This is a genomic window from Promicromonospora thailandica (genome assembly GCF_024171955.1).
Classification (GTDB): Bacteria; Actinomycetota; Actinomycetes; order Actinomycetales; family Cellulomonadaceae; genus Promicromonospora; species Promicromonospora thailandica.
Window position 1 is genome coordinate 226,264 of sequence record NZ_JAMTCS010000009.1, and the last position, 46,477, is coordinate 272,740.

The 46,477-nt window shown below is 72.8% G+C and carries 44 protein-coding genes (1 of these 44 cut by a window edge); 28 read left to right on the forward strand and 16 right to left on the reverse strand.

Translation table 11 applies throughout. The features are described 5' to 3' along the window. Positions 1-577 carry the 3' portion of a hypothetical protein gene (locus APR03_RS15975; protein ID WP_253837159.1) on the forward strand. Its footprint begins 359 nt before the window's first position, so the window shows 577 of its 936 coding nt (coding positions 360-936); the start codon falls outside the window, past its left edge; it ends in the stop codon at positions 575-577. 36 nt (positions 578-613) lie between these two features. Here the strand turns inward: APR03_RS15975 and APR03_RS25460 are convergent, their stop codons facing one another. Next, positions 614-1,045 (reverse strand): Abi family protein, encoded by a 432-nt coding sequence (locus APR03_RS25460; RefSeq protein WP_253837160.1) that lies wholly within the window; start codon positions 1,043-1,045, stop codon positions 614-616. 634 nt (positions 1,046-1,679) lie between these two features. On the opposite strand from APR03_RS25460, the gene APR03_RS25285 reads away from it, so the two are divergent. Beyond that, a complete protein-coding gene (locus tag APR03_RS25285) occupies positions 1,680-1,889 on the forward strand; it encodes a response regulator transcription factor (protein WP_253837161.1) in 210 nt (69 codons plus the stop codon). A gap of 10 nt (positions 1,890-1,899) precedes the next feature. Here APR03_RS25285 and APR03_RS15990 read toward each other — a convergent pair whose 3' ends face one another. Beyond that, a complete protein-coding gene (locus APR03_RS15990; protein WP_253837162.1) occupies positions 1,900-3,399 on the reverse strand; it encodes an SDR family NAD(P)-dependent oxidoreductase in 1,500 nt (499 codons plus the stop codon). A 170-nt stretch (positions 3,400-3,569) separates the two neighbouring features. Here APR03_RS15990 and APR03_RS15995 point away from each other — a divergent pair, with 170 nt between their 5' ends. Next, entirely contained in the window at positions 3,570-4,970 is a 1,401-nt protein-coding gene (locus APR03_RS15995) for an FAD-dependent oxidoreductase (RefSeq protein ID WP_253837163.1), read from the forward strand. 13 nt (positions 4,971-4,983) lie between these two features. On the opposite strand, the gene APR03_RS16000 is transcribed toward APR03_RS15995, so the two are convergent. Next, complete coding sequence (locus tag APR03_RS16000; protein ID WP_253837165.1) at positions 4,984-5,688, reverse strand: hypothetical protein; 705 nt, start codon at positions 5,686-5,688, stop codon at positions 4,984-4,986. Between the two features lie 219 nt (positions 5,689-5,907). On the opposite strand from APR03_RS16000, the gene hrpB reads away from it, so the two are divergent. After that, complete coding sequence (hrpB, locus tag APR03_RS16005) at positions 5,908-8,424, forward strand: ATP-dependent helicase HrpB (RefSeq protein WP_253837167.1); 2,517 nt, start codon at positions 5,908-5,910, stop codon at positions 8,422-8,424. 85 nt (positions 8,425-8,509) lie between these two features. Here hrpB and APR03_RS16010 read toward each other — a convergent pair whose 3' ends face one another. Together APR03_RS16010 and sigJ are read right to left on the reverse strand one after the other, a co-directional pair. Continuing rightward, positions 8,510-9,436 carry an NADP-dependent oxidoreductase gene (locus APR03_RS16010; RefSeq protein WP_253837168.1) on the reverse strand — a complete coding sequence of 309 codons (927 nt, stop codon included), beginning with the start codon at positions 9,434-9,436 and terminating at the stop codon, positions 8,510-8,512. Between the two features lie 75 nt (positions 9,437-9,511). Further along, positions 9,512-10,402: an RNA polymerase sigma factor SigJ gene (gene sigJ, locus APR03_RS16015; protein WP_253837169.1), complete on the reverse strand. Its 891-nt coding sequence runs from the start codon at positions 10,400-10,402 to the stop codon at positions 9,512-9,514. 54 nt (positions 10,403-10,456) lie between these two features. Here sigJ and APR03_RS16020 point away from each other — a divergent pair, with 54 nt between their 5' ends. The 15 genes from APR03_RS16020 (at position 10,457) to APR03_RS16090 (ending at position 24,713) form a co-directional block, all read left to right on the forward strand. Beyond that, positions 10,457-10,999, forward strand: a complete 543-nt coding sequence (locus APR03_RS16020; RefSeq protein WP_253837170.1) for an NUDIX hydrolase — start codon at positions 10,457-10,459, stop codon at positions 10,997-10,999. 220 nt (positions 11,000-11,219) lie between these two features. Further along, a complete protein-coding gene (locus APR03_RS16025; RefSeq protein WP_253837171.1) occupies positions 11,220-11,771 on the forward strand; it encodes an alternate-type signal peptide domain-containing protein in 552 nt (183 codons plus the stop codon). A gap of 1 nt (position 11,772) precedes the next feature. After that, positions 11,773-12,981, forward strand: coding sequence for a signal peptidase I (locus tag APR03_RS16030; RefSeq protein WP_253837172.1), 1,209 nt, complete (start codon positions 11,773-11,775; stop codon positions 12,979-12,981). Continuing rightward, positions 12,974-13,576, forward strand: a complete 603-nt coding sequence (locus tag APR03_RS16035) for a hypothetical protein (protein ID WP_253837173.1) — start codon at positions 12,974-12,976, stop codon at positions 13,574-13,576. Before APR03_RS16030 ends, APR03_RS16035 begins: the two co-directional genes overlap by 8 nt. Further along, entirely contained in the window at positions 13,573-13,980 is a 408-nt protein-coding gene (locus APR03_RS16040; RefSeq protein ID WP_253837174.1) for a hypothetical protein, read from the forward strand. The genes APR03_RS16035 and APR03_RS16040 overlap by 4 nt, the downstream gene beginning before the upstream one ends. 42 nt (positions 13,981-14,022) lie before the next feature. Continuing rightward, positions 14,023-14,658 (forward strand): pyridoxal 5'-phosphate synthase glutaminase subunit PdxT, encoded by a 636-nt coding sequence (gene pdxT, locus APR03_RS16045; RefSeq protein WP_253837176.1) that lies wholly within the window; start codon positions 14,023-14,025, stop codon positions 14,656-14,658. 82 nt (positions 14,659-14,740) lie between these two features. Next, a complete protein-coding gene (locus APR03_RS16050; protein ID WP_253837178.1) occupies positions 14,741-15,502 on the forward strand; it encodes a YebC/PmpR family DNA-binding transcriptional regulator in 762 nt (253 codons plus the stop codon). Between the two features lie 51 nt (positions 15,503-15,553). Next, positions 15,554-16,120, forward strand: coding sequence for a crossover junction endodeoxyribonuclease RuvC (gene ruvC / locus APR03_RS16055; protein ID WP_253837180.1), 567 nt, complete (start codon positions 15,554-15,556; stop codon positions 16,118-16,120). Between the two features lie 251 nt (positions 16,121-16,371). Beyond that, on the forward strand, positions 16,372-16,998 hold the full coding sequence (gene ruvA / locus APR03_RS16060) for a Holliday junction branch migration protein RuvA (protein WP_253837182.1): 627 nt from the start codon (positions 16,372-16,374) through the stop codon (positions 16,996-16,998). Further along, positions 16,991-18,049, forward strand: a complete 1,059-nt coding sequence (gene ruvB / locus APR03_RS16065; protein WP_253837184.1) for a Holliday junction branch migration DNA helicase RuvB — start codon at positions 16,991-16,993, stop codon at positions 18,047-18,049. The genes ruvA and ruvB overlap by 8 nt, the downstream gene beginning before the upstream one ends. Before the next feature lie 135 nt (positions 18,050-18,184). Further along, on the forward strand, positions 18,185-18,616 hold the full coding sequence (gene yajC / locus APR03_RS16070; protein ID WP_253837186.1) for a preprotein translocase subunit YajC: 432 nt from the start codon (positions 18,185-18,187) through the stop codon (positions 18,614-18,616). Positions 18,617-18,697: 81 nt separating this feature from the next. Further along, a complete protein-coding gene (gene secD / locus APR03_RS16075; RefSeq protein WP_253837188.1) occupies positions 18,698-20,614 on the forward strand; it encodes a protein translocase subunit SecD in 1,917 nt (638 codons plus the stop codon). Beyond that, positions 20,614-21,705 (forward strand): protein translocase subunit SecF, encoded by a 1,092-nt coding sequence (gene secF, locus APR03_RS16080; protein ID WP_253837190.1) that lies wholly within the window; start codon positions 20,614-20,616, stop codon positions 21,703-21,705. The genes secD and secF overlap by 1 nt, the downstream gene beginning before the upstream one ends. 22 nt (positions 21,706-21,727) lie before the next feature. Beyond that, complete coding sequence (locus tag APR03_RS16085) at positions 21,728-22,300, forward strand: adenine phosphoribosyltransferase (RefSeq protein ID WP_253837241.1); 573 nt, start codon at positions 21,728-21,730, stop codon at positions 22,298-22,300. Positions 22,301-22,376: 76 nt separating this feature from the next. After that, positions 22,377-24,713 (forward strand): RelA/SpoT family protein, encoded by a 2,337-nt coding sequence (locus APR03_RS16090; protein ID WP_253837192.1) that lies wholly within the window; start codon positions 22,377-22,379, stop codon positions 24,711-24,713. 8 nt (positions 24,714-24,721) lie between these two features. On the opposite strand, the gene APR03_RS16095 is transcribed toward APR03_RS16090, so the two are convergent. Beyond that, entirely contained in the window at positions 24,722-25,879 is a 1,158-nt protein-coding gene (locus tag APR03_RS16095) for an ATP-dependent DNA ligase (RefSeq protein WP_308216509.1), read from the reverse strand. A gap of 14 nt (positions 25,880-25,893) precedes the next feature. Next, entirely contained in the window at positions 25,894-26,457 is a 564-nt protein-coding gene (locus APR03_RS16100; protein ID WP_253837194.1) for a dihydrofolate reductase family protein, read from the reverse strand. 123 nt (positions 26,458-26,580) lie between these two features. On the opposite strand from APR03_RS16100, the gene APR03_RS16105 reads away from it, so the two are divergent. Continuing rightward, positions 26,581-26,850: a DUF7218 family protein gene (locus APR03_RS16105; protein ID WP_253837196.1), complete on the forward strand. Its 270-nt coding sequence runs from the start codon at positions 26,581-26,583 to the stop codon at positions 26,848-26,850. A 7-nt stretch (positions 26,851-26,857) separates the two neighbouring features. On the opposite strand, the gene APR03_RS16110 is transcribed toward APR03_RS16105, so the two are convergent. The 4 genes from APR03_RS16110 to APR03_RS16125 form a co-directional block, all read right to left on the reverse strand. Beyond that, positions 26,858-27,949, reverse strand: a complete 1,092-nt coding sequence (locus tag APR03_RS16110; protein ID WP_253837197.1) for a DNA polymerase domain-containing protein — start codon at positions 27,947-27,949, stop codon at positions 26,858-26,860. Between the two features lie 9 nt (positions 27,950-27,958). Beyond that, complete coding sequence (locus APR03_RS16115; protein ID WP_253837199.1) at positions 27,959-28,570, reverse strand: hypothetical protein; 612 nt, start codon at positions 28,568-28,570, stop codon at positions 27,959-27,961. A gap of 74 nt (positions 28,571-28,644) precedes the next feature. Then, a complete protein-coding gene (locus tag APR03_RS16120) occupies positions 28,645-30,618 on the reverse strand; it encodes a DUF349 domain-containing protein (RefSeq protein ID WP_253837201.1) in 1,974 nt (657 codons plus the stop codon). Further along, positions 30,615-31,397 carry a peptidylprolyl isomerase gene (locus tag APR03_RS16125; RefSeq protein WP_253837203.1) on the reverse strand — a complete coding sequence of 261 codons (783 nt, stop codon included), beginning with the start codon at positions 31,395-31,397 and terminating at the stop codon, positions 30,615-30,617. Before APR03_RS16125 ends, APR03_RS16120 begins: the two co-directional genes overlap by 4 nt. Before the next feature lie 215 nt (positions 31,398-31,612). On the opposite strand from APR03_RS16125, the gene APR03_RS16130 reads away from it, so the two are divergent. The 5 genes from APR03_RS16130 to APR03_RS16150 all read left to right on the forward strand — a co-directional run bounded on the left by APR03_RS16130 (position 31,613) and on the right by APR03_RS16150 (position 37,566). Further along, positions 31,613-32,281, forward strand: a complete 669-nt coding sequence (locus tag APR03_RS16130; RefSeq protein WP_253837204.1) for an MBL fold metallo-hydrolase — start codon at positions 31,613-31,615, stop codon at positions 32,279-32,281. A gap of 30 nt (positions 32,282-32,311) precedes the next feature. After that, entirely contained in the window at positions 32,312-33,682 is a 1,371-nt protein-coding gene (gene hisS, locus APR03_RS16135) for a histidine--tRNA ligase (protein ID WP_253837207.1), read from the forward strand. Positions 33,683-33,814: 132 nt separating this feature from the next. Continuing rightward, positions 33,815-34,411, forward strand: a complete 597-nt coding sequence (locus APR03_RS16140; protein ID WP_253837209.1) for a hypothetical protein — start codon at positions 33,815-33,817, stop codon at positions 34,409-34,411. Between the two features lie 39 nt (positions 34,412-34,450). Next, positions 34,451-36,619: an intein-containing Rv2578c family radical SAM protein gene (locus tag APR03_RS16145; RefSeq protein WP_253837211.1), complete on the forward strand. Its 2,169-nt coding sequence runs from the start codon at positions 34,451-34,453 to the stop codon at positions 36,617-36,619. Then, positions 36,619-37,566: a phosphotransferase family protein gene (locus APR03_RS16150; protein ID WP_253837213.1), complete on the forward strand. Its 948-nt coding sequence runs from the start codon at positions 36,619-36,621 to the stop codon at positions 37,564-37,566. Before APR03_RS16145 ends, APR03_RS16150 begins: the two co-directional genes overlap by 1 nt. A 13-nt stretch (positions 37,567-37,579) precedes the next feature. On the opposite strand, the gene APR03_RS16155 is transcribed toward APR03_RS16150, so the two are convergent. Then, positions 37,580-38,794, reverse strand: coding sequence for a pyridoxal phosphate-dependent aminotransferase (locus tag APR03_RS16155; RefSeq protein WP_253837214.1), 1,215 nt, complete (start codon positions 38,792-38,794; stop codon positions 37,580-37,582). Between the two features lie 190 nt (positions 38,795-38,984). Between APR03_RS16155 and APR03_RS16160 the strand changes: the two genes are divergently transcribed. The 3 genes from APR03_RS16160 to APR03_RS16170 are packed head-to-tail and all read left to right on the forward strand — an operon-like array spanning position 38,985 to position 43,407. Further along, positions 38,985-39,953 (forward strand): hypothetical protein, encoded by a 969-nt coding sequence (locus APR03_RS16160; protein WP_253837216.1) that lies wholly within the window; start codon positions 38,985-38,987, stop codon positions 39,951-39,953. Further along, positions 39,950-41,674 carry a peptidase M16 family protein gene (locus APR03_RS16165; protein ID WP_253837218.1) on the forward strand — a complete coding sequence of 575 codons (1,725 nt, stop codon included), beginning with the start codon at positions 39,950-39,952 and terminating at the stop codon, positions 41,672-41,674. The genes APR03_RS16160 and APR03_RS16165 overlap by 4 nt, the downstream gene beginning before the upstream one ends. Beyond that, on the forward strand, positions 41,671-43,407 hold the full coding sequence (locus APR03_RS16170) for an insulinase family protein (protein ID WP_253837220.1): 1,737 nt from the start codon (positions 41,671-41,673) through the stop codon (positions 43,405-43,407). Before APR03_RS16165 ends, APR03_RS16170 begins: the two co-directional genes overlap by 4 nt. Positions 43,408-43,428: 21 nt before the next feature. On the opposite strand, the gene APR03_RS16175 is transcribed toward APR03_RS16170, so the two are convergent. From APR03_RS16175 to APR03_RS16190, 4 genes are all read right to left on the reverse strand, one after another. Beyond that, positions 43,429-43,899, reverse strand: a complete 471-nt coding sequence (locus tag APR03_RS16175; RefSeq protein WP_253837222.1) for a PPOX class F420-dependent oxidoreductase — start codon at positions 43,897-43,899, stop codon at positions 43,429-43,431. Between the two features lie 68 nt (positions 43,900-43,967). Continuing rightward, on the reverse strand, positions 43,968-45,176 hold the full coding sequence (locus APR03_RS16180; protein ID WP_253837223.1) for an SseB family protein: 1,209 nt from the start codon (positions 45,174-45,176) through the stop codon (positions 43,968-43,970). 36 nt (positions 45,177-45,212) lie between these two features. Beyond that, complete coding sequence (locus tag APR03_RS16185) at positions 45,213-45,722, reverse strand: hypothetical protein (protein WP_253837224.1); 510 nt, start codon at positions 45,720-45,722, stop codon at positions 45,213-45,215. Beyond that, a partial coding sequence (locus tag APR03_RS16190) for a polymorphic toxin-type HINT domain-containing protein (protein WP_253837225.1) occupies positions 45,719-46,477 on the reverse strand: 759 nt, incomplete at its 5' end. The genes APR03_RS16185 and APR03_RS16190, both read right to left, overlap by 4 nt.

Below are 46,477 nucleotides of genomic sequence, written 5' to 3' on the forward strand. Positions count from 1 at the left end.
CGGCTATACGCACGCTGCTGGACGGGCCGACCGGCGCGAACAACAACGACGAGACCAGGCGCAGGCCCTCAAGTCCTGGACGACGGCCGCACCCGAGGCCGTTCGTGCAGAGGTTCCCCGCATACTCGCGGAGGCCGCTTCTGGGCTTTCCGAGCGACTGGTCGACGACCTCGCCGGGAGCCTTGCTGAGGCGCACCCGGGAGCACCCGACCAAGCGCTGGCGCTCCTGCGCTGGCGGTCAGGCGGCACCGGCCGCTACTCCGGTTACCCGGTGCACGAGGGGGTGGCGACGATCCTGCTCGAGCGGTTACCCCTGCAGGCAGTTTTCACAGCCTTGGCCGGTGTACCCGCTACCGACCCTGCATGGTCCGGCGCCGTCCGATACCTGCTGGCCTGGCGTCCCAAGGACATTGTCCTGTTGCGCCGCATTCAGGAGAGTGTCTGGAGCGTGCTTGCCCAGGTGGTGCACGACGAGGACGACAGCACGTGGGCCGACCGCTACGAGAGCTGCTACCGCCAGGTCCAGCACGCCCGCGCCCAGAGGGAGCGGGCCCGCCGACGCCTTCGTGACGGCTGAGACTTCGCTTGTAGCACTGGCTCGCGGACCGTGAGGTCAGCTGCGCCAGAGGGCGAGCGACTCCCAGCCCTGCGGAGCTCCCACCGATGCGACCGTCAGCGCATGCGAGATGGAAACTCCCGCAGCAGCGCTGCCAGCTGCTTCGCCCACTCCGCCGCGGTAGAGGACGGAGAGATGGCCCAGCTCAAGGATCTCGGTGAGCGCCCAGACCGGCATGCGGTCGTCGTACTTCTCCCGGAAATGCTCGACGAACTGCTCGTCGGAACCGGCTTTTCTGTCGTTGACGCGCTGGAGCCACTGCACCTGCCTGCTCGGTTCGGTGCTCCGGGCGGCGGTGCTCTCGGCGGTGAAGGCCTCGGTGAAGCAGTTCGGGTCCTCGTAGGAGAAGGGGGACCTCCTGCCGAGCACGTAGCCGATCCGCATGCGGACGGCGACCTCGATGCGTTCGACGCCGTCCATGACCGGCATCCGCAGCCGCCGGTCGAAGTCGATGATGTCCTCGGCGTGCCGCAGTGTCGTGCCCGACCGTGCCCCGCCAGCCGGTCGATCTGCTCGTCGACGGACAGCCACGGCTTCGCGTACTCCGCCGTCGCGCTCCCTGAAAAAGAAATCAGCCCGCGCCTTGCGGCAACGGGCTGATCGTGATGGATCCAGGCTAACGCGGGGAGCCTTGCTCGGCTCGAGAGGTGTCCGGCGTAGAACGCGGGGCGCGGGTGGCCGCGTGCGGAAAAGAGGGCGTGGTTCGTGAACACGAGCCGCTGACCGGGGTCGGTGGCGACCTGCACCTGCGCGTGACGGGGAGCCTCCGCCGACATTGTGCCTGCGGAGGCTCCACGCGCTCCGGAGATTCGCGGAATCACCGGGTTTCACCGTTGCAGAACAGCGACTTGCTTGGTGCAGAACGGCGACCTTCTGTCCCAACCTCGACGGGCCGGTGCCAACTTCGGTCAGCGTGGCGGTCCTTGCGAACCGCTACCGCAGCTCGATCCGGCTCACGCGCAGAAGACCGAGAACGAACGGCACCACGACCCACAGTCCGGTCGAGGCAAGGAGCGGCCCCACGGCCTCGGCGCTCATCTCGCCGTCGGCCAGCGGGACGGTCGTGCCGTTCAGGTCGAACCAGCTGGCGACGCCGCGGGAGCTCGACGTCGCCCTGGAGATCTCCCGCGGCGCCAGCAACGCGGAGATCGCCGCGCGGCTGTTCATCAGCGTCGCCACCGTCAAGGCGACGGTGACCCGCCTCTTCCTCAAGCTCGAGACCGACAACCGCGTGACCATCGCACTGCGGGTCCGCGACGCCGGGCTGCTCTGACGGCCCGGCCCTACCAGGGCGACGGCTCGTAGTCCTTGAGGAAGCAGCCGTACAGGTCGGTCCCGGCCTCGCCCCGCACGATCGGGTCGTAGACGCGCGCGGCGCCGTCGACCAGGTCGAGGGGCGCGTGCCAGCCCTCGGCGGCGAGCCGCAGCTTCTCCTCGTGCGGGCGCTCGTCCGTGATCCAGCCGGTGTCCACCGCGGTCATCAGCACCCGGTCCTTCTCGAACATCTCCCCGGCGGAGGTCCGGGTCAGCATGTTGAGGGCGGCCTTGGCCATGTTGGTGTGCGGGTGCCCGGCGCCCTTGTAGCGGCGGGAAAACTGGCCCTCCATCGCCGAGACGTTGACGACGTAGCCGCGCCGCGCCTTCGACGTCGCGGCCCGCATCGCGGGCCGCAGCCGGGAGATGAGCAGGAACGGTGCGATCGCGTTGCAGAGCTGGACCTCCAGGAGCTCCAGCGGGTCCACCTCGTCCACGACCTGGGTCCACGAGTTGTTCGTCTGCACGTCGGGCAGCAGCCCGCCGGCGTCGACGGCCGTGCCCGCCAGGTGCGCGTCCAGGGAGGCCGAGCCCGCCCGGAGCGCCAGCGCGGTGAGGGACGCCGCGGTGTGGGTCGCCACGGCGTCGTCCTGCGACTCGCCCTCGTGGTGCGCCACCGACAGGGCGGCCAGCGCCCCCGCGATGGCGGCGGGGTGCGCCGCCGAGACGTGGTCGAACGTGACCATCTCCGGGGCCTGGAGCCCGTGGGGGAGCGGGGGCACCGGGACCGACTCGCCCGCGACGAGCTGCGAGTAGGCGCCCGGCGAGCGGCGGACCGTCTGGCAGGCGTTGTTGATCAGGATGTCGAGCGGGCCGGCGGCGGCGACGTCGTCGGCCAGTGCGATGACCTGGGTGGGGTCGCGCAGGTCGATGCCGACGATCTTGAGCCGGTGCAGCCAGTCGGCGGCGTCGGGCATCGCCGAGAAGCGGCGCACCGCGTCCTTCGGGAACCGGGTGGTGATGGTCAGGTGGGCGCCGTCGCGCAGCAGGCGCAGCGCGATGTACATGCCGATCTTCGCCCGGCCGCCGGTGAGCAGCGCGCGCCGGCCGGTCAGGTCGGTGCGCTGCTCGCGCCGCACGTGGCTCGCCGCGGCGCAGTCCGGGCACAGCCAGTGGTAGAACGAGTCGACCAGCGTGTAGTCCGTCTTGCAGATGTAGCAGCCGCGGGCGGTGCGCAGCTCCCCGGCGAACGCACCCGGCGCCGTCGAGACCAGCGGGATGCCGGCGGTCTCGTCGTCGATCCGCGCCGCCGAGCCGGTCGCGGTCCGCTCGATGACGCTCCGGTCGTGGGCCTGCCGCTCCTCGCGGATCGCCGCCTTGCGCGACTTCTTGAGCAGCTTCCACATGTAGCCGGTCGCCTGCTTGACCGTCTGGACGTCGGGATGGGTGGGTTCCAGCTCATGGAGCCGGCCCAGCACCCGGAGGGTGGTGGCGAGCTCGTCCGGGTCGATCCCCGCTGTCGTTGGCACGCCGTAGGGTAACCGGCGCCCAGGGCGGCGTGCTGGGAGCCCGTGTGCGGAGCGGGCTCCCGTTGCTAGGGTGCACTGGACATCTGGGACAAATAGGCGTCCCGATGTGACGAAGACCTACGAGCCGACACCTGCCGTGATCCTGCGCTGCTCTTCGAGAGGAACTCCCCATGAACCTGAGCCGCAAAGAGATGCTGAGACTGATCGGGGCGGGAGCCGGCGCCGTGGCGCTCGGGTCTGCCGCGAGCCCTGCCGCCGGGTCGGAAACGGGCGGCCGGGGCGACATCGTGCGCGACGTCGCGGTGATCGGTGGCGGCGCGGCCGGGACGTACGCGGCGATCCGCCTCCGGGAGCTGGGGCAGAGCGTCGTCGTGGTCGAGCGCAACGGGCGGCTCGGCGGGCACACGCAGACGTACACCGACCCCGCCACGGGTGGCACCGTCGACATCGGCGTCGTCGTCTGGCACGACCAGCCCCTGGTGCGGCAGTGGTTCGAGCGCTTCGACATCCCGCTGCGCAAGGCGTCGTTCGGTGGCGAGACCCTCTACGTCGACCACCGCACGGGCCGTGCGGTACCGGACTACACGCCGCCGAACCCCGCCGCGGCGCTGGCCCTGTACGGCGAGCACCTCGCCAGGTTCCCGTACCTGGAGTACGGCTTCGAGCTGCCCGACCCGGTGCCGACGGACCTGCTGCTGCCGTTCGGCGAGTTCGTGCGCAGGTACGACCTCGACGCGGTGGTGCCGACCGTCTTCCAGTTCGGCCAGGGCCTGGGCGACCTGCTGCGTCAGCCGACCCTGTACGTGATGAAGAACTTCGGGTCGGACATCCTGCGCAACCTCCAGATCGGCTTCGTCAGCACCTCCCGCCGGGACAACAGCGAGCTGTACCGGAAGGCGCGCACCGAGCTGGGCGACGACGTGCTGCTGAACAGCCGGGTCGTGTCCACCGACCGGGACGGCGCGCGGCACGCCACCGTCCGCGTCGACACGCCCGCCGGCCGGCGCACGATCCGCGCGCGGAAGGTCCTGGTGACGATCCCGCCCCTGCTCGGCAACCTCGACGGGTTCGACCTCGACGGCCTCGAACGCCACCTCTTCGGCCAGTTCCGCAACAGCGCCTACTACACCGGCGTGCTGCGCGACTCCGGCATCCCCGACAGCCTGCAGGTGCGGTACATCGGCCTGGACACCCCGCACCACCTGCCCGAGCTCCCGGGCGTCTACAACATCGCCCCGACCGGCATCCCCGGCCTGCACAACGTCAAGTTCGGCAGCCCCGTCGCGCTGTCGGAGCGGGCGGTGCAGGCCGAGATCCGGGCGAGCGTGCGCCGCCTGGGCGAGGCCGGCACCCTGCCCGCCACACCCCCCGAGCTCGCCACCTTCGCCAGCCACACGCCGTTCGAGCTGACGGTGTCGGCCGAGGCCGTCCGTGCGGGCTTCTACCGCCGGCTGGGCTCGCTCCAGGGCCGCAACCGCACCTTCTACTCGGGGGCGGCGTTCCACACGCACGACTCGTCGTTGATCTGGCAGTTCACCGAGACGCTCCTGCCGCGCATCGCCACCGCCTGACCGGACGCCGGGATCAGCCCACCGGGACGATCCCGGCGCGTCCTTCCCAGGCCCCGTGCTCGGCCAGCGGCCGGAACCGGAACGTCGCGAACTCGTGGTGGAAGTCGCGGCGCCTGCGTTCGGCCATGGCGTCGGCGTGCCGCCGGTCCGGGGACACCGGACCGGCGGCACGACCGTGCACCACGGACTCCATCTCGCGCACCGTGCGCCACACGGAGAACGTCGCGATCGTGTGCGGCGGCCGGAAGGCGGCCAGGGCGAGCGTGGTTCCGGGGTGGTCGCGCACCTGGCGCTCGACCGGCTTGCCCCACCGCAGGAACCGGGGCACCTCGGGCAGCCGCATCCGCGCGACGGTCACCGCGACCACCGGTTCGTCCTGGTCCCAGGAGCCGGTCCGGGCCGGCAGCCCGGGCAGGGCCGCCAGCCTCGACCAGCGGCGCAGGTACTCCAGCCGCACGTGCCAGCCCGTCGCCAGGTGGCGCCCGAGCGTGTCGTCGGACAGGAAGCGGTCCACGGCGTCCTCATGGTGCCACTGGGCGAACACGGCGATCCGGCGCAGCTGCAGCCGGTCCAGGGAGACGGTGGGCGCGCCCAGGCGCATGAGAGCCAGACACTCCGCATGGTCCAGCCCGGGCACGGTGGTGGCGGACGGCGGCCGCACCAGCGCGCGGGCCGTCACACCGGCGGGCAGCTCGGCCAGGTGGAAGGTGTGGATCATCGGGCGCGCTCCATCCCGTGGTACGGGTCCGGCAGATGGTTCACGAGGACGGATTCTCGCAGGCTGTCCACGAATGACGTTGACGCGGCGCGGCCGGTCCCCTTGACTTCCGCATGCTGAGACTCCCCGCATGCTGAGCCCCGCGGAGCAGGCGCTCGAGGTCGCTCACACGCTCTGAGGCCGCGGCGGGCGCACCCTGCGGTCGGTTACGGTCGGGGCGTGCTGCTTCCTGACGTGTCGGTGCCCGGGGCCGACCTGCCCGTCCGGGAGGTCCTGCCCGCCACCGTCGACGCGGTGCGGTCGCACGGCACCGCCGTGCTCGTCGCACCGCCCGGCTCCGGCAAGACCTCGCTGCTGCCGCTCGCCCTGGCCGACGCGCTCGGCGGCACGGTCGTCGTCGCCGAACCGCGCCGCGTGGCGACCCGCGCGGCCGCCGCCCGCCTCGCCACCCTGATCGGTGAACCGCTCGGGCAGCGCGTCGGCCACGCCATGCGCGGCGAGCGCAGCGGCGGCACGGACCTCCGTGTCGAGGTGGTCACCACCGGCCTGCTCGTGCGGCGCCTGCAGCAGGACCCGGAGCTGCCGGGCGTCTCCGCGATCGTCATCGACGAGTGCCACGAACGGCACCTCGACGCGGACCTGCTGCTCGCCCTCTGCGTCGACGTGCGGACCAACCTCCGCGACGACCTGGCGCTCGTCGCGACCTCGGCCACCGCGGACACGGCGCGCCTGGGGAGCGCCCTCGGCTCCGCCGCACCCGCACCCGTGATCACCGCGTCGGCCGTGCGGTACGACGTGGCCGTCGAGTGGGCACCGCCGCCGGTCGCGACACCCCTGCTGCCCGGCGGGCGGGTCGACCCACGGCTGCTCGACCACGTCGCCGCCGTCGTGCGGCGGGCGCTCGCGGAGAACGAGGGCGACGTCCTCGTGTTCGTGCCGGGAGAGGCCGAGATCGACGGTGTGACCCGGCGGTTGGCCGGCGAGAACGTGCTGCCGCTGTTCGGCCGCCAGTCCCGGGCCGAGCAGGACCGTGCGCTGACGCCGTCCGGCACGCGCCGGACCGTGGTCACGACGTCGGTCGCGGAGAGCTCGCTGACCGTGCCGGGCGTGCGCGTGGTGGTGGACTCGGGGCTGGCCCGCGAGCCGCGCACCGACCAGTCCCGTGGCCTCGGTGCGCTGGTCACCCGGCGGGTGTCGCGGTCGTCGGCCGACCAGCGGGCGGGCCGCGCCGGACGCGAGGCTCCCGGCCGGGTCTACCGGTGCTGGTCCGCGACCGACCATGCCCGTCTCGACGACCACGCGGCGCCCGAGATCGCGACCGCCGACCTGGCGTCCTTCGCCCTCGACCTCGCGGCGTGGGGCGCGCCCGGCGGGGCGGGTCTGGCCCTGCTCGACGCGCCGCCGGAGGCGGCGATGACGGCGGCCACCGAGCTGCTGCGCCGGATCGAGGCCGTGGACGAGGACGGCCGGATCACGCGGCGCGGCCGGCGGATCGCGGCGGTAGGCGCGCACCCGCGCCTCGCACGAGCGCTGCTCGACGGCGCACCGCTGGTCGGCGCCGACCGGGCCCGCGAGGTCGTGGCGCTGCTGTCCGACGACGCGGGCCGCGGCTCGGGCGACGACCTCCCGGCCCGGTGGCGGGCCCTGCGCCGGGGCGAGGACCGCGGGGCCACCGCCCGCTGGCGCGAGGAGGTCAAGCGCCTCGGCCGCGGCGCGCCCGCCGGACGCGAGGCGCCGGGGGAGCCCGCACGGCGCGTGCCGGACGACCTCGCGGCGGGGATCGTGGTGGGCCTGGCGTACCCGGACCGGATCGCCAGGGTCCGGTCGACCGGTTCGGCCACCTATCAGATGTCCGGGGGTACCGGCGCCGCGCTGGACCCGCGGTCGCCGCTGCGGGGTACCGACTGGCTGGCCGTCGCGGTCGCGGACCGGGCGCCCGGCCGCGCCGACGCCCGGATCCGCTCGGCGGCGCCGATCGACGAGGCCACGGCGCGCGACGTCGCGGGCGACCTCGTCGCGACCACCGACCAGATCCGCTGGGACGACGACCGGGTGGTGACCCGTCGGGTCGAGACGCTCGGCGCGATCGTGCTGAACGACGCCCCGCTGACCCGGCCCGACCCGCTGCTCGTGCAGGCGGCGGTCCGCGACGGTCTGCGCCGCAGCGGGCTGTCCGTGCTGCACTGGTCGGAGGCGGCGCTCGCCCTGCGGGAGCGGCTCGCGTTCTGTCAAGCGCACCTCGGGGTGCCGTGGCCCGCTGTCGACGACGAGGCGCTGCTGGCCGGGCTGGACGACTGGCTCGGCACCGAGCTGGCCGCGGTCCGCGGCGCGCGTGACCTCGCCCGCATCGACGTGGCGGCCGGTCTTCGGCGGCTCCTGCCCTGGCCCGACGCGGCCCGGTTCGACGAGCTCGCGCCGGAGCGGATCATGGTGCCGTCGGGCTCCGCGGTGCGCCTCGCCTACGACGGCGCCGCGCCGCCGGTCCTCGCGGTGAAGCTGCAGGAGGTGTTCGGCTGGACCGCCACCCCGACCGTCGCGGACGGCCGCGTGCCGGTCGTGCTGCACCTGCTGTCTCCCGCCCGGCGCCCGGCCGCGATCACGAGCGACCTGGCGTCGTTCTGGCAGCAGGGCTACCCGCAGGTCCGGGCCGACCTGCGGGCGCGCTACCCCCGCCACCCGTGGCCGGAGGACCCGCTGTCAGCCGTGGCGACGGGGCGCGCGAAGCCCCGGCGGTGAGCGTCGAGGTCGGTCGCTTGTCACGAGATCGGTCCCTCGAAGGACCGATCTCGAGGCAACCGACCGACCTCGCCGCGCTCGGTGGTCACCCCTCCTGGGGTGTGACCCTGATGATCGTCTTGCCCGCGACGCGGCCGGTCGGGTTGAAGGCCTCGACCGCCTCGGTGAGCGGGTGCACGGCCGCGACGCGGGTCCGCAGCCGCCCCTCCCGCACGCGACGGGCCAGCTCGGTCAGCTGGGGGCGGCTCACCTCGACCACGAAGAACACCGCGCGTCCGCGCTCCGGCTGCCGCGCCGGCGGCTCGGCGACCGTGACGAAGGTGCCGCCCGGCCGGACCAGGTCGATCGAGCGGTCGCCGATCTCCCCGCCGATGACGTCGAGCACCAGGTCCACCGGCCCCACGGCACCGAGCTCGTCGGCGCCGAGGTCGACGAACTCGTGCGCGCCGAGGTCGAGCGCGGCGGCGCGGTCCGCGGTCCGGCCGGTACCGACGACGTGCGCCCCCGCCTCCCGGGCGAGCTGCGTCACGACGGAGCCGACGCCGCCCGCGGCGCCGTGCACCAGGACGCTCTGGCCGGCCTCGAGCCGCCCGTGCTCGAACAGGCCCTGCCACGCGGTCAGGCCCGAGATGGGCAGGCTCGCGGCCGTGACGACGTCGATGTCGGCCGGCAGCGGCGCGAGGTTGCGGGCCTCGACCGCCACGTACTCGGCGAGGGTGCCGTCTCGGGTCCAGTCCGCGAGCCCGAACACCCGCTGCCCGACGCCGAGCCCCGTCGTGCCGTACCCCAGCTCGGTGACGACACCGGCGAGCTCGTGCCCGGGAATGCTCGGCGTGCGGTCGCGGCCTGCCCGGTCCGTCCAGGTGGCGGGCCAGGTCAGCTCGCCGGGCGTGAAGCCGGAGGCGTGCACGCGCACGACGACGTCGTTCTCCGCCGGGGTCGGTTCCGGGCGGTCGGTCAGCCGCATGCCCGCGGTCCCGGCGTCGGGGTCGGTGACGGTGATGGCCTTCATCGGGGTCCTCCTGGTGCTGTGGTCTCGCCGCGCGTACGAGCTGTCACCACATGGACGAGGCAGGGGAGCCCGCTGTCAGGTCCGGCCGCCGGGCCACTGCGCGAGCTTGTGCGGGTTCCACTGGACCAGCACGTCGACGACGACGCCGTCGCGCACCACGAGCTCGAGCACGCCGGTCACCGCGCCGTCGTGCTCGAACGTCAGCACCCTGCCGTTGCCGGGGCCCGCCAGCACGACCGGGCTCTGCCGCGCGAGCACGCCGACCAGGAACCGTGCCACCTTGTCCGCCCCGCGCACGGGGTTGAGGGCGGCGCGGACGATACCGCCGCCGTCCGACCGGAGCGTCACCTCCGGGTGAAGGAGCCGCACGAGCGCGGTGACGTCGCCCGTGTTCGCCGCCTGCCGGAAGGTCGCGGTGAGGCGGGCGCTCGCGCCGCCGTCTGCCGCGGGTCCCGCTGCGGCGACGCGCGCGCGGGCCGACGACGCGAGCTGCCGCACCGCGCCCGGCGACCGGCCGAGGACCTCTGCGATCTCGGCGACGGGGTAGCCGAACACGTCACGCAGCACGAAAGCCACCCGCTCGGCCGGGGTCATGGACTCCATGACGGTCAGCAGCGCGAGGCTCACCGACTCCGCCCGTACGGCCCGGAGCTCGGGGTCGTCGTCGCGCGGTGCCGGCACGCCGTAGCGGCCGTCGGGGACGGGTTCGGGCAGCCACGGTCCCACGTAGCGTTCGCGCCGCCGGGGCGCGCTCTTGAGCACGTCCAGGCAGATCCGGCTGGTGGTCCGCACGAACCACCCCACCGGGTTGCCCACTGCCGCCCGCGCGGTGCCGTCGAGCCGGTACCAGCGCACGAACGCCTCCTGCACGGCGTCCTCGGCGTCGGCGACCGTCCCGAGCATGCGGTACGCGACGCCCACCAGCCGGTCGCGGTCGAGGTCCGGGACGGGCCAGCCCTGGGTCATGCGCCCATCATGCCCCCGACCGGAGCCGGGTCGTCGCCGGTTATCCTGGCTCGCATGTCCGTCACGACCTCCCTCGGGGACGACTGGGTCCCGGCGCCGGACGGCGTCCGCGAGCGCCACGCGGCCCGCGTCATCCTGGTGGACGACGCCGGCCGGGTGCTGGTGGTGCGCGGGCACGACGCGGACCAGCCGGAGCGCTCCTGGTGGTTCACCGTGGGCGGCGGCATCGACGCGGGGGAGACGCCGGTCGACGCCGCGCTGCGTGAGACGCGCGAGGAGGCCGGGCTGACGCTGGCCGCCGGTGACCTGGTGGGTCCGGTGCTGACCCGGACGGGCGTGTTCGAGTTCTTCGCGGAGACGTGCCGCCAGCACGAGGTGTTCTACCTGGCCCGGGTGGCGGACGCCGTCGAGGTGTCCGCGGCGGGGTGGACCGAGGCCGAGCGGGAGCTGCTGGACGAGATGGCCTGGCTGACGCCGGCGCAGCTGCGCGACCAGCCGCTGGAGGTGTTCCCGCCGGAGCTGCCCGACGTCGTCGACCACCTGGTGTCGGGGTGGGACGGCGAGGTGCGCCACCTGGGTGTCCAGCTGGACGACTGAGTGGTTTTGTACCGTCCGTAAGAACTGACATTCTCAGAATGCACCGCGACGGTCAGCAGATGTCGTCTCGGCACCGTTGAATCGACCTAACGGGTTGTTCCCGGTGCATTTCCGGCGCCATTCTTCAAGGATTTCGGGTGACGCCCGTTCTGCCCGTGCAACGTAGAGCAACCGTGCTTAGCGTGAAACGCGCAGGGGACTCCTACGGAAGGCGCACGTCATGGAACGACTTACCAAGGCCGCGCTCGCGACGGGCGGTGCTGCCGTGCTGCTGCTCGGCGGTGCGGGGACGATCGCGTACTGGACGGCCGAGGGAACGGCGGACGGCCCCGACATCGTCTCCGGCAGCTTTACGGTGGCCGCGACGGCGTGTGACGACACGTGGACCCTTGATGACGACACCCCGCTGCCCGCTGACGGCGCGATCGTGCCAGGAGAGACGGTCAGCCTGGAATGCGTCTATACGATGGAAGCCGAAGGCGAGCACCTGGCGTTGGGCGGCGTGGAGGTGAGCGCGCCGGAATGGGTGGAGGAGAACGCCTTCACGGCAGAGCTGACCCTTGCCGAACCGGTGGTCACGGTGAACGGTGGCGAGGCGACCTTGCCGGCGCCGATCGTCACGGGCGACACGGTGGGAGTCCTTCTTGGCGTGACGTTCGACGGTGAGACCGCCACCAACGACTCCCAGTCGCCGACGGGGGCGGAGCTGACGGCCGCTCTGGCCGAGGTCACCGTGACCATGACACAGGCGCACGCGGAGGCGGCCGGCTGACATGCGAACCGTGCTCCTCTTCCTGGGGCGCGTCGCCGCAGTGGTCGTGATCGTGCTCGGTGGGGCGGCCCTGGCCGCCGGCGTGCTGGTGCCCCGACTCACCGGGGCGACCCCGTACGTGGTGCTCAGTGGATCGATGGCGCCGACTCTGCCTGCGGGGGCGCTGGTCGTCGTACGCCCGGTGGATCCTGCGGGTATCCGGACCGGCGATGTCATCACCTATCAGGTCCGCTCGGGCGAGCCCGTCGTGGCGACGCACCGCGTGGTCGGGATCGGTTCCACCGCTGCGGGCGAGCGCACCTTTCGAACGCGGGGCGATGCGAACGGTGCCGATGACGTACATCCGGTCCGGGCGGTCCAGGTGCAGGGGCGCCTCTGGTACTTCGTGCCCTACCTCGGCCGGGCCGGCACGTTGCTGACGGGTGAGCAGCGCGAGACGCTGACCGCCGTGCTCGCGGTCGGGCTGATCGGATACGCGGGCTGGCAGGTCCGTGCCGCGGTCCAGGAGCGTCGGGCCGTGACGCAGACCGCGGGGACCGGACCGACCGCGAGGCGGTCGAGCTCTGCACGGGGGTCGTCCGGCGGGTCCCGGGCCACGGGACTGGTCCTTGCCGTCGTGTTGTCCGGATCGGTATGGACACCAGGGGCGCCGGCGCGAGCGGAGGCGGGTGCGCCGGACCGACCACCATCGGTGGGGCTCAGCCTGGACGGCCGGACGTGGAACCAGGACAGTGTCTCGCCGCTGTTCGACAGGGGGATGCGGTGGGTCCCGGGCGATGTGGCGAGTGCGACCTTCTACGTGCGCAACGACTCGCGGGCTCCCGTTGCAGGGCAGGCAGAGGTGCTGATGGGGCCCGGATCCGAGGTGCTGACACGCGAGCTGTCCTTCCGCACCCGGCTCGCCGGTGCGGCGTGGCGTCACGGCGTGCGGTCGGCTCCGGTAGTGCTCGCGCCGGGTGACGTGGTCCCGGTGGACGTCGAGGTGGCGTTCGCGTCAGGAGCCATGAACGAGACTCAGAGGTCGCGCGTGGCGCTCGAGATCCGCGTCGCGCTGACGGACGTCGCGGTGCCGCCAGGGCAGGAGCCAGGTGCGCCGGTGGCCCCGGAGCAAGAACCGCTGGCCCCGACGGGAGCGAACCCGCTCGTTCTGCTGCTCCTGGCCGTGGCCGCGGTGCTTGCCGGGACGGCCCTGTGGAGGCGGCATGGCTGAGAGAAGGTACCGGGCAGGCGTCGTGGCGCTGCTCGTCCTGGCGCTCTGCGCGAGCGGTGGTGTCGCATGGGCGTGGTGGTCGGTCGCAGGGACGGCCCAGGCGCCGCCCGTGGCATCGGGCCGGCTGGACCTGACAGGTGGACCGGCGACCGGTCAGGAGTTCCTTGTGGGTCCGGGCGGCACTTGGTCCTACCCGGTGCTCACCCTGCCTGCGGCGCTCCCCGGGGAGAGCGTCGCGCGGGCGATGGTGCTGCGCGCCGGCGGGACCACCGACCTGACGGTCTCGGGCACGGTGTCGGCGGAGTCCGACGTGCTGGGGCCGGACCTCCTGGTCACCGTGACCCGGGACGGTGCGCCCAGCAACACGACGGTGGACGGGTTGCGAACCGGGACCTGCTCCGGAACCACCCTCGTCACCAGGCAGCCGGTCGGTACGACGCCGTCGACGTTCCTGCCTGGCACCTTCGCCGCGGCGGAGACCGTGATCACCCTGTGCGTGGTGCTCGGGCTCGACAGCGATGCGCCGAGCAGCGTGCAGAACCAGACCACCACGGTCGCGTTCGCGGTCTCCGCACGGCAGGCGGCGGCGCCATGAGACGTGCACGGTTGCGGCTGGTGATGGTGGCGCTGGCGCTGCTGCTGCTCGCGGGCGGTACGGTTTCGGCGTGGGCCTGGTGGACCGACCAGGGGACAGTGCGGTCCGGAGCCGTGGCGACGGCGGTCTTGCCCGCGCCGACCGCACGGTGCGGTGCGGTCGGCGTCGCATCGGTGAGGTTCGACTGGACCTCTGTGACCGGCGCGACGAGGTACGTGGTGCACTACGGGGCGAACGGCGCGCGTACGCAGGTGACCACGGGGACGAGCTTCCTCGCCCTGGACCTGATCGGGCAGGGCACGTTCTGGGTCACCGCACAGCGGCAGTTCACGGGCACCACGTGGACGTCGGTCCCGTCGAACCGGCTCACCTACACCGTGGCGGCGGTCTCGCTGTGCGGCTGAGGCCCCCGTCGGGCTCTGGCGCGCGCCGTAGAATGGTGGGTTGTGATCACCCCGACCATCGGCGTCCTCGCCCTGCAGGGCGACGTCCGCGAGCACCTGGTAGCCCTCGAGTCCGTGGGGGCGCGCGCCGTGACGGTGCGACGTCCCGCCGAGCTGACCGCCGTGGACGGCCTCGTCCTGCCCGGCGGCGAGTCCACGACGATCGACAAGCTGCTGCGCATCTTCGACCTGCGCGACCTGCTGCAGGCGCGCATCAAGGAGGGCCTGCCGGTCTACGGCTCGTGCGCGGGGATGATCCTTCTCGCCGACCGGATCCTGGACGGCACGGCCGACCAGCAGACGGTGGGCGGCATGGACGTCGTGGTGCGGCGCAACGCGTTCGGCCGCCAGGTCGACTCGTTCGAGACGGACCTCGAGCTCACGGGAATCTCCGACGTCGGTGACGGCGGCCCGGTGCGCACCGCGTTCATCCGCGCGCCCTGGATCGAGGAGGCCGGCCGGGACGTCGAGGTGCTGGCGCGCATCCCGGCTGTGGATACGCAAGGCCGTCCGGTGGCGGCCGCCGGTAGAATTGTCGCAGCACGGCAGGGGCCGCTGCTCGCCACCGCGTTCCACCCCGAGATCACGGGGGACACGCGTGTGCACGGGCTGTTCGCCGGCATGGTTGCGGGCGGCTGAGCGGTCGTCCCGGTACCGTTCGACGCCACTGCACCAGTCACCGCACACGAGTCACCGTAAACGCAAGGAGTCAGGTAAAGGCATGTCAGGTCACTCCAAGTGGGCCACGACCAAGCACAAGAAGGCCGCGATCGACGCCAAGCGCGGCAAGCTCTTCGCGAAGCTGATCAAGAACATCGAGGTCGCGGCGCGGACGGGCGGGGGCGACCTCGCCGGTAACCCGACGCTGTTCGACGCGGTCCAGAAGGCGAAGAAGTCGTCGGTCCCCAACGACAACATCGATCGTGCGGTCAAGCGCGGCTCCGGCGAGGGCGCCGACGCCGTCGACTACCAGACGATCATGTACGAGGGCTACGGCACGAACGGCATCGCCGTCCTGGTGGAGTGCCTCACCGACAACAAGAACCGCGCCGCCTCCGAGGTGCGCCTGGCGTTCTCCCGCAACGGCGGCAACCTCGCCGACCCGGGATCGGTGTCGTACCTGTTCTCCCGCAAGGGCCTGATCGTGGTGCCGAAGGCCGACGGGGTGGGCGAGGACGAGGTCATGCTCGCCGCGCTCGACGCCGGCGCCGAGGACGTCACCGACCAGGGCGAGGTCATCGAGGTCCTCACCGAGGCCACCGACCTGGTGTCCGTGCGCACGGCCATCCAGGAGGCCGGCATCGAGTACGACTCGGCCGACGTGATCTTCCACCCCTCCATGCAGGTCGAGGTGGACGTCGAGGGCGCCCGCAAGATCATGCGCCTCATCGACGCGCTCGAGGACAGCGACGACGTGCAGAACGTCTACGCCAACTTCGACGCGAGCGACGAGGTCATGGCGGCACTCGACGACGAGGAGTGACGCAGGCGAGTCGTCGCAGCACCGCGGAACGCGCATGAGAGGGTTTCCTCCGTGCGCGTTCTCGGTGTTGACCCCGGTCTGACCAGGTGCGGCGTCGGAGTCGTCGACTCCCTGCCGGGACGCCGCGCCCGGATGGTGGCCGTCGGCGTGATCCGGTCGGACGCCGACCTCTCGACCGACCTGCGCCTGCTCCGGATCGCCGAGGGCCTGGACCGGTGGCTCGACGAGCACGTGCCCGACGTGGTCGCGGTCGAGCGGGTCTTCGCGCAGCACAACGTCGGCACGGTGATGGGCACCGCCCAGGCGGCGGGCCTGGCCATGGTGGCGGCCGCCCGGCGGAACGTGCCCGTCGCGCTGCACACCCCGTCCGAGGTGAAGGCCGCGGTGACCGGTTCCGGCCGCGCCGACAAGGCCCAGGTGACGACCATGATCACCCGCATCCTCGACCTCGAGGAGGCGCCCCGGCCGGCCGACGCCGCCGACGCCCTCGCGCTCGCCGTCTGCCACCTGTGGCGTCCCGCCGGGGCCCTGCAGGGCGGCGACCGGCACGAGCTCACGCCCGCCCAGCGGGCCTGGGCCGCCGCAGAACAGGCCGCCAAGCAGCGCCCCCGACGCTGACGGCCTGCCTCGCCCCGCCGCATGCCGACTGCAGACTTCCTCGCCCGGGAGCTGTCGACTGCAGAGTTCCTGACGCCCTCGGGGGCGCCAGGCGTCATCAACTCTGCAGTCGACGGGCGGCGCCGCCGCGGGCGGGAGACACCCGGCGTGGGGGGCCGGCGCCGGCGTGCCGGGTTGTTAGGGTTCTCGCACGGGCGTTCGACCCGTGAACGGCACGCACAGCCGGAGAGCACGCTGAGGAGGGGGAGCCCGTGATCGCCTCGCTGACCGGGACGGTGGCCCACGTGGGCCTGGACCGCGCGGTGGTGGACGTCGGCGGCGTCGGCTACCTCGTGCACGCCACGCCCACGACGCTCGCCACGCTACGCCACGGCGAGACGGCCACCGTCGCCACCAGCATGGTCGTCCGCGAGGACTCGATGACCCTGTACGGGTTCGGCGACGCCGACGAGCGGGACGTGTTCGAGGTGGTGCAGACGGTCTCCGGCGTCGGCCCGCGCCTCGCGCTCGCGATGCTCGCGGTGCACACCCCCGACGCCCTGCGCCGCGCGGTCGCGGGGGAGGACCTCGCCGCCCTCACCCGCGTGCCCGGCATCGGCAAGAAGGGCGCCCAGCGGATCGTCCTGGAGCTGGGCGACCGGCTCGGGCCCGCGACCGGCACCGGGACCGCGGGGCCCACGCCCGACGCCGCGCCGGTCGTCGGCGACCACACCGAGCGGGTCGTGGAGGCCCTGACCGGCCTCGGCTGGCCTGCCAAGCAGGCCGACGAGGCCGTCGCGAAGGTGCTGGCCGAGACCGGCGCCGAGACGGTCGCCGCCGACGAGGTGGCGTCCACGCTGCGCGCCGCGCTGCGCCTGCTGGGAGGCCACCGTGGCTGAGGTCTCGACCGAGGCGGACGGTACGGGGCGCATCGTCGCCCCCAGCGCCGACGAGGTCGAGCGTGCCGCCGAGGCCGCGCTGCGCCCCAAGCGGCTCGACGACTTCGTGGGCCAGCAGGTCGTGCGCGACCAGCTCTCCCTCGTGCTCCAGGCCGCCCTCGCCCGCGGCAACCCGCCCGACCACGTGCTCCTGTCCGGCCCGCCCGGCCTGGGCAAGACCACCCTGGCCATGATCATCGCGGGCGAGCTCGAGTCCCACCTGCGGCTCACCAGCGGCCCGGCCATCCAGCACGCCGGCGACCTCGCCGCCGTCCTGTCCTCCCTGGAGGAGGGCGACGTGCTGTTCATCGACGAGATCCACCGGCTCGCCCGGCCCGCCGAGGAGCTCCTGTACGTCGCCATGGAGGACTTCCGGGTCGACGTCGTGGTCGGCAAGGGCGCCGGCGCCTCCGCGATCCCGCTCGCCCTGCCCCGGTTCACCGTGGTCGGCGCCACCACCCGCTCCGGCCTGCTGCCCGCCCCGCTGCGCGACCGCTTCGGGTTCACCGGCCACATGGACTACTACTCGGCCGCGGAGCTGGAACGCGTGATCCTGCGCTCCTCCGGGCTGCTCGGAGTCCACCTCGAGCACGCGGCCGCCCACGAGATCGCCGGCCGCTCCCGCGGCACCCCCCGCATCGCCAACCGGCTGCTGCGCCGTGTGCGCGACTGGGCACAGGTGCGCGGCGACGGCCGGCTCGACCTGCACGCCGCCCGGTCGGCCCTGGAGGTCTACGAGGTGGACCCCATCGGCCTGGACCGCCTCGACCGCGCCGTCCTCACCGCGCTGTGCACCCGGTTCGGTGGCGGCCCCGTGGGCCTGTCCACCCTCGCCATGACCGTGGGGGAGGAGGCCGAGACCGTCGAGACCGTCGCGGAGCCCTACCTCGTGCGCGAGGGGCTGATCGGCCGCACCCCGCGCGGCCGCGTGGCCACGCTCGCCGCCTGGGAGCACCTGGGCCTCACGCCGCCCCCGCAGCAGGGAACGCAGGGAACTTTGCCCGAGCTCTGACGTTGTCCCAGTGGCGCCGTCCGCCGCGATCCGAGGATTCGCCCCGAGCACTACACTGGTGGGGTCCTCGTCGTACCTGTGCGTGACGTGCGTGCGTGGCACACCCGACCCAGCAATCGAACAGGACCATCCACTGTGGACCCCACATTCCTCATCCTCATCGCGATCCTCCTCGTGGTGATGTTCTTCATGTCCTCCCGCACCCGCAAGCAGCAGCGCGAGGCGGCCGAGTTCCGGAACAACCTCACGATCGGGACCAAGGTCATGACCGCCTCCGGCATGATCGGCACCGTCGTCGACGTCGACGAGTCCACGGACCAGGTGACCATCGAGTCCTTCCCGGGCAGCCCCACGACCTGGCTCCGCGCCGCCATCGCGAAGAAGATCGACGAGCCCGTCGCCGACGACGACGCGGCCGATGAGGCCGACGTCACATCGAACAGCGAAACGGCAAGTACCATCACCCCGGACGCGAACGACGTTCCCGACGATCTCTCCGGCCTGGACACCGCCCAGCGCGAGTACCGGGAGCAGCAGCGACGGGACGCCGACGCGGACGGCAAGTGACGGCCGCGCCGTCCGGTGACCCCGGACGGCGCCGAACCCGCGTCGGACGTACCCCGGCGCGCACACGAGAAGAGACAGACGTTGGCGACTGACACCCGGCGCTCGCGGCCGGTTCGCACGATCGTGCTCCTCACGATCCTGACGATCCTGCTGCCCTTCGGCGCCCTCTTGGCAGGTTGGCAGCTCGACGGTAAGTCGAGCGACAATCCGGACGGCGCGAGCCTGGCCCCCGGTCTGGCCCTCGATCTTCAGGGCGGCACCCAGGTCATCCTGAGGGCCGTCACCTCTGACGGATCCGAGGTCACCCCGGAGGCGATGGAGGAGGCCATCGGGGTCATCCGGCAGCGTGTCGACGCCAACGGCGTCACCGAGGCCGAGATCTCCAGCCAGGGCGCACGGCAGATCGTGGTCGAGATCCCGGGCGAGGTCGACGACGAGACCGTCGCGCTGATCTCCAAGGCCGCGCAGATGAAGTTCCGCCCGGTCCTGACGATCGGCAACCCGACCCCCACGGTGCAGCCCTCGGCCAGCCCGTCCGCGTCCGGCGACGCCGCCGACGACGCGGGCGCGGAGGGCGAGGGTGCCGAGGGTGAGGGCACCGAGGGCGACGCCGCGGAGGGCGAGGAGGCCCCCGGCGGGTTCACCCCGGACGAGATCGCCGAGCAGGAGGCGGCCGTCGAGGCCGCCACCGACGCCTCCGACCTGGCCCAGATCACGCCGTCGGTGCAGGCCGCCTTCGACGAGCTCGACTGCACCAACCCGGAGAACCTGCAGGGCGGTGGCGGCGACCGGCCCGACCTCCCGCTGGTCACCTGCGACCAGACGGGCGTCGCGAAGTACGTGCTCGGTCCGGTCGAGGTGGACGGCACCGACCTCAGCTCGGCGACGTCCGGCCTCATCCCGAACGCGAACGGCACCGTCTCGAACGTCTGGGGCGTCAGCCTCGACCTCAACTCCGAGGGTGCCCGGAACTTCCGGGAGAGCACGGAGCGGCTCTTCACGCTCGAGCAGCCCCGCAACCAGTTCGCGATCGTGCTCGACAGCCTGGTGGTCTCCGCCCCGAGCATCAACGAGCCGATCACCAACGGCCAGGCGAGCATCTCCGGCTCGTTCACGCAGAGCACGGCCGCGACGCTGGCCAACCAGCTCAGCTTCGGTTCGCTGCCGCTGACCTTCGAGGTCGAGGGGCAGAACCAGATCTCGGCCACCCTGGGTTCGGAGCAGCTGCAGCGCGGCCTGTTCGCCGGCCTCATCGGCCTCGCGCTGGTCGTCGTGTACTCGCTCTTCCAGTACCGCACGCTCGGCATGCTGACCGTGGCCTCGCTGGTCGTGGCCGCCGCCATGACCTACGTGGTGATCGCGCTCCTGAGCTGGGGCATCGGCTACCGCCTGTCCCTGCCGGGTGTCGCCGGTCTGATCGTGGCCATCGGCTTCACCGCGGACTCGTTCATCGTGTACTTCGAACGTATCCGTGACGAGCTGCGGGACGGCCGCTCGCTGCGGCTGGCCGTCCAGCGCGGCTGGACCCGCGCCCGGCGCACGATCTACGCCGCGAAGGCCGTGAACCTGCTCTCCGCGGTCATCCTGTACTTCATGACGGTCGGCGGTGTGCGCGGCTTCGCGTTCACGCTGGGTCTGACGACGATCATCGACGTCATGGTGGTCATCTGGTTCACCCACCCGGTCATGGAGCTGCTCGCCAAGGTGCCGTTCTTCCGCGACGGGCACAAGGCGTCCGGCCTGTCGGCCGACCGTATCGAGTCGCCACCGCGGTACCGCGGTGCGGGCCGCTTCTCCGGCCCGGCCACGGCCGACGCCCCCGTCGACGCACCGCAGGACGAGCGCGAGCTCGTCACGGCGCAGTCCGTGGCCCCGGCGCCCCGGGTGACGGAGGACGGCCGCAGGATGACGATCGCGGAGCGGCGTGCCGCCGAGCGCAAGGCTGCCGCGGGGTCCGCAGAGACGACCCAGCCGGCTCAGAACGAGGAGAAGCGCTGATGGCTGCACGCGGCTTTGCCCAGTGGGGCAACGACCTCTACACCGGACGCCGGTCGTACCCGATCATCCAGAAGCGCGGCATCTGGTTCTCGATCGTGGCGCTGTTCTCCGCCGCCTCGATCCTGGTGCTGGTCTTCCAGGGCCTGAACCTCGGTATCGACTTCCGCGGCGGGTCCGAGTTCACCGTCTCGGGGGCATCCAGCACCGACGAGGACCTGGCGATCGATGCGGTGGCCACCGTGGCACCCGGCGAGGAGCCGCACATCACCCAGGTCGGCGCGAACGCCGTCCGCGTGCAGGTCTCCGAGCTCGACGACCAGCAGACCGACCAGGTCGCAGAGGCGCTGGCCGACGCGTACGGCGTGGACGTCAACGAGGTCACGTCGAACTTCATCGGCCCCACCTGGGGCCAGTCGGTGAGCCTGCGCGCGCTGTGGGGCACCGTGGCGTTCGTCGCGGCCGCCGCGATCTTCATGGCGATCTACTTCCGGGCCTGGCGCATGTCCGTGGCCGCGATCGTCGCGATGCTCGCGGACGTGCTCATCTCGGCCGGCGTCTACGCGGTGATCGGCTGGGAGGTCACGCCGTCGACCATCATCGGCTTCCTGACGATCCTCGGCTTCTCGCTGTACGACAAGATGGTCGTCTTCGACAAGGTCCGTGAGAACACGGACACGGTGCTCGAGCAGACCCGCAGCACGTACGCCGAGCGGGCCAACCTCGCGGTGAACCAGACCCTGGTCCGGTCCATCAACACCTCGGTGGTCGCGCTGCTCCCGGTGGCGGGCATCCTCTTCGTCGGCGGCTTCCTGCTGGGGGCCGGCACGCTGAAGGACATCTCCCTGTCGCTGTTTGTCGGCATCGCCGCGGGCGCCCTGTCGTCGCTGTTCCTGGCCACGCCGCTGGACGTGGCGCTGCGGGAGCGCGAGCCCAAGATCGCCGCGCACACGAAGAAGGTCATGGACCTGCGGGCCGGCCTCGTGGCCGACGGCGCGGACGAGTCCGTCCTGGCCGCCGCCGCGTCCGGTTCGGCCCAGCTCGTCCCGGGGCATCACCAGGGTCAGTCCGCCCAGCCCAGGCGGCGCCGGTAGGCTCCGCCTCGTGGCAGACGACATGACCGACGTCGCCCTCTCCGGCCTGCTGCCGGAGAGGGCGACGCGCGTTCGCGAGCTGATCGCGGACGTCCCTGACTTCCCGTCCCCCGGCATCCTGTTCAAGGACATCACGCCGCTCCTGGCCGACGCCGAGGGCCTGGCCGACGTCGTGGAGGCGTTCACCCGCCTGGCGCTGGCCGACGGCGTCGACGTGGTGGCCGGCATGGAGGCCCGGGGCTTCCTGTTCGGCGCCCCCGTGGCGCACGCGCTCGGCCTGGGGTTCCTGCCCCTGCGCAAGGCGGGCAAGCTGCCGCCGCCCACCGAGAGCGTGTCCTACGACCTGGAGTACGGGTCGGCGGCCATCGAGCTGCGCTCGGGAACACTGACCCCGGGTGCGCGCGTTCTCATCATCGACGACGTCCTGGCCACCGGCGGCACCGCCGCGGCGGCGGCACAGCTGGTGGAGCAGTGCGGAGGAGTGGTCGCCGGGCTCGCATTCCTGCTCGAGCTGGACGCACTCCACGGCCGGGAGAGGCTGACCGGCCGCAACGTCGATACTCTCCTGCGGGTGAGCACACCGTCCGGTGGATGACCCGGCCGGGTCGGGGAATAGAGGTCCAGGGCTAGACTGGCGACTCCGGGTTCGACCCGGGGAAGGAGGCGCGTACATGGCTGAGAACACGGTGTCACGCGCTCCGGTGCCCGAGAAGAACGCGCCGACGCCTCCGGGCGGCAACCGGATGCGGAACCGGCTCGCGCGGCTCGGCGTCCGCAACGTGGGCGGCGGGACACCGGCGGCCATCGAGCCGCTGCTCCAGGCGATCCGCAGCAACCACCCCAAGGCTGACGTGGCGCTCATCGAGCGCGCCTACGTGGTCGCGGAGAAGGCGCACCGCGGGCAGATGCGCAAGAGCGGCGACCCGTACATCACGCACCCCGTCGCGGTCTCGACGATCCTCGCGGAGCTCGGCTTCGAGGGGACGACGATCGCGGCCGCGCTGCTGCACGACACGGTGGAGGACACCGACTACGCGCTGGACACCCTGCGCGCCGACTTCGGGGACGACGTCGCGCTGCTGGTGGACGGCGTCACGAAGCTCGACAAGGTGAAGTACGGCGACGCGGCCCAGGCCGAGACCGTGCGCAAGATGGTCGTGGCCATGGCCAAGGACATCCGCGTGCTGGTCATCAAGCTCGCCGACCGCCTGCACAACGCCCGCACGTGGAAGTACGTGCCGTCGAAGTCGGCGGAGCGCAAGGCGCGCGAGACCGTCGAGATCTACGCGCCGCTGGCCCACCGGCTGGGCATGAACACCATCAAGTGGGAGCTGGAGGACCTGTCCTTCCAGACCCTGTACCCCAAGGTGTACGACGAGATCGTGCACCTGGTGGCCGAGCGTGCGCCCGCCCGCGAGGAGTACCTCGGCGTGGTGCGCGGGCAGATCGAGTCCGACCTGCGCAGCGCCAAGATCAAGGCCACGGTGACGGGCCGGCCGAAGCACTACTACTCGATCTACCAGAAGATGATCGTGCGCGGGCACGACTTCGCGGAGATCTACGACCTCGTCGGCACCCGCGTCCTGGTGGACACGGTGCGCGACTGCTACGCGGCGCTCGGCGCCATGCACGCGCGGTGGAACCCGGTCCCCGGCCGGTTCAAGGACTACATCGCGATGCCGAAGTTCAACATGTACCAGTCGCTGCACACGACGGTGATCGGCCCGGGCGGGAAGCCCGTGGAGATCCAGATCCGCACGCACGACATGCACCGCCGCGCCGAGTACGGCGTGGCCGCGCACTGGAAGTACAAGGAGAAGACGCCGCCGGGTGGGGGCGCCGACCCGAAGAACCAGGACATGGCCTGGCTGCGCCAGCTCGTGGACTGGCAGCGCGAGACCGCCGACCCCGCGGAGTTCCTCGACTCGCTGCGGTTCGAGATCGGCGGCGACGAGGTCTACGTGTTCACGCCGAAGGGCCAGGCGATGGCCCTGCCGGGCGGCGCGACACCGGTCGACTTCGCCTACGCCGTGCACACCGAGGTGGGGCACCGCACCATGGGTGCCCGCGTCAACGGCCGGCTCGTGCCGCTGGACTCGCCGCTCGAGAACGGCGACGTGGTCGACATCCTGACCTCCAAGTCGGAGACTGCGGGGCCGAGCCGCGACTGGCTCGGGTTCGTGAAGTCGCCGCGCGCCCGCAACAAGATCCGGCAGTGGTTCACCAAGGAGCGCCGCGAGGAGGCCGTCGAGACCGGCAAGGACTCGATCGCCAAGGCGATGCGCAAGCAGGGCCTGCCGATCCAGCGCCTCATGTCGCACGAGGCGCTGGTCGGGGTTGCGAACGAGATGAACTACCAGGACGTCTCGGCGCTGTACGCGGCGGTCGGCGAGGGGCAGATCTCGTCGGCGCACGTCGTGGACAAGCTGGTCAAGGCCCTCGGCGGGGCGGACGGCGCGGAGGAGGACGTCGCGGAGGCGGCCCGCCCCGGCGGGCTCACGGCCCGGCGCGTGCGCTCGGGCGACCCGGGCGTCATGCTCAAGGGCAACGACTCCTCCGACGTGTGGGTCAAGCTCGCCAAGTGCTGCACGCCGGTGCCGGGCGACGACATCGTCGGCTTCGTGACGCGCGGCCAGGGCGTGAGCGTGCACCGCACCGACTGCGTGAACCTGGACGGCCTGCGCAAGCAGCCGGAACGCCTGGTCGACGTCGAGTGGACCCAGGGCGCCAACACGATGTTCCTGGTGCAGATCCAGGTCGAGGCGCTGGACCGCTCGCGGCTCCTGTCGGACGTGACGCGCGTGCTGTCCGAGAACCACGTGAACATCCTGTCGGCGTTCGTCTCGACGTCGGACGACCGGCTCGCCGTCTCCCGGTTCATCTTCGAGATGGCCGAGCCGGCGCACCTCGCGACCGTCCTCTCGGCGGTCCGCAAGGTCGAGGGCGTCTTCGACGTCCACCGCATCACGGGCACGAAACCGGTGGAACGCCCCCAGCTCCCGGTCTGATCCCGCACTCAGCGGGCGGTCGGGGCGCCCGGCAGGAGCGTGGCGAGGTCGTAGCCGACCGGCTCGTCGAGCTGCTCGTACGTGCACGACCCCGGGTCACGGTCCGGGCGCCAGCGCTTGAACTGCGCGGTGTGCCGGAACCGGCTGTTCTCCATGTGGTCGTAACCCACCTCGAGCACCCGCTCGGCGCGCAGGGGAGTGAACGACAGGTCCTTGCCCGCGCTCCAGCGGGACTGTGCGCCCGGCAGCCTGTCCCCGGCCTCGGCGCCCGCAGGGTCGGTCCACCCGTGCCAGGGATGCTCCTCCGCGGCCGGCGTACCGGGCTCGACGACGAGCGGGGCCAGCTCCTCCACCAGCTCGGCCCGCCGGGCGGCCGAGAAGGACGCCGCGACCCCGACGAACTGGAGGCGGGGCTCGGGCCCGTCCTCGTCCCAGAGGCCGAGCAGCAGCGACCCCACCAGCGGCGCCTGCTCCGTCGAGGTCTTGTGCAGGCGGTAGCCGGCCAGAACCACGTCGGCCGTGCGGGAGTGCTTGATCTTCAGCATGGCGCGCTTGTTCGGCGCGTACGCGCCGTCCGCGGGCTTGGCGACGACGCCGTCCAGCCCCGCGCCCTCGAACGAGTCGAACCACCCCTCCGCCACCGCCGCGTCCTGCGTGCGGGGCGTCGCGAAGACCAGCGGGCCGGAGAGCCCCAGACCGTCCAGCGCCGCGACCCGTTCGGACAGGGGCCGGTCCATGAGCGGGTCGTCGCCCAGGGCCAGCACGTCGAACACCACGAGCGCGGCCGGTGTGGTCTCCGCGAGCATGGTCACCCGGGACGCCGCCGGGTGGATCCGCTGCGACAGCAGGTCGAAGTCCAGGTGCGCCGCGCCGCCGTCGGGCGCCCGCGCGATCACGATCTCGCCGTCCACGACGCAGCGTTCCGGCAGGGCCTCCCGGACGGCCGCGACGACGTCCGGGAAGTAGCGGTCCATGGGCTTGCCGTTGCGGGAGTCGATCCGCACCTCGTCTCCGTCGCGGTAGACGATCGCGCGGAAACCGTCCCACTTCGGCTCGTAGACCCAGGCGGGTCCGGCGCCGGTGACGGACTGTGCGGGTACCGACGCCACGCTCTTGGCGAGCATCGGCCGCACCGGGGGCTGCACGGGCAGGTGGAGAGTGGTCACAGGACGAGCCTGCCTCAGCGCGGCGTGTACCGCAGGTAGACGCTCCCGTCGGAGAACGTGCGGATGTCCGCGAGGCGCAGGCCGAGACGGGCCCCGGGCGGCAGCGCCGCGAGTCCGCCGCCCACCACCTCGGGGAAGACGATGAAGCGGAAGTCGTCGATCAGACCTTGCCGGATGGCCTCGGCGGCCAGCGTCGGCCCGCCGACGGCGGTGACCCCGGGCCGCTCGTCCGCGATCCGCCGCAGGTCGGCCGGCCGCAGGTCACGGATGATCCGGGTGCGCTTCGAGGTGACGGCCTTCTGCGGCAGCGTGGACGACGCGACGAACTTGTCGGCGGCGCGCCAGATGCTCGCGAACCGGGCGTGCACGGGATTGTTGCCGTACTGCTCCTCGTAGGTCTCCCAGAAGACCTGCGTGCGGTACATGTCGCGGCCCAGCACGTACGTGGAGACGTCAGCCTCCATCTCGTTGACGAACGCGTGCACCTCGTCCGTCGGCATCGCCCAGTCGAACTTCCCCTCGGTGTCGGCCGTGTACCCGTCGGCGGACATGTTCGCCCAGTAGCGCAGAGTTCCCATGGCCCTATCCGACCACGGAGCCGGACAAAACTCCTCGATCGTGCACGTGCGAGTCACGGCGGGCTGCGCCATCGTGGCAGGGAACGACCACCCCGAGCGTGATCCCGAGCGGGAGGAGCAGCCATGCCGAAGCGTGATCCGGGTCCGAGCGTCAAGGACAAGGAGCTGTACGAGAAGCTGCGCGACGAGGGCAGCTCGAAGGAGAAGTCCGCGCGCATCGCCAACGCTGCCGCCGGATCGTCCCGCAAGAGCGTCGGGCGCAAGGGCGGCAAGGCGGGCGACTACGACGACTGGACCGTCGAGCACCTGCGCAAGCGGGCCGCCGAGATCGGCATCCCGGGCCGCTCGTCGATGCGCAAGAACGAGCTGATCAAGGCGCTGCGCTCGCACTGAGCGCGGCTCAGTCCTCCGACCGGACCCGGTCCTTGGCCCGGCTCGGCTGGACCCGCTTCGGCTCACCCGGCATCTTCGGGTACTCCGGCGGATAGGGCAGGTCACCGAGGCCCTCGGCCTCGTCGCGGGCCGCGAGCTCCAGCGCCGCCTCCAGGGAGCAGTCCAGGGCCGGGTCCCGGTCCGCGCGGAGCGGGGCGAACAGGTCGCCCCGCTCCGCGAACCGGTCCGGCGCCGTCAGCACGTCGAAGTCGTCCGGGTGCACGTCGGCGACCTCGTCCCAGTCCAGCGGCATCGACACGGTCGCGCGCCCGTTCGCGCGGATCGAGTACGCCGACGCGATGGTGCGGTCGCGCGCCATCTGGTTGTAGTCCACGAAGATCGCCTCGCCACGCTCCTCCTTCCACCACCGCGTGGTCACCTTCCCCGGCAGGCGCCGCTCCAGCTCCCGCCCGACGGCGATCGTGGCGCGTCGCGCCTCGGTGAACGACCACCGCGGCTCCAGAGGGACGAACACGTGCAGGCCCCGCCCGCCCGACGTCTTGGGGTACCCCGTCAGACCCAGCTCGCCCAGCAGCTCCCGCAGGTGCGGGGCCACCGCCGCGGCGTCGTCGAAGTCCGTGCCCGGCTGCGGGTCCAGGTCGATCCGGAGCTGGTCCACCGCCTCGACGTCGTCCCGGCGCACCGGCCACGGGTGGAACGTCAGCGTGCCCATGTTCGCCGCCCAGGCCACCACCGCCGGCTCCGTGGGGCACACCTCGTCGGCCGTGCGACCCGACGGGAAGGCGATGGTCGCCGTCTCGACGTACGGCGGGGCACCCTGCGGGATGCGCTTCTGGTAGAAGCCGTCACCCTTCGGGTCGTCCGGCTTCGGCGTGCGCGTCGCCAGGTGCGCACCCTCGTGCCAGCCCTTCGGCCAGCGCTCCAACGTCGTCGGACGGTGCAGCAGCGCCCCGGTGATCCCGTCCGCCACCGCGACGAAGTACTCGACCACCTGCAGCTTGGTGATGCCGCGGGGGAACACGACACGGTCAGGGCTCGTGACGCGCACCGTGCGGCCAGCGACATCGAGCTCCACGGCGGGGGTCTTGGATGCGGCCATGGTCCGAAACTAGCGTCCCAGCAGCTCTCTCGCCGCCGCGAGCGCCCGGTGCGCCGCGGGCCGGCCGACCACGCGGGCACGCTGGTCGAGCAGCCGGGCCGCGCGACGCAGGTCAGCACCCCGCCCCGCCAGCGCGACGAGCAGCGGCACCGCGGCCTCCGCACCCACGGTGCGGGCGACGTCGACCGCGGTGCGCGTCAGGCTCGTGACCGCCACACCCGCCAGCCGCACCGTGTCGGACGCCAGACCCGGCGTCCGCCGGACCAGCAGGCCCGGGCGGGCCGTGGGGCAGTGCGTCCCGGGGGCGTACGCCACCTCCACGGGCGCACCCGGCGGCCACGTGGCGGCCGGCCCGCCGGCGTACCAGCCCGTGTGCACCCACGCGGCCGTCGCGGCCGCCAGCACGCACCGGGACGGGACGACGCGCGCGAGGGCCGGCGCCCGGTGCCGCGGCTCGACGACGGTGCCCGCGCCGACCCCCGCGCCGTCGTACAGCTCGACCAGCACGCCGGAGCGGCGCAGGTCCGCCCACGCGACCCGGCCACCCACGTGCGCGGGCGTGACCAGCAGGGGCGCGGGGGCCGGGCGGACGTCCAGGAGCGCGGCGAGCGACGACGACATCCCCTGAACCTATGCGCAGCGGGCCCGGTCGCGCAGTGCACGACCGGGCCCGCTGTGGACGACGTCCTCGGGCGTCAGCCCCGGGAGTCCTCGGCGGCCTTGACGACCTGCTCCAGCCAGGAGCGGCGCGCCGTGACCGCGGCCTCCAGCTCGGCCACCTTCCGCTTGTCGCCCTTGGCCTGGGCGGCGGCGAGGTCGGCCTCGAGACCGGCGATCGCGGCCTCCAGCTGTGCGGCGGCGCCCTCGGCACGCGCCCGCGTCTCCGGGTTGGTGCGGCGCCACTGCGCCTGGTCGGCGTCACGGATCGCGGTCTCGACCGCACGCAGCCGACCCTCGACACGCTGGATGTCGCCGCGGGGCACCTTGCCGGCCTCCTCCCAGCGCTCCTGGATGTTGCGCAGCGCGGCCTTGGCCTTGTTCAGGTCCTTGACCGGGACCAGCGCCTCCGCCTCGACGAGCAGCTCCTCCTTGACCTTGAGGTTCTCGCCGTACTCCGCGTCGATCACCGCGTTCTCGGCGTCCCGGGCCTGGAAGAACCGGTCCTGCGCGGCCCGGAACCGGGCCCACAGGGCGTCGTCGTCCTTGCGGGACGCGCGCCCCGCCGCCTTCCATCGCGCCATGAGGTCGCGGTAGGCACCGGCCGTGTAGCCCCAGTCCGTGCTGGTCGAGAGCGCCTCGGCCTCGGACACCAGCTTCTCCTTCTCGATCTTCGCGGCGCTGTTGCGCTGCTCCAGGTCGGCGAAGAAGTGCCGGCGCTCGCGGTCGAACGCCGTGCGCGCGTGGCTGAACCGCTTCCAGAGGGACTCCTCCGTGGGGCGGTCGATGCGCGGACCGGACCGCTGGGCCTCCTTCCAGCGGTCCAGCAGGGAGCGCAGCTCCTCGCCGGCGGGGCGCCACTGCATCTTGTTCGGGTCGGTCGCCGCGATCTTCTCGGCGGCCTCCACGATCGCGGTGCGGGCGGCGACGGCCTCGGCCTTCGCGGCGGCCCGCGCCGCCTCCAGGGCGGCACGGCGCTCGGCCGCACGGCCCCGCAGGGCCTCGACCCGGGCGCGCAGGCCGTCCAGGTCGCCGACGGCGGCCGGCTCCGCGGTCTCCTCGCCCAGCTTCTGCAGGGTCTGGTCGATCTCCCGCACCGACAGGTCGGCGCTCTCCAGGCGGGCCTCGAACAGCCCGACCTTCGCGTTCAGGTCCAGGTACCGGCGCACGTACAGCGCGAGCGCCTCCGGGGTGCTCACGCCGGGGAACTGGCCCACGACGCGCTCACCGGCGGCCTCGCGCACGTAGACCGTACCCTCGTCGTCCACGCGGCCGAACTTCTCGGCCTCGGCGTGCGCGACGGCGTCGGCGGCGGCGGGCACGACCGGTGCCGGTGCGGCGGCCGGGGTTGCCTGCGCGGCCGGAGCCGCCGGGGTGCCGGGCTTGCGCGGCCGGGGCCGGGCCAGTGCGGCGGGCGACGGGATGGCGGACGGCTTCGGCGTGGGTTCCGGGGCCTGGGCCGCGGGTGCGTCGGCCGGAGCGTCGGCCTGCTCGGAGGTCTCCGCCGCCGGGGTCTCGGCGGCGGGTGCTTCCGCGGGCGCGTCGTCGGTCGCCGCCGGGGGCTCGGACGCCTCTGCCGGTCCCGGTGCGTCCTCGGCGACCGGCTGCTCGGCCGGTGCCTCCGTGGCGGTCGCGGTCTCTGCGGCCGCGGCCTCCTCGGCCGGCGCCTCCGTGGCGGTGGGCTCCTCGGTCGCGGCTGCCTCTGCCTCCGGCTCGGCCGCCACCTCCGCGGGCGCGTCCGCCGTCTCCGCGGCAGGTGCCTCTTCCGCGGCTGCCTCTTCCGCGGGTACCTCTTCGGCAGGGGCCTCCTCGGCAGCCTCAGGAGTCGCGTCCACCGCGGTCCCGGACTCGGCGGCCTCGGGCGCGGCGTCCGCTGCCGGAGCCTCCTCGGCGCTGTCCGCCGCGCTCACCGCCTCGGCGGGGGCGTCGGCTGCGGTCGGAGTCTCGGCCACGGGCTCGGCGGGCACGTCCTGCTGGACGGGCTCGGACGAGCGTGAAGTGGGTTCGCTCACTGGGTCTCAACTCCTTCGATGGTGACGGGGTTGGCGGGTGCGCCGTCGGTGACACCGGCCGCGGCCCCCTCGTCAGCGACTGCCCGGACGAAGTCCAGGCCGGATGTGATCGTGCCGAAGACCGTGTACCCGCCGGCGTCGTCGGACGGGATGGTCGATTCCTCGTAGACGAGGAAGAACTGGGAGCCCATGGACTCGCCGTCGCCGCCCACGCGGGCCATGGCAACGGTACCCGCGGGGTAGACGCCGTCCTCCGGGTCGTTCTCGATCGGGCCGAAGCTGTAGCCCGGGCTGCCGGAGCCGCTGGCCGTCGGGTCGCCGCACTGGAGCACGTAGATGTTCTGCGTGGTGAGGCGGTGGCAGGAGGTGTCGTCGAAGTACCCCTCCTGGGCCAGGCTGACGAAGTTGGCGACCGCCTGCGGCGCCGCGGAGCCGTCGAGCTCCATGACGATGTCGGACTCCGTGTCCCCCGAGCACGCCCGCAGCGTCACGGTCCAGGTCCGGTCCTCGGCGACCGACGGTTCGGCCAGCTCGTACGAGTCGCGGGCCTCGGTGACCCCGGCGGGGCAGGACCCGGCGGCGGCGTCCGCGGCGTCGGCCGTGCGGTTGTCGTCGATCAGCGCCGCGACAGCGAAGGCGCCCACGAGGGCCAGCACGGTGAACAGGGCGATCAGGCTCCAGAGCCGCTGCCTCCGGGCGCGCCTGGCCGCCTGCCGCTGCTCGCGCTTGCGGTCCTGCTTGGCCTGCTGCGCGCGCTGCCGCTGCTTGGTGGAGGCCACCGCGTTCCCTTCCCCGTGCTCTCTCGTGCCCGCCTCGACCCAGGGCGTGGTCGGGCTGGACCGTTTCACCACTGGATCCGGGGCGAATCACCCCGTGCGGGGACAGTGTAGGCATCCGACGCCAGCTCATACCGTCCGAGCGGTCCCACCGAGGGGTGAACACCGCGTCCGCGCACGCCCGGACGCACGTGGCGGCGGCGGGATAGCGTGGGTCCGTGCAGCTTCGCGTCGTGGTCGCGCCCGTGTTCGGAACCAACTGCTGCGTCGTGTCCGAGGGCGGTGACTGCGTCGTCGTCGACGCCGGCGCGGGCGTCGCGGACGCCGTCGTCCGCCTGGTGGACGACGCCGGGCTGACCCCGCGTGCCGTCCTCGCCACGCACGGCCACGCCGACCACACGTGGGACGCCGGGGCGCTCTGCGCCCGGTACGGCATCCCCATGCGCCTGCACGAGGCCGACGCCTACCGTCTCGCCGACCCGTTCGCCACCCTCAGCCCTGCGCTGGAGTCCGCCCTGGGGCTGCACCGCGCCGACTACCGGGCGCCCACCGACGTCGAGCCGTTCGCCACACCGAACGGTTCGACGACGCTGGAGCTCGGCGCGCTCACGCTGCGGGCCCTGCACGCGCCGGGCCACACCGAGGGCTCGACGCTGTACCGGCTGGACGGCACCGTCCTGACCGGGGACGTGCTGTTCGCGGGGTCGGTCGGCCGCACCGACCTGCACGGCGGGTCCGAGGCCGTCATGGTCCGCACGCTGCGCGACGTCGTCGCGGCGCTCGACCCGGCGCTCGCCGTCGTGCCGGGGCACGGCCCGGCCACCACCGTGGGCGACGAGCTCGACACCAATCCGTTCCTCGTCCGGGCTGTGGAAAACCCGGGCTGACACCGCCCGGGTCGTGGGAAGATCTGAGGCATGGCAAAGCCCACCCCTCTCTCCGGTTTCCCCGAATGGCTCCCCGACGGTCGCATGGTCGAGCAGCACGTGCTCGACACCTTGCGGCACACGTTCGAGCTGCACGGGTTCGCCGGGATCGAGACGCGGGCCGTGGAGCCGCTCGACCAGCTGCTCCGCAAGGGGGAGACCTCCAAGGAGGTCTACCTGTTGTCGCGCCTGCAGGAGGAGCCGGGACAGGGCTCCGACAAGCAGCTCGGGCTGCACTTCGACCTCACCGTGCCCTTCGCCCGGTACGTGCTGGAGAACTCCGGCCGCATCGCCTTCCCCTTCCGGCGCTACCAGATCCAGAAGGTGTGGCGCGGCGAGCGCCCGCAGGAGGGCCGGTTCCGCGAGTTCGTCCAGGCCGACATCGACATCGTGGGCGCGGGCGAGCTGCCTTACCACTTCGAGGTCGAGGCGCCGCTGGTCATGGCGGAGGCGCTCGGCGCGCTGGGCGAGATCGGCCTGCCGCCCGTACGGATCCTCGTCAACAACCGCAAGGTCGCCGAGGGCTTCTACCGCGGCATCGGCCTGGACGACGTCGAGGGTGCGCTGCGGCAGATCGACAAGCTCGACAAGATCGGCCCGGAGAAGGTGTCCGAGCTGCTGGTGACCGAGGTCGGCGCGACCGAGGACCAGGCCAAGGCGTGCCTGGCGCTCGCGTCGATCTCCGGGTCGGACGCGTCCGTGATCGCGGAGGTGCGTGCGCTGGCCGAGTCGCACGACGCCGTGACCGAGCTGCTGGAGACCGGCCTCGGCGAGCTCGGGGCCCTGATCGAGGCGGCGTCCCGCCGGGCGCCCGGCGTGGTCGTGGCCGACCTGAAGATCGCCCGTGGCCTGGACTACTACACCGGTTCCGTGTACGAGACGGTGCTGGTGGGGCACGAGCAGCTCGGCTCGATCTGCTCCGGCGGCCGCTACGACACCCTCGCCTCGGACGGCAAGAACACCTACCCGGGCGTCGGTCTGTCGATCGGCGTCTCGCGCCTCGTGTCGCGGCTGCTGTCGGCGGAGCTCGCGCAGGCCACGCGGTCGGTGCCGTCGGCGGTGCTCGTCGCGGTCACCTCGGAGGAGGAGCGGGCCGAGTCGGACGCGGTGGCGACGGCGCTGCGTGCCCGCGGCATCCCCGTGGAGGTGGCGCCGAACGCGGCGAAGTTCGGCAAGCAGATCAAGTACGCCGACCGGCGCGGCATCCCGTTCGTCTGGTTCCCGGGCTCGGTGGGGGAGGACGGGACCGTCGGCGCGGACCAGGTCAAGGACATCCGGTCCGGCGACCAGGTCGACGCCGCCGCCGCCGCCTGGGAGCCGCCCGCCGAGGACCGCTGGCCGCGCGTCGTCCCGCGCGGGTGAACTGGAGCGAACTGCCCGTATTGCCCGGATAGTTGAAGCCTGAATCGGCTAGCCTCGAAACGGGGCCGGGCTCGGCCCCGCGACGACACCGCCGGCCGATCTCGGCCCCCGGTCCGGGCAAGGGAACGGGTGATGACAGGTTCGGGACGTCTCCGCGACGAGGCACGTGGGGAGCGCTGGGAGCAGTCGCTCGTCGGGGTGACGGGCGCCGTGCGACGCCGCGACGCCGCCGTGCGGACGCAGAGCCCGCACCCGGGGCCATGCCGGCGCCCCGCCCCCGACAGCAACCGGCTGCACGGGCAGCGGCAGGTGCGACGCCGGCTGACGGCGCCCGTCGTGGTGCCCTCCGTGGTGCTCGGCCTCGGCCTGGCCGGGTGCACCGCCGCGTTCGCCCTGGCGCCGGCCGCGACCGAACCCGTCGCGCTCGTGTGCCCGGCGCCGGTGACGGTGACGTGGGTGGACCAGTACCGCGACGTCCTCGGCCTGCGCGTGCCCGACCCCCGGGACCGCCTCGAGGTGTCGGCTGCCGCCGGCTCGACGGTCGTGGTGACCTTCACCGACGCCGACGGCGCCGCCTACCCGTCCGTCCGCACCGAGACGTCGGGCACGGGCATGCTGGTCGTGGAGCCGCCACGCCCCGTGCCGGGGACCGAGCGGGGGCGCTGGCAGGCGCGGGCCGTGGTGACGTCCGCCGGCGCGGTCTCGGTCTGCACGGGGGCCCTGCGCTGACGACTTGACGTGCGTTCGAACGAGTGTTCGAATCGAGTCATGCGATGGAACGGCCAGGCGATCTCGAACGACGACGGCGCACTGCCCGGGCTGGAGCTGCCCGCGCTGCGTACCGCAGGGCTGCTGCGCACCGTCCGCTCGCCCGAGTTCGCCGGGGTGGCGTTCCACGAGGTGCTCGCCAAGAGCGCCCTGTCGAAGGTGCCGCCGGCGTCCCAGATGCCGTTCCGGTGGACCATCAACCCCTACCGGGGATGCAGTCATGCCTGTACCTACTGCGTGGAGCCGTCGACGCTCGTCCTGATGGCCGATGGCCGGCAGAAGCCGATCCGCGACGTGCGGGTGGGGGACCGAATCGTCGGCACACGGCGCGACGGTTCCTACCGGAGGTTCGTCGAGACAGAGGTTCTGGCCCACTGGGGCACGACCAAGGCCGCCTACCGCGTAACGCTGGAGGACGGCACCGAGATCGTCGCGAGCGCCGACCACCGCTTCCTCACGGAACGCGGGTGGAAGTACGTCGCACCGCCGGCCAAGGGCGGGGGGCAACGGCCCTACCTGACGACGAACAACCGGCTCCAAGGGTTCGGCCTGGGGATGGCGGGCGATGCCTATACGACGCCGCCCGAGTCACCCGAGTACCGCAGGGGCTACCTCACGGGCATGATCCGCGGTGACGGGATGATCTTCGAGAAGACGTACACGAGCGGACGGATCGCGATGTTCCGGCTGGCTCTCGTCGACCACGAGGCGTTGGCTCGTTCGCAGGACTACCTCGCCACGGCCGGTGTGGCAACCAACCGTCGTCCCTTCTCGTCGGCCACGGCGACGCGGCAGGCCATCGACGGCATCTTCACGTCCAGGCAGGCGAATGTCACGGCGATCCGTCGGATGATCGAATGGCCGGACGCTCCGGACAGATCGTGGTATGCGGGTTTCCTGGCAGGCATCTTCGACGCCGAGGGCAGCTGCGACGGCCAGGTTCTTCGCATATCCAACTCGGACGAGCGCATGCTCACGATGACCATGGAAGCGATGGACGCCCTCGGTGTGGCACATGTGAGGGAGCCGGCCAACAAGATCGGCGTGACCAACATCCGTGTCATCGGTGGCCTGGCCAGCCGGAGGAAGTTCTTCGCGCTCACCGGTCCCGCGATCACTCGGAAGCTCAAGATCGTCGGCGCGGCGGTCAAGACCTCGGTGTCGTTGCGGATCGTCTCTGTGGAGGCTCTCGGCACCGAGTCGGACATGATCGACATCACAACCGGCACCGGCGACTTCATCGCCAACGGCGTGATCAGCCACAACTGCTTCGCGCGGAATACCCATGAATATCTGGATCTCGACTCCGGGCGCGACTTCGACTCCCAGGTGGTCGTCAAGGTCAACGTCGACGAGGTGCTCCGCGCCGAGCTCGCCAAGCGCACCTGGACGCACGAGGCCGTGGCGCTGGGCACCAACACCGACCCGTACCAGCGCGCGGAGGGACGTTACCGGCTGATGCCGGGGATCATCTCGGCGCTCGCCGATTCCGGCACGCCGTTCTCGATCCTCACCAAGGGCACGTTGCTGCGCCGCGACCTGCCGCTGCTGCAGCAGGCCGCCGAACGGGTCGACATCGGCCTGGGCGTGTCGCTGGCCTTCGCCGACACGCCGCAGGGCAAGGAGCTCCAGCACGCCGTCGAGCCGGGCACCCCGACCCCGCGCGCCCGGCTCGACCTCATCCGCGCGATCCGTGCGGCGGGCCTGCCGTGCGGCGTCATGGTGGCGCCCGTGCTGCCCTGGCTGACCGACCCGCTCGCGCACCTCGAACGGCTGCTCGACGACGTGGCAGAGGCCGGCGCGACGGGCGTCACCGTGCTGCCCCTGCACCTGCGCCCGGGCGCCCGCGAGTGGTACCTCGGCTGGCTGGAACGCACCCGTCCGCACCTCGTCGACGGCTACGGCCGCATCTACGCGCGCGGCGCCTACGCGCACAAGGGGTACCGCGACTGGCTCTGGGAACGGGTCCGTCCGCTGATCGAGGAGCGCGGCCTGGGCGGCGCCGCCATGCACCGCACCCGTGCCGCAGGGGCGCGCGCGGGGGACGGGATCGAGGGCGAGCCGCACGGCGAGGGCGACTACCCGCGCGGTGCGTTCACCGGGTTACGTGCGGACGGCACCGGCGCGGCGTCCTTGGGTGTCGACGTCGGGAGCGAGACCCTGTTCTGATGCGCCACACACCGCACGAGGACCGGCGCCTCGGGGGTCGCAGGCTCGAACCGCTGGCCGGAGGCTGGTCGGGCGAGACGTTCCTCGCCCTGCCTTCCGCCCGGGGCGGCGAGCCGCTGGTTGCGAGGTACCTCGCCGGGGCGCACCACGGGCCGCAGGCGGCCAGCATCCAGGCGGCGCTGCTGCGCCAGGTGCGCGGCCTGCTGCCGGTCCCGGACGTCCACGGGGCCTACGACGACGGCCCCGTGCCCGGGCTGCTCCTCACCGAGCTGTTGCCGGGGGAGCGTGGGGACCTGGTCCTGGAGCGGATGGTCCGACCCGGCCGACGGGACGACGGACGCCTGCGGACGCTCGGGCGCGCGCTCGGCGGCGTCGCCGGCACGCTCGCCGGCGTCCGGATGCCCGAGGCCGGCCTGTTCGTGGACGAGAGCCTGCGGATCGAGCCGTTCCGGCTCCGGCTGCCCGGCTGGGTGGACGACCATGCCGCGGGGCTGGTGGCGGCCGGGTGGTCGGCGGCCGAGACGGCGGCGCTGCGCGCCGTCGCCGACCGGGCGGCCCCGGCGCTGGAGGGCGCCGCGCCGTGCCTGGTGCACAGCGACCTCAACCCCAAGAACGTGCTGGTAGACCCCGCCGAGCTCAGCGTCACAGGCGTGCTCGACTGGGAGTTCGCGCACGCCGGCCACCCCGCCACGGACCTGGGCAACCTCCTGCGCTTCGAGCGGGAGCCCGCCTACGTCGACGGCGTGCTGGACGGCTGGTGCACCCCCGTCGGACGGGCCACCGGGACCCGGCCCGACCCCGACGCGGCGACGGACACCGCACGCGCCGCGGACCTGGTCGCCCTCGTCGAGCTCGCCGCCCGCACGGTGACCACGCCGGTGGTGCGCCGGGCGCGCCGGCACCTGCGCGCGATCGCAGCCACGGGCGACCTGCACGCCACACCCTGAGCGGACGGCGCCGTCAGGTCCGCAGCGTCTCCAGGTGCTCGGCGATGCGGCCGATCGCCTCGGTGAGCACGTCGACGTCGGGCAGCGTCACGAGCCGGAAGTGGTCCGGCTCGGGCCAGTTGAACCCGCTGCCGTGCGTCACGAGGATCTTCTTGTCGCGCAGCAGGCCGAGCACGAACGCCTCGTCGTCCTCGATCCGGTAGACCTCCGGATCGAGGCGCGGGAAGCAGTACAGCGCGCCGCGCGGGCGCACGGACGTGACGCCGGGGATCTCGTTGAGCAGCCTGTCCGCGAGCATCGCCTGCTCGTAGAAGCGCCCGCCCGGCACGATGAGCGCCTCGATCGACTGGTAGCCGCCCAGTGCGGTCTGGATGGCGTGCTGCGCGGGCACGTTGGCGCACATGCGCATGTTCGACACGAGCGTGAGGCCCTCGAGGAAGTCCCGGGCCCGGTGCTTCGGACCGGAGACCATGACCCAGCCCGACCGGTAGCCGCAGACCCGGTAGGCCTTCGACAGGCCGCTGAACGTCAGGCACAGCACGTCGTCGCCGGCGTAGGTGGCGGTGTGGTGGTGGGTGGCGTCGTCGAACAGGATCTTCTCGTAGATCTCGTCGCTCAGGAGCACCAGGTCGTGCTCGCGGGCCAGGTCCACCAGGCCCTTGACCGTCGCCTCGCTGTACACGGCGCCCGTGGGGTTGTTCGGGTTGATGATCACCAGCGCCCGCGTGGCGGGCGTGATGCGCGACGCGATGTCCTCCAGGTCCGGGTTCCACCCGTCGCTCTCGTCGCACCGGTAGTGCACGGGCTTGCCGCCCTGCAGGCTCACCGCACCGGTCCACAGCGGGTAGTCGGGGGCGGGCACCAGCACCTCGTCGCCGTCGTCGACGAGCGCCTGCAGCACCATGCTGATCATCTCGGAGACGCCGTTGCCGATGAACACGTCCTCGACGCGGGTGTCCAGGCCGTGCGTCTGGTAGTAGTTCGCCACGGCCGTGCGCGCCGAGTAGATGCCACGGCTGTCGCTGTAGCCCTGCGCCTCGGGCAGGTGGTGGATCATGTCGGCGAGGATCGCCTCGGGCGCCTCGAAGCCGAAGGGCGCCGGGTTGCCGATGTTCAGCTTGAGGATCTTGTGACCCTCCGCCTCCAGCCGGTACGCCTCCTCGAGGATGGGACCCCGCACGTCGTACCGGACGGACTTCAGCTTGCGGCTCTGCCTGATCTCTCGCACCCCGTCATGGTCGCAGGTTCGCGCGGGTGCGTGCGCGTCGCACCGAGGACGTGAGATGCCGGGTCTGCGGTGATCCGCGAAGTTCACCCTGTCCTGGGCGGCGAACAGGCCTGGAGGGCGGCCGCGCGCCAGTAGTGTCCGGTCGGGCACCGACGCCCCCCAAGCACTCGAACACCCGGACAGGTACCCGATGGCCACATCTCAGGCGGCACCGCGCGCCTTCTTCGACCCCTGGGCGCACCTGCCCGGCGGACCGGCGCTGCGCGCCGCGTGCGAGGCGGGAGACATCCCCGCCGCGCTGTCCCTGACCCGCGCGCTGAGCGCGCACGACGACGTCGCGTCCGCGCTGTGGAACATCGCCGAGCACGGGCTGCACCCGGACCAGCGGGCCGGCTACACCCTCGCGGTCGAGGCGGCCGACGACGGTACGCCGCTCGGGCGCACGCTGACCGGCGTCCGGTACGTCACGGTGGGCTGGTCGATCCGCACCCGGCAGCGGGCCGAGCACGTCTCGCCGGCCCAGTTCGAGCAGTTCTTCGACTGGCTGCGGCGGGCCGAGCGCGTCCTGTTCGACGTGTGCGCGGAGCACCCCGGCTTCGCCCCCGCCTGGGAGGTCCGCATCACGACGGCGCGCGGCCTGCAGCTCGGGCACGGCGAGGCCCGCCGCCGGTACGACCGGCTCGTCGCGCTCGAGCCGGCGGTCTTCGCCGCCCAGCGGGTCTTCCTGCAGCAGATCCTGCCGAAGTGGGGCGGCTCGTGGGAGGAGGCGTCCCGGTTCGTCGAGGAGTGCGCCTCCGTTGCGGCCCCCGGTTCGCTCGGCCCCGCGCTGGTCGCCGACCACGCGATCGAACGGTGGCTCGACGGCGAGCGTTCGGTGCCGTCCGCGACGGTCGACCGCATGCGGTCGGCCGCCGCGGCCACGGTGCTGCACCCGGAGCACACCTGGACCGCCGCCACCGCGGTCGCGCACACGAACTTCGCCCTGTTCTTCTCGATCGCCAAGCATCCGGCCGACGCCTGGCCGCACTTCGACGCGCTCGACAGGTCGCCGGTCGAAGGCCTGTGGAACTACTACGCGGCCCGCCCCGCCTCCGCCTACGACGCGGCGCAGCGCAACGCCGCTGCGGCCGTGGCCCGGCGCCGGGGGCGCCGCTCATGAGCGCCACCGTGCCGGACGTGGTGGGCTTCCCCGGCATCACCCTCGCCGAGTCGGACGGCGTCCCGCTGCTCCTCGCGCCCCGCGAGGGGAACACGACCGGGGGGATCGTCTTCCGGGTCGGGTCCGCGCACGAGACGCTGGCGACCTCCGGCATCACCCACCTCGTCGAGCACCTCGCGCTGCGGGACCAGGTGCTCAGCGAGGCGCACCTGAACGGTCACACGCACGCGGACGTGACGGTGTTCCACGTGACCGGCTCGGCATCCGACGTCGTCGCCTACCTGAACGACGTCTGCGCGGCGCTGCGCGACCTGCCCCTGGATCAGCTCGACACCGAGAAGGACATCCTCCGGTCGGAGTCCGACGGGAGGTCTCCCGGGTTCGCGGGCCGGCTCCGGCTCAACCGGCACGGCTCGCGCGGACACGGTCTGGTCGCGAACGGCGAGCGGGGCCTCGACCGCCTCACCGCCGACGAGGCACGTGCCTGGTCACGCACCTGGTTCACGCGGCAGAACGCCGTCGCGTGGTTCACCGGCGACGCGGTCCCGGACGGGCTGGACCTGCGGCTTCCCGAGGGTCGCCGCATGCCCGCGCCGGAGGTCACGGACGTGCTCGGCGGCACGCCCGCCCTCCTGACCGGCCTGCGGGACGGCGTCGCGCTCGACGCCGTGGTGCCGCGCGGGGATGCCGCCTACGTGGCCTCGCTGGTCACGCGGGAGGCGCTGCACCGCGAGCTGCGCACCGACGCCGACCTCGCGAGCTCCGTCGACGTCGGCTACGAGGTCCTGGACCCGGAGCACGCACGGGTCCTCGTCGTGGTACAGGCCGTCGAGGGGCGCGAGGACGCGGTGGCGGGCGGCGTCGTCGACGCGCTGGGCACCCTGCGCTTCCACGTGACCGACGCCGACCTTGCCGCGGCCCGTGCGCTGGCGCTGGAGCGCCTCGCAGAGCTCACCGCCGCGTCCCCGGCCGACCTGCTGCCGACGGCGGCCCACCGCCTCGTCACGGGTCGTCGGGTGGAGCACCACGAGCGCACGCGCGCGAGGCTCGAAGGAATGACGGCCGACGACGTGCGTGCGGCGGTGCGCGACCTGTGGGCGAGTGCGCTCTGGTACGCGCCGGCCCCGCTCGACTGGGCCGGCGTCGCCGCGGCACCGCAGTGGTCGAGGGAAGCCGTCCACGGACGCACCTTCCCGCGCATCGACGCGCCCGACGTCTCGCTGGTACTGGCCGCCGACGGCGTCGGGATCGTCACGCCCGACGGTCCCCTCACGGTCCGGTTCGCGGACTGCGTGCTCCTGGAGACTGTGCCCGACGGCGCCCGCGCGCTCACCGGTGCGGACGGGTTCCGGGTGACGATCGAGCCCACGCTGTTCCGCGGCCTCACGGCGGCGGAGGTGGCGGCCCACGTCGACCCGAACGTCCCGACGGAGGTCGTCGTCCGGCTTCCGGCGCGCGCCCCGGCCGACGTCCCCGCGCCCGCCACGCGCTCCTCGCGGAAGGGACGGGGTGCGGCGTCCCGCGCGCTGCGCTCGGTGGGCGGCACCGTCGGCCTCGTCGCGGCCGTCTGGCTCGCCGGACTGCTCCTGGTCGGCTGGATCCAGCAGCTGGCGAGCGAGGTCCTCGGTCTCGACCTCCACCTCGGGCTGCTGCCGCTGCTGGCGTGCGTGTGGGCCACGTTCGCCGTGATCAACAAGCGGCACCGCAGGGGGGAGCGATGACCGGGCAGGTGCAGGTCCGCGAGCTGTTCGCCCGGCGCCCCGGCACCACCGAGGGCGGCCTGCTGTTCCGCGTCGGCTACGCCGACGAGACGCTGCCCACGAGCGGGATCACGTCGTTGGTCGTGGCGCTCGCGCTGCGCGCGGCGGAACGGCCCGGCCTCGACGTCGGGGCGTCGGTCGGACCGGTGGTCACCGAGGTGCGGGTGACCGGGACCCCCGACCGCGTGCGCACGACCCTGCGGGACGTGGCGCTGGCGCTGAGCGACCTTCCGGTCCGCCACCGCGCCACCGAGGCCCGCGCGCTGGCCGAGCGGGCAGGCGAGGTCGTCCCGGTGCCGCTCTGGCGCTTCGGTCACCAGGGGTACGGGCTCGGTCCGGGCCGCTACCTCGGGCTGCACCGCGTGACCGACGGTGACCTGAGGGCCTGGGCGAGGGAGCGGTTCACCGCGGCGGACGCGGTCGTGTGGAGCCGGGGCGAGGAGGCGCTCGGGCCGGAGGTGCCGCTGCCCGGCGCCCCGGCCGGGTCGGCGGCACGTTCCGCGCCCGCAGTGCCCGAGGCCGCCTGGTCACTGCCCGCCGAGGCCCACGCGGGCGGCACGAGCGTGATCTGGGACGCCGTCGTACCCGCCGTCCCCGCCGCGCCGGTGCTGGCCGAGGTGGCGCGGCGCGCGCTGTTCCAGAGCCTGCGCCACGACCGGGGCTGGACGTACGACGTCGCCGCCTCGGCCGGCCTGCTGGACGGCCGGCACGCCGCGTTCCGGCTCTCGGCGGGGCTGCGGCAGGAGACCGCCGACCAGGCCACGGGCGAGTTCCTGGATACGTGGGGCCGGCTGCGCCACGCGGTGCCCGACGAGGAGCTGGCCGTCGCCAGGGCACACCTCCTGCTGACCTTCGACGAGCCCCGTCAGGAGGCTGTCTGGGTCCGAGAGGATGCGCTGCTCACGGTGCTGGGCCGACCCGTCCCTACGCCGGCCGAGCGCCGCGCCGCGCTCGAGGCGGTGACCGCGGACGACGTCGTCGGGCTGGCCCGGCAGGCGTGGGACACGGGCCTCCTGGTGACCCCGGTCAGAGAGGGCTGGGCAGGTACGTCGGTCGTGCCGCGCGGCGCGGGCGAACCGGTCGAGGGCCGGTCCTTCGCCCGGCTCGACGCCGACGCCGCGGTCGTGATCGGTCAGGACGGTGCCACGCTGCGGGTGGGCGCCGCGCGAACGACGGTGCGGTTCGCCGACGCCGCCGCGGTCGTGGCCTACCCCGACGGGGGCCGCCTCCTGGTCGGGCTCGACGGGACCGAGATCCCGTTCGAGCCCACGCTGCACGACGACCTCACCGTGAGCGACGTCGCGACGCTCGTCGACGACCGGGTGAGCAGCGAGCTCGTGATCCCCGTGCCGCGTGAGCGTGCGCCGGAGCGGCCGGACCGAGCGGCGATCGAGCAGCGCCGTCGGTCCCGTGCTGCCCGGCGTGCCGCGGAGAACGGGCGCTCGCGCCTGTCCCGGGTCGAGGTCGTCCGTCTGATCGCGGCGCTGGCGCTGATCCCGGGCCTCCTGGTCGCGGTCGGCGGCGTGGCGGTCTGCGCAGGTGGGCTGGTGCTGACGCTGGTGGCGTGGATCGACGTCGGCCCGCAGCCCTGGGGTCTGCCGGTTCTCCTGGCCGCGGTGGGTGGAGCCAGTGGCGTCCTCACCTGGCTGTGCTGGCGCGGCCTCGACCGGCTGCGGGTGGGTATCCGGTTCTGAGACCCAGCGGTGCGGCCGCGGTCAGCCCTCCGCCAGCCGCGCCGGGAAGCCGCCCGTCGCCACCGGACCCCAGCGCTCGATCGTGAGGCGCACGAGCGCCTTGCCCTGCTCGACCATGGCGGCGCGGTACTCGTCCCAGTCGGGGTGCTCCTTGCCCGCGGCGGCGCGGAAGTAGTCCACGAACGCGTCGAGGGCCTCCGGCACGTCGAGCACCTCCGCGGTGCCGTCCACCTGGACCCAGGCGTCGCCGAAGTCGTCCCCGAGCGCCAGGAACGACGCGGCAGGCCGCGCACGCAGGTTCCGCGCCTTGGCGCGCTCGGGATAGGTCGAGACGACGACGCGGCCCTCGGGGTCGACCCCGTAGGTCACGGGGCTGAGCTGCGGCGTGCCGTCGGCGCGGCCGGTCACGAGGATGCCGTTGCGGCGCGAGCGGAGGAAGTCGAGCAGCTCGTCGCGGGTCACGGTGGTGTTGGTGGCGATCGTCCTGGGCATGGGCGCCAGGGTACGCGGCGCCACCCACATCCCGGCCGCCCTTGCGCGGGGCGGCCGGGTGGACGACGTCAGACGCCGGCCGGGGTGGGCGTCGTCGGGGCGGCCGGGTCGGGCGCGGCGTCGGCCTCCGGGGCGGCGGCCTCCTCCTCGCTGGGCCTGCCCAGGATCCACTCGGTGGAGAAGAGCACCTTGTCGGTCAGGCGCAGCATCTCGTCGCGGATGCCCACGTGCGGGGTCGAGAACGACAGCCGGGCCACCGACTGCCGTCCGGGCGCCTCGGCCCAGTAGTCGACCAGGAGCAGCGGCAGGTCCTGACCACCGACCTCCTCGTTCCCGCGCCCGACCCGGACGTGCCGCAGGAACGGGCCGGACAGCGTCTCGGTCCGGGTCAGGGTGTCGTCCGGGCCCAGCTCGCCACCGATGCGGTCCTGCACGCGCTGGAGGTGGGTCGACGTCCCGGCCTCGGGGCCGAGGTCGTGCCAGTAGAGGGTCAGGTTCAGCGCGAGGGCCGCCTCCTGGCCGGGCAGCAGCAGGTACGCCATGACCTTGCCGCCCGCGGCCTCGGCCTTGTCCGCGACCTCGATGAGCTTCTCCCGCAGGTCCCGGCGCAGGGGAGCGGAGCGGTCGCCGAGCTTCGCGGTCTGCTGCTTGACGATGTCCCGGATCTGACGCTCCCGCCGCTCCGGCTCGTCGAGCTCGATGACCGCCCAGTGCTCGGGGAGGTTCAGCTCGATACCGACGCCGCGGAAGCCGCCCGGGTCGTCGACCGTACCGAGCGCGTGCAGGGCCTCACCACTGATGCCGCTGCCGGTCTCGTCGAACAGCCCCGTCGGGTCGTCGGCGGGCGGGTGCGGGTCGAGGGCGGCGAGGAACTCGCCGGTGCCGAAGGTCATGGGGCTCGGTCCCGCCGGGTCGATCACCACGTGGGCGAGCGCAGCGCCGTGGCGGGTCACGAACGGTGCCATCGAGTCGCGTCGGCGCATGCTGAAGGACCGTTCGGGCGCGTCCTGCAAGAAGGCGGCCAGACTCTGCGTGGTCGAGAACAAGCAGAGCTGGTACGGCTCGGCGGAACCCTCTGGCGCCGGGAACACCTGTACCTGCGGCGTCCCGTCCTCCCGGTCGAGGACGGGGACGACGACCACGTCGTCGCGCAGGGCCTGGCCGACGGCGCCACGGTCGCCCGCCTCGAGGGCGCGTGCGAGGGCGACGGATCCGGCGTCGGACCGCGGGGCGACTGCCGGCGTGGGCTCATGCTCGTGGGGCGTTGCTTCGGTCATCGTCGCCTTTCCTGGGCATCGGCCGTGGTTGGGGTGTCAGTGCGTCTCGTCCGGCGAGGACTTGTCGAGCCACTCCTCGAACGGCTCGACGGTCGCGAGGGCCGGGTCGACCGTCCGTGCCGCGTGGGCGAAGCCGGCGGCGAGCTCGTGCAGCATCCGCAGCAGGGTGTCGCGGTCGATGTGTTCCGTGCTCGGTTCCGGGACCCAGGAAGTACGCGAGGTACAGGTGATGGTCACGTCGTCGTCCCCAGGCAGGAACTCCAGCTTCGCCTCGGTGCCCTGGGAGTACATGTCGAGCCGGAACACGTCGCGCGACTCCAGGTTCTCGAGGAGGTCCGGGAGCTGCTCGAGAAACACGGACATGTCGTAGTCGACACTGAGCGGCCAGGGGTCGCGGCCGAAGCCGCCCAGTACGAACCGTGCTCCCTCGGCCTCCGCGAGAACCTGCGAGATCTCGATCACCAGGCTCTCGTAGTCGTAGGACAGGTCGAAGGAGTGCCCGGCGTTCACCAGAGCACCCGGCTCATACGCGACGTGGAAGGTCATGAGGGTGTCTCCAAGATCGGGTAGGCGTCCTTGATCATCCCGTTGTAGCGAGGCACGACGACGGCCTTTGTGGCGGGCACGATCTCTCCGCCAGGGAGGATAACTTGCCCGGTCCCTTCCGGGATGTCGATGGTGACCGCATCCTGCTGGGTCTGGGCTTTCTTGGGGGGATGCGGGATCTCGGTCCAGACGCCGTCGTCGTGAGCTTTACGCAGCAGGTCGGCCGCAGCGTCGTCGTCGATCCACTGCCCCTGCTGCTTGCCTTCGGTCGCGGCGCGTCCGGTCAGGTTGTCCGTCATCTTCTTCCCGGCGCCGTGCCGGCTGAACGTGTGCCCGAATGTCGGGGTGCTCTTGGAGCTCCAGTTGATGGCCCGGCCGTGGCTGGCGTTGTGGACGAGGACGGGGGTGGTGCCGGCGTAGACGTAGTAGTTCGAGTGGGTCTGGACGTGGAAGTTGTAGACCGTCTCGACGTCCTGCTCGGCACGCTGCTCGATCTGGATGCCCTGGACCGGGGTGGTGGCCCCCGCGGAGGTGACCAGCAGGTCACCCTCGCGCAGGAACGCCGCGTCCACCCACCCACGGCCCTGGACCCAGAACGGGTGCTCCGCAGTGGTAGAGACCCGCTGCCCGCCGATGGTCAGGTGGAACAGCTCGCCGGTCGAGCGCACGAACGTCTCGACCACCACCTGCAGCTCATCACGCCCGGTGACCAGGTCATGCGCCCAGACCTTGTCCCCCACCCGGATGTCCTCGAT

Coding starts and splice junctions, on each gene's coding strand:
- APR03_RS25460 (WP_253837160.1), bottom strand. CDS start 1,045: ATGCCGGTCATGGACGGCGTCGAACGCATCGAGGTCGCCGTCCGCATG.
- APR03_RS16025 (WP_253837171.1), top strand. CDS start 11,220: ATGGAACGACTTACCAAGGCCGCGCTCGCGACGGGCGGTGCTGCCGTG.
- APR03_RS16090 (WP_253837192.1), top strand. CDS start 22,377: ATGGCTGAGAACACGGTGTCACGCGCTCCGGTGCCCGAGAAGAACGCG.
- secF (WP_253837190.1), top strand. CDS start 20,614: ATGGCTGCACGCGGCTTTGCCCAGTGGGGCAACGACCTCTACACCGGA.
- APR03_RS16165 (WP_253837218.1), top strand. CDS start 39,950: ATGAGCGCCACCGTGCCGGACGTGGTGGGCTTCCCCGGCATCACCCTC.
- APR03_RS16115 (WP_253837199.1), bottom strand. CDS start 28,570: ATGTCGTCGTCGCTCGCCGCGCTCCTGGACGTCCGCCCGGCCCCCGCG.
- sigJ (WP_253837169.1), bottom strand. CDS start 10,402: ATGACCCAGGGCTGGCCCGTCCCGGACCTCGACCGCGACCGGCTGGTG.
- APR03_RS16180 (WP_253837223.1), bottom strand. CDS start 45,176: ATGACCGAAGCAACGCCCCACGAGCATGAGCCCACGCCGGCAGTCGCC.
- APR03_RS16020 (WP_253837170.1), top strand. CDS start 10,457: ATGTCCGTCACGACCTCCCTCGGGGACGACTGGGTCCCGGCGCCGGAC.
- APR03_RS16010 (WP_253837168.1), bottom strand. CDS start 9,436: ATGAAGGCCATCACCGTCACCGACCCCGACGCCGGGACCGCGGGCATG.
- APR03_RS16110 (WP_253837197.1), bottom strand. CDS start 27,949: ATGGCCGCATCCAAGACCCCCGCCGTGGAGCTCGATGTCGCTGGCCGC.
- APR03_RS16145 (WP_253837211.1), top strand. CDS start 34,451: ATGCGATGGAACGGCCAGGCGATCTCGAACGACGACGGCGCACTGCCC.
- APR03_RS16085 (WP_253837241.1), top strand. CDS start 21,728: ATGACCGACGTCGCCCTCTCCGGCCTGCTGCCGGAGAGGGCGACGCGC.
- APR03_RS16030 (WP_253837172.1), top strand. CDS start 11,773: ATGCGAACCGTGCTCCTCTTCCTGGGGCGCGTCGCCGCAGTGGTCGTG.
- APR03_RS16160 (WP_253837216.1), top strand. CDS start 38,985: ATGGCCACATCTCAGGCGGCACCGCGCGCCTTCTTCGACCCCTGGGCG.
- APR03_RS16105 (WP_253837196.1), top strand. CDS start 26,581: ATGCCGAAGCGTGATCCGGGTCCGAGCGTCAAGGACAAGGAGCTGTAC.
- APR03_RS16040 (WP_253837174.1), top strand. CDS start 13,573: ATGAGACGTGCACGGTTGCGGCTGGTGATGGTGGCGCTGGCGCTGCTG.
- APR03_RS16140 (WP_253837209.1), top strand. CDS start 33,815: ATGACAGGTTCGGGACGTCTCCGCGACGAGGCACGTGGGGAGCGCTGG.
- hisS (WP_253837207.1), top strand. CDS start 32,312: ATGGCAAAGCCCACCCCTCTCTCCGGTTTCCCCGAATGGCTCCCCGAC.
- APR03_RS16100 (WP_253837194.1), bottom strand. CDS start 26,457: ATGGGAACTCTGCGCTACTGGGCGAACATGTCCGCCGACGGGTACACG.
- APR03_RS16035 (WP_253837173.1), top strand. CDS start 12,974: ATGGCTGAGAGAAGGTACCGGGCAGGCGTCGTGGCGCTGCTCGTCCTG.
- APR03_RS16170 (WP_253837220.1), top strand. CDS start 41,671: ATGACCGGGCAGGTGCAGGTCCGCGAGCTGTTCGCCCGGCGCCCCGGC.
- APR03_RS16050 (WP_253837178.1), top strand. CDS start 14,741: ATGTCAGGTCACTCCAAGTGGGCCACGACCAAGCACAAGAAGGCCGCG.
- APR03_RS16150 (WP_253837213.1), top strand. CDS start 36,619: ATGCGCCACACACCGCACGAGGACCGGCGCCTCGGGGGTCGCAGGCTC.
- APR03_RS16000 (WP_253837165.1), bottom strand. CDS start 5,688: ATGATCCACACCTTCCACCTGGCCGAGCTGCCCGCCGGTGTGACGGCC.
- APR03_RS16175 (WP_253837222.1), bottom strand. CDS start 43,899: ATGCCCAGGACGATCGCCACCAACACCACCGTGACCCGCGACGAGCTG.
- APR03_RS16185 (WP_253837224.1), bottom strand. CDS start 45,722: ATGACCTTCCACGTCGCGTATGAGCCGGGTGCTCTGGTGAACGCCGGG.
- APR03_RS15995 (WP_253837163.1), top strand. CDS start 3,570: ATGAACCTGAGCCGCAAAGAGATGCTGAGACTGATCGGGGCGGGAGCC.